The following is a 57,671-nucleotide window of genomic DNA, read 5'->3' as shown; positions in this document are numbered from 1 at the left end:
GCTCGACAAGAACGCGAAGGTGACCGGCTCGATCACGTACCACGGCGACGAGCTGCTCACCAAGTCCGATCTCGAGATGAGCAAGATCCGCGGGCGTGGCATCGCGATGGTGTTCCAGGACCCGCTGTCGGCCCTGACCCCGGTGTTCTCGATCGGCGACCAGATCAAGGAAGCGCTGGTCACCCACAATCCGAAGATGACCGAGGAGCAGATCCACGACCGTTCGATCGAGCTCATGAACCTCGTCGGCATCCCGGACCCCGAGGACCGATTGAAGTCGTTCCCGCACGAGTTCTCCGGCGGCATGCGCCAGCGCGTCATGATCGCCATGGCCATCGCCAACGACCCCGACGTCATCATCGCCGACGAGCCGACCACCGCGCTCGACGTGACGATCCAGGCGCAGGTGCTCGAAGTCCTGCGCAAGGCCCAGCGCGAGACCGGCGCGGCCGTCATCTTCATCACCCACGACCTCGGCGTGATCGCCGGCATCGCGGACGACATCGTCGTCATGTACGCGGGCCGCCCGGTCGAAAAGTCCGACGTCGACACGATCTTCGCCAAGCCAGCCATGCCGTACACGATGGGTCTGCTCGGCGCCGTGCCGCGCTCCGACCGCGAACGCGCCAGCCGCCTCGTGCCGATCCCCGGCTCGCCGATGAACCTCGTGAACATGCCCAAGGGCTGCCCGTTCTCCCCGCGCTGCCCGCTCGCGACCGACGTGTGCCGCCAGAGCGAGCCGTCCATGCAGCCGGTGCCGGGCCGCGAAGGCCAGTTCGTCGCCTGCCATCGCGCGGCCGAGATCGTGAGCAAGGGCCTCACGTTCCGCGACGTGTACACCGTGGGCGAGGCCGTCAAGTCGAAGTTCGACGGCGTGCCGCGCGAACAGCGCAAGACCGTGCTCGACGTGCAGCACATGCGCAAGACGTTCCCGCTGACCGGCGGCGGATTCCTGCGCCGCAAGATCGGCGAGGTGCGCGCGGTCGACGACGTGACGCTCAACGTGCGCGAAGGCGAGACCGTCGCGCTCGTCGGCGAATCCGGCTCCGGCAAGTCCACGACGCTCATGGAGATCATGGAATTCGCCAAGCCGCAGGAAGGCGAGATCGAGATGTTCGGCACCAAGCTCGAACGCAAGATGCCGCGCGAACAGCGCCGCGAACTGCGTTCCGCCGTGCAGTACGTCTTCCAGGACCCGATGAGCTCGCTCGACCCGCGTCTGCCGATCTACGACATCCTCGCCGAGCCGATGAAAGTGCAGCACTACTCCAAGGAGCAGATCCGCGAACGCATCGCCGAACTCATGCGGCTCGTCGAACTGAACCCCGATCAGGTCGACCGCTTCCCGACGCAGTTCTCCGGCGGCCAGCGCCAGCGCATCGCCATCGCGCGCGCCCTCGCCGTCAACCCCAAGCTCGTGCTGCTCGACGAACCGGTCTCCGCGCTCGACGTGTCCATCCAGGCCGGCGTGATCAACCTGCTCGAGGATCTGCAGAACAAGCTCGGCGTGGCCTACCTGTTCGTGGCGCACAACCTGTCGGTCGTCCGCCACATCTCCAGCCAGGTCGCCGTCATGTACCTCGGCCGCATCGTCGAATCCGGCGAGACCGAGGACGTGTTCGAACATCCGCTGCACCCGTACACGCAGGCGCTCATCAGCGCCGTGCCCGTGCCGGACCCGGCCGCCGAGCGCACGCGCAAGCGCATCGTGCTCGAAGGTGAAGTGCCCAGCCCGACCGAAACGTTCCAGGGCTGCCCGTTCGCCGGCCGTTGCCCGCTCATGCCCACGCTGAGCGCCGACCAGCAGGCCCGCTGCCGCGGCGAAAAGCCGATGCTGCGCGCCGCCAATGCTTCCCGACCGAGCGGCCATCAGGTCGCATGCCATTTCGCATGACAGGTCGGACCCTGCGCGAGGGAATCCCACGCAGGTTTATTAGAGAGGAAACAACCATGAAGAACATGCGCAAGATGACCGCCGTCGCGGCGTCCGTCGCGGCGTTCGCCATGCTGCTCGCGGGCTGCGGCAGCACGGGCAATGGCAACGGCTCCAACGGCGCCGCCACCGCGACCGAAGAACCGGCTGCCGGCTTCGATTCGTCGTACACCGGCGCGCTGCCGATGCCGAAGACTGACCAGCGTTACGACAACCACCTCGACCGCGACAAGGTCAAGGACGGCGGCACGCTGACCCTGCCGATCTCCGAGATCACCTCCAACTGGAACTACCTGTCCACCGACGGCAACACCGCCTACATGTCCGAGCTGTGGGGCTGGTACCAGCCGCAGCTGCTCATGACCGACGAGGTCGGCGGCGACCCGATCAAGGTCAACCCGGACTACCTGACCGACATGAAGCTCGTCAGCTCCGACCCGATGGTCGTGCAGTACGACATCAACCCGAAGGCCAAGTGGAACGACGGCAAGGACATCGACTGGACCGCGTTTGAGGCGACCTGGAAGGCCCTCAACGGCAAGGATGCCAACTACAACCCGCCGAGCACCGACGGCTTCGACCGCATCGCCAGCGTCAAGCAGGGCGACAACGCCAAGCAGGTCATCGTGACCTACTCCGAGCCGTACTACCCGTGGCAGCTCGTGTTCTCCGCGCTGGTCAACCCGGAGGCCGGCGACGCCAAGACCTTCACCCAGGGCTGGGTCAAGAACCCGCACAACGAGTGGGCTGCCGGCCCGTACAAGGTCGACTCCTTCAACGACAACAGCGTGACCTTCGTGCCGAACCCGAACTGGTGGGGCGACAAGGCCAAGCTCGACAAGGTCGTCTACAAGGTCATGTCCTCGACCGCCGAGATCAACGCGTTCCAGAACGGTGAGATCGACGCCTCCACCTCCATCTCCACCAAGGACAACCTGAAGGCCGTGCGTTCCGTCAAGAACGCCCAGCTGCGCTACGGTTACAGCACCAAGACCCGCGTGCTCGAGTACAACGGCAAGTCCAAGCCGCTCGACGATCTGCAGGTGCGCAAGGCCCTGACCCAGGCCTTCGACGCCGACACCTACAACAAGATCCAGTTCCAGGGCATGGACTGGGACGCCAAGCGCCCGGGCTCCGAGATGCTGCTGCCGTTCCAGAAGGGTTATGAGGACAACATGCCCGCCGAGTCCAAGTTCAGCACCGACAACGCCAAGAAGACCCTCGAGGCCGACGGCTACAAGATGGGCGACGACGGCTACTACGCCAAGGACGGCAAGACCCTCGAGGTCTCCTTCACGTTCTTCGGCGACGACGCCACCCAGCAGGCCCTCGCCAACGCCTACCAGGCGATGATGAAGAAGGCCGGCATCAAGGTCAAGGTCGTGAACGTGGCCGAGTCCAAGTTCTCCGACACCGTCATGAACGGCGACTACCAGGTGCTGCCGATGGCCTGGCAGTCCACCGCGGCCCTCGGCTTCGTGACCTCCGCCCCGCAGCTGTACACCTCCAACGGCCCGTCCAACTTCACCTACGTCGGTTCCGACGAGGTCGACAAGCTCGTCAAGGCCGCCGGCGCCCACGAGAAGTACGACGACCAGGCCGCCGCCATGAACAAGGCCGAGAAGGCCGCGCTCAAGCTCTACGGCACCGTCCCTGTCTCCAACCCGGGCGCCTACGTGGCCGTCAAGAAGGGCCTCGCCAACTACGGTCCGTCCGGCTTCGCCGGCAACCTGCCGCAGAACATCGGCTGGGAGAAGTGAGCCTGAGCGGGCTTCGCTTCTGAAGAATGGGCCGGTCTCGCACGAGCTTGCTTGAGTCTGTCGCTGACCGGTCTGCATCCTCGCCTCTCCTGTGAGGGGCTTGCTGAGGGGTGTCGGAAGATTTCCCTCCATAACTGAATGTCCCACCTTGACCGAGTCGGGAACACTCGGGCGGGCGGGTGTGATCGCGTTCGCGCGCGTCTTACTTCTCCTTATTCTGCGCGCGCGTCCGCGATCGGACGTGGCCTCCCCGCGGCGTGCCTGTTCGGCGCGGCGCGGGGAGGCTTTTTTCGTATGTGATTTGTCAGGCTTGCTGCGGTGCGGAGCCAAGATATCCGGTTTGACGCGGGTATGTGCGCGATGCTGCCACACTTTCCGCGGAAGGGAGCCGGATGATGAAGTGTGACCGGATATCTTGTCACGCTTTCGTCGGTTTGCGGATGTTTGGGAAAGTGTGACAGAGGGCTGTGAATGGGGATTGCGGCTGCGCGTATGGATTGGCCATTTTCCAATGATCCTTGATGAGAGATGTTGTCACGTACCGCGATTATCGGCTGAGATTGGCGAAGTGTGACAATATCCTTGTCACACTCTTTCGTAAAGCTGGCAATGGTGCAGGGTGTGACAGATTATCGGGGCACGCAGTGCCATAAAGCGCCGAAATCGGCAAAGCGTGACATGGGATGCCCACGGATAAGGCGAAAGCGTACAGACTGATCTTCTTGGTGAGCTACGCGTGCCATCCCCGCATCGGCGTTTCGCGATTTGCGTTCAAGTGGGGTTGAACCTTTAGGGTTGTTAGCGTAAACATCGGATACGGTTCCGGATGAGATCGATGGCACGGCTGCTTCGATCCCATTTGGTGAATCGATTCGATCAGACGCTGTACAACACAGGAACAAGGAGCAACAATGAAGTACCGCAACGTGGGCAAGGCCGGCATCAAGGTGAGCGAAATCGCGCTCGGTAGCTGGATGACCCGCCTCGAGGACGCCGCCGCAGTCGACAACGCGATGGCCATCGCCGACGCCGCATTCGACGCCGGCATCAACTTCTACGACTGCGCGGACGCGTATTCGGGCGGCGACGCCGAGCGCTTCCTCGGCCGCTTCATCGCCAAGCACGACCGCGAGGACCTCGTCATCTCCAGCAAGGTCTTCTTCGGCACCGGCAAGAGCGTCAACGGCCGGGGCCTGAGCCGCAAGCACATCTTCAACAACTGCGAGCGCAGCCTCAAGAACCTCGGCACCGACTACATCGACCTGTACTACTGCCACCGTTTCGACACGACCACGCCGCTCGAGGAGACGTTGCAGGCGTTGAGCGACCTCGTCGACCAGGGCAAGATCCTGTACTACGGCGTGTCCGAGGAGTGGAGCGCCGCGCGTCTCGAGCGCGCCGAGCGCATCATCTCCGAGCGCGGACTGCACCCGCTGACCGTCGTCCAGCCGCAGTACAACATGGTCGACCGCTACATCGAGCATGAGATCGTCGAAACGTGCGAGCGCTACGGCATCGGCATCACGCCGTTCTCGCCGCTCGCCCAGGGCCTGCTGACCGGCAAGTACCGCAAGGGCCAGCCGCTGCCGGCCGGCTCTCGCGCAACCTGGCAGTCCGATCACCAGATCAACGACCTGCTCACCGACGAGAACCTCGACAAGGTCGAGCAGCTGAGCAAGATCGCCGACGAACTGGGCATCAAGATGCCGGTGCTGGCACTTGCGTGGATCCTGCGTCTGCCGGTGATCAGCTCCGTGATCGTCGGTGCGAGCAAGCCGAGCCAGCTCGAATCCAACATCGCCGCCTCCGGCGTGGAGCTGCCCGCCGATGCCCTCGAGCAGATCGACCGCATCCTCGGCTTCAAGCGCTTCGAGCGCCACGTCGGCTGACGCGTAGCGTCAGCCTGAGCGAGGCGATAGGCGAGCGAAGGTCGGATTGAGTCCGAGCGTAGTGAGGTCCGTAATTGCAGGGCCGAAGGCGACGCGTTAAGCGGACAGTCCAGTGGACTGTCCGTAGGCTCAGCCTGAGCGTAGTGAGGTCCGTAATTGCAGGGCTGAGCCGTTAAGCGCGAAGCCTCCGTGACATCCGTGCTAGTGCCCGACCGTTACTATCCCCAATATCACGCCAACGAGCCTGTTCGCGTGATGTTGGGGATATTAGCGTCCCGGTCCTATCCCAAATATCACGCCAAAGGTCTCACTGGCGTGATGTTTGGGATAGGAAGGAGTGGATGCTGGCGGGAATATCACGCGAACAGTCTATTTGCGTGATGTTGGGGCGATTATCGCTTCGCTGCTATCACAAATATCACGCAGAGTATGGCTCGGGTGGTATCCGGTCGCGGGTGGCTCTCGCTTGGCGTGCGGCTTGGCTGGCGCTTGGCGTGAGGCTTGACTGGCGCCTGGGGAGGAAAGACGACGGAATTTCGCAACGAGCCGAAAACCACCGTCGAATCACCGCAAACCGTTGGAATATCAGGGCAACACGCACATGGGCGCAAGGTTGAAACGAAATATGGTTCGACTAACCTAGTTCACGTTTGCGAATCCGAACAGGGGTTTCGGCCGGCGATGGAGAGCGCCGGTTGCGGGACGCTCGAAACGCGACGGTCGTGAATCGTGGCGGCAGCGAATGTCGCGTGCGGCGGGGAGAACGCCGCACCATACCACAAGCAAACAATCAAGAATGCGGGGATTTCCTCACATGTACGTCGATCCGACGAAAAACCAAGACAAGGGCAACCTGCGCTGGATTCTGCCCTACTGCAAACCCGACCTGCCGCGCGTGGCCGGCGCGATGCTGCTGTTCTGCGCCAACAACGCGATGGCCCTGACCATCCCGCTGATCACCGGCATGATCGTCGACCAGGTCATCACCCAGGGCCACACCGAACGACTGCTGCACTTCTGCATGCTCATGATCGTCATGACGGTCATCCGCGTCGCCTCGCGATACGGATACCAGATGTGGATGGAACGCTTCGGCCAGAACTCCATCTACCGTCTCGTGTGCGACGAATACGAGAAGCTGCACGAACTCGACTTCACCTACTTCAACCACACGCGCACCGGCGACATCATGAGCCGCATGACCTCCGACACCGACGCGCTGCGCCACATGCTCAGCTGGGTCAGCTACCAGATCGCCGACTGCGTGGTCATGTTCATCGGCGCGCTGTGCGTCATGTTCTCGATCGACTGGCGACTGGCGCTCGCGCTCGCCTGCGTCACGCCGTTCATCTTCGTGCTCACGCGCAGCCTCTCCACGCACGCGCACCCGCTGTTCTTCGCGATCCGCAACTCGCTCGCGTCCCTCAACTCGATGGTCGAGGAGAACATCGAAGGCAACCGCGTGGTCAAGGCGTTCGTGCGCGAGCCGTACGAGACGCAGAAGTTCGACGAGCACAACGACGACTACATGCAGCGCAACATGGCGCTCGCCTACAACTCGCGCAAGTACATGCCCTGGCTCGACGGCCTCGGCTTCAGCCTGCAGCTCATCACGCTCGGCCTCGGCGGCTTCCTCGTCATCAAGGGCGACATGACGCTCGGCAACCTCGTGAGCTTCAACTCGTTCCTGTGGATGATCGACGGCCCGGTGCGCGCCTCCGGCTGGCTCATCAACGACTGGCAGCGATTCAACGCCAGCTGCATCAAGATCCGCCGCCTGCTCACCGAACAGCCGCGCATCACCGAAAAGCCCGACGCGAAGGAGACCGTCAAGCAGGCCGTCGCCATCGCCGAACAGGTCGGCGCGCCGCATCCGACCACCCCCGACCGCATCAGCGGCGAGATCCGCTTCGACCACGTCAGCTTCGCGTTCCCCGACGATCCGGAGACGCCGATCCTCAAGGACATCGACTTCTCCATCCCGGCCGGCGCGAAACTCGGCATCCTCGGCGAAACCGGCGCGGGCAAGTCCACGCTCGTCAGCCTCATCTCGCGCTTCTACGACCCGACCGTCGGCCACGTGCTCATCGACGGCATCGACGCGCGCGACTGGCCGCTGACCACCCTGCGCTCGCAGGTGTGCATCGTCGCGCAGGACACGTTCCTGTTCTCCGACACGATCGGCGGCAACATCGGCTTCGGTGCCGGCTCCGACACCGACGACTGCTACATCCACAAGATGGCGCAGATCGCCGGCGCGGACAACTTCATCAAGGCCATGCCGCAAGGCTACGACACGGTCGTCGGCGAACGCGGCGTCGGCCTGTCCGGCGGCCAGAAGCAGCGCCTGTCGCTGGCCCGCGCGCTCGCGGACAACCCGAGCATCCTCATCATGGACGACACCACGTCGGCCGTCGACATGGAGACGGAAGCCGAGATCCAGAAGCACCTGCGCGAGATGGACGGCAACAAGACGATCGTGACGATCGCGCACCGCATCTCGTCGGTCAAGGACTCCGACCTGATCCTCGTGCTCGAGCACGGCCGCATCGTCGAACGCGGCACGCACGCCGAACTCGTCGCGCAGCACGGCCGCTACTGGGACATCTACCACAAGCAGCTCGGCATGCAGTCCGGCGCTTCGCAAGGCTTCTGATCATTATGCGTGCGTTGTCATTTCGACCGAGCGCAAGCGAGCGGAGAAATCTTTCGAACGGCAATGCTCCGGCAGGATTTCTCGACTCCGCTTCGCGTCGCTCGAAATGACAACGTGAGTGGACAATGACATCCGCATTAAGGACTTGTACAAGGACTTTTCATGGCACAACGCAATACCTATCGCGAGGATGAGGAACTCGAGGAGACCATCAACTTCCACGACATCCTGCGCGTCGGCAAATATCTCAAACCCTACCTGCCGCAGGTGGTCCGCATCCTCGTCGTCGTCATCTCGATGAGCTGCATCGTCGTCACCGTACCGTATCTGACCAAGATCATGATCGACGACGCGATCCCGAACAAGGATCTCGCCAAGCTCGGCCTGCTCGCGGCCGGCATGTTCTGCCTGATCGTGATCTACGAGCTCGCGCTGCGCTACCGCACGGTGGCGATCACGCGCGTCGGCCAGCTCATGCTCAAGGACATGCGCCGCGACCTGTTCACGCACATCCAGACCTTGCCGTTCAGCTACTTCGACTCGCGACCGCACGGCAAGATCCTGATCCGCGTGGTCAACTACGTGAATACGTTGTCCGACACGCTTTCGTCCGGCCTGATCAGCGTGTTCGCGGACGTGTTCACGTTCTTCGTCACGCTCATCGTGATGTTCGCGATCGACTGGCGGCTCGCGCTGTGGAGCCTGCTGCTGTTCCCCGTGCTCATCATCTGGGTGCGCGGTCTGCAGTACTTCCAGCGCAAGGCCTACCAGAAGCTGTCCAACAAGCAGAGCAACCTCAACGCGTTCATCCACGAGTCGATCGCCGGCGTGAAGACGACGCAGACGTTCGCGCGCGAGAAGAAGCAGTTCGAGATCTTCCAGCAGCAGCAGGACGACGTGCGTACCGCATGGATGCACGCCAAGCACATCGAATTCCTCATGTGGCCGGGCGTGCAGACCATCTCCGTGATGACCATCGCGTTCATCTACTTCGTGGGCATCACCGGCTTCGGCGGCGTGAACGTGACCACCGGCATGCTGATCGCGTTCGTTGGCTACGCGAACAACTTCTGGAACCCGGTCATCAACATCGGCAACTTCTACAACCAGCTCGTCACCTGCTCGGCGTACCTCGAGCGCATCTTCGAGACGCTCGACGTCAAGCCCGAGATCGCGAACAAGCCGAACGCGGCCGACCTGCCGCAGATCCGCGGCAAGGTCGACTTCAACGACGTGGTGTTCCGCTACGAGGATGACGGGCGCAACATCCTGAACCTCGTGGACTTCCATGTCGAGCCGGGGCAGACGATCGCGCTGGTCGGTCCGACCGGCGCGGGCAAGACCACGATCGTGAGCCTGCTGTCGCGCTTCTACGACGTATCGGAGGGGTCGGTCACGATCGACGGGTACGACGTGCGCGACGTGACGCTCGAATCGCTGCGCCGGCAGATGGGCGTGATGCTGCAGGACACGTTCATCTTCTCCGGCAACGTGCGCGAGAACATCCGTTACGGCAAGCTCGATGCGACGGACGAGGAGATCGAGGCGGCGGCGAAGGCCGTGCATGCGCACGAGTTCATCATGGAGCTGCCCGACGGGTACGACACGGTGGTGGAGGAGCGCGGTTCGACCCTGTCGGCCGGCCAGCGCCAGCTCATCGCGTTCGCGCGCGTGCTGCTCGCCGACCCGCGCATCCTGATTTTGGACGAGGCGACGTCGAACATCGACACGCGCACCGAGGAGGCGCTGCAGGCGGGTCTGCAGCATCTGCTCAAGGGGCGCACGAGCTTCATCATCGCGCACCGCCTGTCGACGATCGAGAACGCGGACGAGATCTTCTACATCGACCACGGTCAGATCATGGAGCACGGCTCGCATAAGGAGCTGCTCGCCAAGAAGGGCGCATACTACCGCCTGTACGAGTCGCAGTACGCGATGATTCGCGTGGCTACGGGCGCCGCTGCGAACGAATGATGCGCGTCAGTGCCTGTTCTGCGGGGGCTTGGCCTCTGCGGGACAGGCACTTTGACGATCGAGAGGCTGATTTTCGCATGTGACGAGGTCGGTTTGACGATCGAGAGGCTGATCTGCCGGGTGATACCCGTCAGATTCAATACAACCCGGTCGTTTAGGGGGTGTTGGCGTCCGTGGCGGTCGGCAACACAGCCTCTCGATCGTCAAACCGACCTGTGCAGGGGCGAAAATCAGCCTCTCGATGTGCAAACTGCCGACGGTTCGCCAGCATTGTGGCGTGTGCGCACGGCGGCAGCTGGCATAATGGCATACACAACACACCACCACAACCGAGGGATTCCTCATGACCATTGTAGTTAACGATAATCTTCAGCAGTTTCATCTGACCAACGGACAGGTCAGCATGATCCTCAAGGTGGTTGACGGCAAACTCGTCAACCTGTACACCGGCGCGGCGGTGCCGGATGCCGGTTTGGGGGCGGCAGCCGACGCCGCGGCTCCAACCACGGTCACCACCGACGAATCCACCGACTTCGGCTATCTCATCGACGACCACTTCCGCGTGCAGTCCGCCACCGAGCGCGACGAGGACGGCCAGCGCTTCCCGGAGCACCAGCGCTTCGAATACCCGGAATTCGGCCACGGCGACTACCGCCACCCGGCCATCCAAGTGGCGCAGCCCAACGGCTCGCGCATCACCGACCTTCGCTTCGCCGGCTACCGGGTCGCGCCCGGCAAGCCCGCGCTGCCCGGTCTGCCCGCCACTTTCCCCGAGGCCCGTGACGGCAAGATCGTCCACGATTCCCCGGCCGCCGAGACGCTATCCATCGACCTGGCCGACGAGCCAACCGGCCTGACCGTGACGCTCCACTACACGCTGTTCCGCGACGAGGCGGTCATCGCCCGCTCCGCCAGCATCGCCAATCGCGGCGCCGAGCCGCTCACGCTCACCCGCGCGGCCAGCTTCAACCTCGACCTGCCGGACGCCGGCTACGACATGATCGAGTTCACCGGCGCGTGGGCGCGCGAACGCGAACCGCACCGCCAGCCGCTGCACGCCGGAATCCAGCAGATCGAATCCCTGCGCGGCGCGTCAGGCCCGTACTTCAGCCCGGCCGCCGTGTTCGCCCGCCCCGCCACCACAGAGGACGCGGGCGAGGCGTTCGGTCTCACCTTCGTGTACTCCGGCAACTTCGACCTGCACGCCGAAGTCGACACCTACGGCGCCGCCCGCCTGCAACTGGGCATCAACCCGTTCGGCTTCGCGTGGCGGCTCGAACCCGGCGAATCGTTCCAGACCCCGGAGGCGCTGCTCGGCTACAGCGCCAACGGCCTGAACGCCCTGAGCCAGACCTTCCACCGCATCGTGCTCGACCACCTGCAGCGCCCGGCGTGGGCCCGCCGCGAACGCCCGGTGCTCATCAACAACTGGGAGGCCACGTACTTCGACTTCACCGAAGACAAGCTGCTCGACCTCGCGCGGCTCGCCAAGAAGGCCGGCATCGAACTGTTCGTGCTCGACGACGGCTGGTTCGGCGCCCGCACCTCCGATCGCTCCGGCCTGGGCGACTGGACCGCCAACCCCGACCGTCTGCCCGAGGGCATCGCCGGCATCGCGCGCAAGATCAACGAGATCGGCATGCAGTTCGGCCTGTGGTTCGAACCGGAGATGGTCAACAAGGACTCCGACCTGTACCGCGCCCACCCCGAGTGGGTCATCGCCACGCCGGGCCGCAGCCAGTCCGTGTACCGCCACCAGTACGTGCTCGACTTCGCCAACCCGGCCGTGGTCGACAACATCTACGGGCAGATGCACGCGATCCTGTCGACCGCCAACGTCTCCTATATCAAGTGGGACATGAACCGCTTCATCACCGAGGCGTTCGATGCGACGCGCGGCGCCGAGCGGCAGGGCGAGCTCATGCACCGCTACATCCTCGGCGTGTACGCGCTGTACGAGCGCTTGTTCGCCGCGTTCCCCGACCTCATCATCGAGGGCTGCGCGTCGGGCGGCAGCCGCTTCGACTACGGCATCCTCGCGTACTCGCCGCAGGCGTGGACGAGCGACGACACCGACGCGGTCGAACGCATGTCGATCCAGTACGGCACGAGCTTCTTCTTCCCGGTCGCCACGATGGGCGCGCACGTCTCGATCACGCCGAACCACCAGACCGGCCGCAACGAGCCGCTCTCGACCCGTGCGAACGTCGCCATGTTCGGCACGTTCGGTTACGAGATGGACCTGACCTCCACGAGCGACGATGATCTGGCCGAGATCGCCGAGCAGGTCGCGTTCTTCAAGGAACATGCGCCGCTGCTGCACAACGGCGACCTGTACCGGCTCGTCGCCCCGTACGACCACCGCCGCATGGCGTGGATGAGCGTGGCCGCGGACCGCGCGCATGCGATCGTCGGCGACTATGTGATCCTCGGCGTGCCGAACAAGCCGAAGTCGCGGCTGCGGCTGCGTGGGCTGGACGAGACGGCGCGCTACCGGGTCGTCTCCACGGACGGCCGGTTCGAGGCGACCCGTTCCGGCGGCGAGCTGATGCGCATTGGCATCGACGACACCGACCTCGGTCCGGACTTCGCCTCACGCATCTACCTGCTCGACCGCGTGTGAGTCGAATATCGCAGATAGTAAGCATCGTTCTATTTTAGAAAATGAAGATATTTTGTATTTTTCTAAAATAGAGTGCCGGAGCAATATGGAACGTCGTACCCTTCTAGTTTAGAAAATCATATAAATATCGTTTTTTCTAAACTAGGAGGTTCGATGGCGCCAATCCCCAGAGACGCGTATCTTCAGCGCATCGTCAACCGGAAGCACAATGGTCTGGTAAAAGTGATCACCGGCATCCGTCGATGCGGCAAGTCGTTTCTGTTGTTCACGCTATTTCGCCAGCACCTGCTTGATTGCGGTGTGCCAGAGGATCACATCATCGACATCGCGCTTGATGATCGCACCAACAAGCAGCTCCGCGATCCCGATGCGTGTGATCGCTACGTCCGGTCCCTGATGAAGGACGATGGGCAGTACTACATCATGATCGATGAGGTGCAGCTCATGCCCGAGTTCGAGGATGTGCTCAACGGATTCTTGCATCTACGTAACGTCGATGTGTATGTGACCGGCAGCAACTCGCGGTTCCTGTCCACGGACATCATCTCCGAGTTCCGTGGCCGCGGTGATGAGATACGTGTGCATCCACTCAGTTTCGCCGAATACTACTCGGCCGTCGGCGGAGACTGGACTGACGCATGGAACGACTATTCCACATTCGGCGGGCTGCCGCTGATTCTCTCACAGACGGACGAAGCCGCGAAAATCGCGTACCTGAATCGTTTGATGGACGAGATCTACCTGCGTGACATCATTGACCGCAACGGCATCAGGAATGAAACGGGATTCGGTGAGTTGGTGGACGTCGTGGCCTCAGCCATTGGCTCGCTGACCAATCCGAATCGACTTGAGCACACGTTCGCAAGTGCCGCACATGTCACTCTGTCGCAGCCGACCATCATCAAGTACCTCGCCTATCTGGAAGATGCTTTTCTCATTGAAAAGGCGCAACGTTACGATGTCAAGGGTCGCAGACATATCGGCGCGTTGGCCAAATACTATTTCGAGGACGTCGGTCTGAGGAACGCGCGGCTGAACTTCCGCCAACAGGAAGAGACGCACATCATGGAGAACATCATCTACAACGAGCTGCGGTTGCGCGGATATGCGGTGGATATCGGTGTGGTGGATGTCGCCCGCGGTGACGGGAAGGGCGGTTCTGAATCCGGCCGCACGCGTGTGGAGATTGATTTTGTGGCGAATCTGGGCAGTCGTCGATACTATGTTCAATCCGCATTCGCCTTGCCGGATGCGAATAAGCGGGCGCAGGAGACGCGACCGTTGCTTGGCGTGAGCGATTCATTCAAGAAGATCATCGTGGTTGGTGGCAACGCTCGGTTGAGCCGTGACGACAACGGCATCGTGACCATGGGGCTCAAGCAGTTCCTGCTTGATTCACAGAGCCTGGATTTGTGATAGTGGTGACACCCGTCGGCTGTTCGCGACTGGATTGCGGAAAGACGTCACCGGGTGGACTCGCGCACGACGAGGCGGGAGACGGCGGTCAGGTCGCGCGGCGGGTCGCCGGCCCCGTTGATGCGGTCGATGAGCGTGTCGACGCACTGCTTCGCGAAATCGTCGAAGTCCATCGCGATGGTGGTGAGCGAGGGCGTGTAGAACTCGCCCTCCTCGATGCCGTCGAACCCGGTCACCGACACGTCCTCGGGAATGCGCACGCCGCAGTCGAGCAAGCCGCGCATCACGCCGATCGCCGACTCGTCGTTCACACACACCACGCCGTCGAAGTCAAGCCCCGAACGCACGGTGTCGACCATCGCTTCATACGATGCCTCGCGGCTCCACGAATGGTTGGGAATGAAGTTCCACGGCTGCGGCTCGATGCCGTTGCGCCACAGCGCCCGCTGGAATCCGGCCACGCGCTGCCATCCGGAATCCCACGCGTTCTTGATGTCGTCGTATTCGCGGAAGTCGGCGCACGAGAATAGCAGCCGCTTGCATCCGCGCGAGAGCAGATACGAGGTCGCCGTGAACGCGCCCTGCTCGCAGGCGACGTTCATCATGTCGTAGCCGGCGTGCTGTTCGAGCGGGTTGAGCATGATCGCCGGTTTGCCGGCGAGCCGCGTGCGCACGTCGGCAAGACTGAGCTTGGTCGGGCTGAAGATCACGCCGTCGCAGATCTCGCTGGAGATGTGCCGCAGGACGGACACCTCGTTTTCCGTGGCGTACATGGTCTGCTGGATGAGCGTCTGATAGCCGCGCGAGAGCGCGTACTGCGAGATCGCGTCGGACAGGTGCATCGAATACGGGTTGTGCAGCTCCTGCAATACGAGCGCGATGGCGTTCGACTTGCCGGAGCGCAGCATGCGGGCCGAGATGTTGACCGTATAGTGGAGTTCCTCGGCGACTTTGAGGACTTTGGCGCGCGTGGCTGGGGAGATGCTGGGATCGCCGTGCAGCGCGTACGAGACGGTGGCTTGGGAGACGCCGGCTTTGGCGGCGATGTCGCGCATGGTGACCATGACCGGGCTCCTTTCGGTGGGATGGGTGGCGTTCCAGCATATTGCCGGACTTGTGGTGGCGGGATTGTTCACCCCCTCAGTCAGCTTTGCTGACAGCTCCCCCTTCAGGGGGAGCAGAGGATGAAACCGCACGCGCCTGACAAACTACCAGTGTAGTGGAGAATCACCGTGTGGACTCGCGCACGACGAGGCGGTATTTGGCGATGAGCCGCTTGGGCGCGGCATCGCCGGCCGCGCTCGCGGAAGAACCGGAGGGCCGTCCGTTCGTACGCGATCCCGAACCCGCGGCCTTGGCCGGAGCCTGCCCGTCGCCGTCCGTGTCGTCGTTGAGCTGTTCGAGGATCGTGTCGATCGCCTGCTTGGCCATGTCGTCGAAGTCGAACGCGATCGTGCTCAGTGACGGGTTGCTGGTCGTCGCCTCGACCACGCCGTCGAATCCGATCACCGACACGTCGTCGGGGATGCGCAGTCCGTGATCCTGCACGCCGCGCAGCGCGCCGAGCGCCAGCGCGTCGTTCGCGCACACGATCCCGTCGAATTCGATCCCGCGTTCGATCGCGTTCTCGATCGCCCACCGTCCGTCGTACGAGTTCCACTTGCTGTCGATGAACCGTTCCGCCTCCAGCGGCAGTCCGTTGCGCAGCAGCGCCTGCTGGAAGCCGGCCATGCGCTGCACGCCGGTGTTCGGACTGATCGACGTCACCTCGTACGGTTCGAATGATTTGCCGAGGAACAGCAGTCGCCTGCATCCGCGCGACAGCAGGTACGACGTGGCCGTGAACGTGCCTTCCTGGCATGGCGTCACGATCGCGTCGAGTTCGGGCGCGGCGTCGGAGGGGGAGAGCAGCACGGCCGGTTTGCCGGCGAGCTGCTGTTTGATGCGCGAGCTGGAGATGATGGTCGGACTGAAGATGACCGCGTCGCAGAACGCGCTCGTGACGTGCTCGAGGATCGACGTCTCGTTTTCCTGGCTGTAGAGCGTCTGCTGGATGACGATCTGCATGTCGTGCTTGAGCGCGTATTTGGAGAATGAGTCGGCGATGCACACCGAGTACGGGTTGCCGAGATCCTGCAGCACGAGTCCGATCGCGCCGCTGCGGCCTGATTTGAGGCTGCGTGCGGACAGGTTGGTCGAGTAGTTGAGTTCGCGGGCCGCGTCGAGGACCTTCTGCCGCGTCTTGTCGGAGATGCTGGGGTCACCGCGCAGTGCGTACGACACCGTCGCCTGCGACACGCCGACCTTGGCCGCTACGTCGCGCATGGTCACCATGACTACTCCTCGTCGATAAGGCTTGAAAATACTGAAACGAATAAGCCGTTCTGATTAGGTAACTTATACCAATCACTGGATATTTTCAAATTACCGATATCGTTAATTTGACACGAATAAGAACGAGCGTTATATTGTTTCATGTCATCAACTGATACGAATCAGTAAGCGACTGGGAGGTCGGTTGCTGAACGGCTAAGCGAGGTGCGGTGACGCGCCAAGCCGAGGAGCGATGTTGCCGCACGTATCAGCTTTGACGGAGCAAAAAAGGAAGGTTCCAAAGGTAGGTTCCCATGAATTCAACGATGAAGAAGGCGTGCACTGCGTTCGCGCTGGTCGGCGCGATGTCGATGGCCCTCGCCGGCTGCGGCAAGTCCAACGCCTCCGGCGAAGTCGATGCCAACGGCAATCCGATCATCAACGTGCTCGTCCAGTACGACGGCACCGGCCGCAAGAAGGTCGACACCAACCCGTGGATCAAGGATCTTGAGAAGGACTGCGGCTGCACCATCAAGTGGACCGTCGTCCAGCAGGACGCCTGGGCGCAGCAGAAGGCCGGCATGCTGGCCTCCGGCGAGGTCCCGCAGGTCGCCATCCGCGCCTTCGGCCCGGACGACACGCTGAAGTACCCGTACTTCGAGGAGATCTCCCAGCACCTCGACAAGCTGCCGAACGTGCAGGCGTTCTTCAAGGAGAACCCGGAGGCCCGTCGTATGGTCGCCGACCTCGACGGCAAGTTCTCCGTCATCTCCGCCGGCTTCCCGATGGGCGCCAACTCCCAGCACTGGATGATCAACAAGACCTGGCTCGACAAGCTCGGCCTGCAGATGCCGAAGACCTGGGACGAGCTGGAGAAGGTCCTCATCGCGTTCAAGACGCAGGACCCGAACGGCAACGGCAAGGCCGATGAGATCCCGTTCAACCTCAACGCCATCGGCACCGGCGGCTACGGCTGGTGGACCCCGATGCTGGCCCTGAACTCCACCGGTTCCGTCACGCAGGCCCAGGGCGGCCCGTGGCAGAACGGCATCACCATCAAGGACGGCAAGGTCGGCTCCTGGATGACCTCCGACAACCTGCGTCAGGTCATCGAATGGTACTCCAAGCTGTTCGGCGAAGGTCTGATCCCGTCCGACGCGCTGACCAACGACGTCGACGAGCTGCCGGGCACCGAGTCCGCCCCGACCGTCGGCCTCGCGTTCACCTACCAGAAGGCCGCGTTCGGCTCCTGGAAGGACCAGTACGTCTCCATGCCGACCCCGAAGGCCACCGCGAGCATGTCCGACAAGGACGTGGTCTGGGACGCTTCCGGCGACTACGGCAAGTACGAGAACTACCACCTGACGATCAAGAAGGACGCCCCGAACATGGACACCGTCTTGAAGCTCGTCAACCTGCTGTACTCCACCAAGTACTCCATCCAGCAGTACTACGGCGACATCCCGGATCTGGTCACCGATGACGGCAACAACACCTACACCCTGTCCGACAAGCTCTACGCCGACACCACCGTGCAGTACAGCTTCGGCCAGTGCTTCGCCGGCTGGTTCCCGAAGGACGTCACCATCAAGGGCGACGTGAACGCCGACGCCATCGCCGAGGCCGAGAAGCCGTACGAGGCCGACTACGCCAACTACGACAAGAACTCCGACGCGATGCCGATCTGGGTCAAGCCCGATCAGACCGACCAGGTGACCATCTCCAACAACAACACCAACATCCTCAACTACGCGAACCCGCAGATCGCCAAGTGGATGAAGGGCACCGACAAGATCACCGACGATTCGTGGAACGCGTTCGTCGAGAAGGTCAACAAGCTCGGCATGACGCAGAACATCGAGCTGTGGCAGAAGTGGTACGACAAGTACCAGTCCCAGAAGTACTGATCCGGATTCGGAACTGAACGAATCTGATCGATACTGATCGCTGATATAACCAGAGCGCGTTCCGGTCGGAACGAAACCGTCCGGGACGCGCTTTCCATGTCTTACGGTCTGTTTGACGTTCGCCGGGAACGTCTCCGCGACGTGATCGCGGGACACAACCCGGCATCAAAAAAGGAGAAAAAGTGTCATCCGCAACGAAAGAGGCTCCGGTGACCGGCGGCAAGACCGCCCCGGTCGCGGCGAAGAAGCCCGCCGGAACCGTCCAGGAAAACAACGCCACCTTCGGCGCGAAGTTCAAGCGCCAGATGCAGCGCAACTGGGTGCTGTACCTCATGCTGCTGCCCGCAGTGTTCTTCGTCGGCCTGTTCGCCTACGTGCCGATGTACGGCCTGCAGCTCGCCTTCCGCGACTTCGACCCGCTGGCCGGCCTGACCGGCGGCAAGTTCGTCGGACTCAAGTACTTCCAGCAGTTCTTCGAGACCCCGCAGTTCTGGGACATCATGCGCAACACCGTCGTGATCGCACTCGGAACGCTGATCCTCGGCTTCATCGCCCCGATCATCCTCGCCCTGCTCATCAACCAGATCGGTTCCAAGGGCGTCAAGGGCTTCGTGCAGACCGTCACGTACATGCCGCACTTCATCTCGACGGTCGTCATGGTCTCGCTCATCAACATCTTCCTCGACCCGAACACCGGCATGATCGGCAAGATGTTCCACGGCCAGATCCTTATGGAATCCACCAAGGCGTTCGCCCCGATCTACTGGCTGACCGAAGTCTGGCAGCACTGCGGATGGAACGCCATCATCTACCTCGCGGCCCTCTCCGCGGTTGACACCTCGCTGTACGAGGCCGCCAAGATGGATGGTGCCGGCCGACTCCAGCTCATCAAGTACGTCGATATCCCGACCATCATGCCGACCTGCATCGTCCTGCTCATCATGAACATGGGCTCCGTGCTCGCCGTCGGCTTCGAAAAGGTCTGGCTGATGCAGAACGCCATGAACCTGCCGGTCTCCGAGGTCATCTCGACCTTCACCTACCGCATCGGCATCATCGGCTTCCAGTTCAGCTACGGTACCGCAATCGGCCTGTTCAACACCATCGTCAACTTCATCTTCGTCGTCGCCGCGAACTTCATCTCGAAGCGCGTCAGCGAGACGAGCATCTTCTAAGGCAGGGAGGGAATCATTATGAGCGCAACAACGTCAATGCCTACCGCCGCGAAGCTCGATGGCGGCCAGATCCCGTGGAACAAGCACAAGATGCAGACCAAGGGCGCGTCCGACTGGGCCGTCGACATCGTCATGTGGGTCATCATCGCCCTAGTCATCTTCGCCGTGATCTACCCGTTGTGGTTCATCGTCATCGCATCGTTCTCGAACCCGCAGATGGTCAACGCCGGCGAGGTGACGATCTTCCCCAAGGGCGTCACGTTCAAGGGCTATGAGCGAGTCTTCGCCGATGATCGAATCTGGCAGGGCTACCTGAACACGATCATCTACTCCGTGGTCGGCACCGCGGTCAACCTGATCGTGACCATCCCGGCCGCGTTCGCCCTGTCCCGCAAGGACCTGTGGGGACGCCGCGTGATCATGTTCCTGTTCACGTTCACCATGTACTTCGCCGGTGGCATGATCCCGAACTACCTGCTGTACAAGGATCTCGGCCTGCTCAACTCCATGTGGGTGTTCATCCTGCCGGGCGCGGTCTCCGTGTGGAACCTCATCATCGCGCGTTCGTTCTTCGACACCTCGATTCCTGAGGACCTGCACGACGCCGCCCAGATCGACGGCATCGGCTACTTCGGCTACTTCATGAAGATCGTCCTGCCGCTGTCTTCCGCGATTATTGCGGTGCTGGCGCTGTACTACTTCGTCGGCCACTGGAACGACTACTTCACCGGCTTGATCTACGTGAACAAGGAAGAGAAGTACCCGTTGCAGAACGTGCTGCAGTCGATTCTGCTCGGCGCGCAGACCGCCGCCACCGGCTCGACCGGTTCCGGCGTGAGCGCCGTCGCCCAGCAGCAGATCGCCGACCAGATCAAGTACGGCGTGATCATCGTCTCCACGCTCCCGCTGCTGATCCTCTACCCCTTCCTCCAGAAGTACTTCAACAAGGGCGTCATGATCGGAGCCGTGAAGGGCTGATCTTCGATCAGCCCTTCAGGAAAGCCCGGTGGGCTTTCCGACGGCGACGAGCGTAGGGCTGCGGCAATATGGGCCGCAGCCCGGAGCCAATGTTGAGTCTTCGCGCAGCGAAGTCCGCAATTGCGAAGGCCGAAGGCGGAGCGGTCAAGGGCTGAGCCGTTAAGCGGACAGTCCAGTGGACTGTCCGTAGGCTCAGCCTGAGCGAGGCGGTAGCCGAGCGAAGGTCGGATTGAGTCCGAGCGTAGCGAGGTCCATTGTTGCAGGACTGATCCGTGTTCTCGGCCCCCTCGGTAGGACATTGCCGTTAAGCAAACAGCGGAGATGTTTGTAGGCAATGTGCGAGCCGACAGGCGAGCCAGCAAGAAGTCAGCCGTCAGGCTGTCCGTAATTGCGGACGGCTGTCAGCGAAGCTGACTGGGGGAGCGTCATACCTATCGCGTTCAACCGATATGGAACAACATATTCCCCAGTCCATCTGTATCCATCCATCCCATCTTCTATCCTTCTCCTTTTCCATTCCGGCCCGTGCGGGTTTTCTCTCCTTTCGCCCCGCACGGGCCTCTTTCATATCGGAATCGGCCCGCGGCCGATGCTGTTCGGCGGCATCGCGTGCCCCGCGATTCCATCCATCACATCGAAGCGATCATCATGACAGCATCCACATCTTCAGTCACCTGCGATCACAACCGCATCGTCATCGACGGCAAGCCGCGCGTGTTGCTGTGCGCGTCGCTGTTCCCGTTCCGCGTGCCGCGCGGCCAATGGCAGCAGCGGCTCGACGCCGTCAAACGACTCGGCTACCACGCCATCGACGTGTACATCCCGTGGAACTTCCACGAAACCGCGCCCGGCGTGTGGGACTTCGCCGGCAACCACGACATCGAGGAATTCCTGCGCATGACCCACGAGGCCGGCCTCTACGCGATGGTGCGCCCCGGTCCCTACATCTGTTCCGAATGGGACGGCGGCGCGATCCCCGCATGGGTCGCCACCGATCCGGAACGTGGCGGCGGCCGCACCGCGCTGCGCCAGAACGACCCGCGCTTCCTCGACGCCGTGCGCGAATGGTACGGCCACATCCTGCCGATCATCGCCCGCCAGCAGTACGGCCACGGTGGTCCGGTCATCGCCGTGCAGGCCGACAACGAACTCGACTTCTACTCCTGCCGCGATCCGCGCGGCTACATCGGCGCGCTCGCCGATATGATGCGCGCGGCCGGCATCGACGTGCCGATCGTCGCGTGCGCCGGCCAGGGCGATATCGAGCGCGCGTTCGGCGGCGCGAGCGGCGTGACCCCGGCCGTCAACCTGTATGCCGACGACAACGGCGTCGACATGGACGCGCACATCCGCTACTACCGTGCGGCTGCCGACCGGTACGACGTGCCGCTGATCGTGACCGAAACGAACCGCTGGCATCGCACGCTGCGCCGAATGGTCGGCGCGGGTGCGCGGTTCGTCGGCCCGTTCCTGCAGGTGTCCGGCTGGGATTTCGACTTCACGACGTCCGTGAACAACTGGGGTCGGATCGAGTCGTACATGACCCACGACTATGATTTCGGCGGCGTAATCGACCCGGCGGGCCAGGAACGTTCGGATGCCGACGATGCCCGTCGGCTGAGCGCGATCATCGCGGCGCTGGGGGAGCGGCTTGCGTCTGCCGAACTGGCCGAATCGCAGGCGGTTGCGTTCCGCGAGACGACGGCCGGTCTGTGCCATGCGGCGCAGTGTCATGTCGAGCGGAGCGAATCTTTCTCCTCCCGTCATGTCGAGCGGAGCGAAGCGGAGTCGAGACATCTTCCTGACATCGATGCGTCCAATCACGCGACCGCCTCGGTCAACACCGAACTCGGCACCGGCATCCTCGACCTTGCGGGCGGCGGCCAGCTGCTCACGCTCACCAATGTTTCCAAGCATGATCTTGCGGTGCCGACCGTGTCGGTCACGGCCCGCGATCGTGAACTGTCGCTGCCGGACGTGACGTTGCCGTCCGGCGCCGGCGTGATGATCGTCCGCGATCTGCCGGTGGACGATCGGCTGACCCTGTGCGCGACCAGCGCGGAACTGACCGGTCTGCACACCGACGCCGAACAAGACGATCGTCATGTGATCGAACTGTCCGCGCCGACCATGCACGCGGGGGCGGTGTGGGCGGCGTTCGCGCCCGGCGAGGATTCCGCGATCGCCGTCAGCGGCCAATCCGGCGATGTGGAGACCCATATCGAGCAGGGTGCGCTGTTCGTCTCCGGCACCGAAGGATCGGTCACGTTCACCATCTGCGGCGGTGCGCGCGCGTACCGGATCGTCATCGCCCAGCCGGTCACGCAGTACGTGCCGACCAGCGCGCCGGTCACGACGATCACCGAAATCGAGACGGACGATACGCAGCCGGCGTGGTCGCCGATCGACCCGTCGGCGAACGATGGCCACGCGCTGCCGATGGAAGACGTCGGTCGGTACGCCGGTGCCATGCGGTACTCGGCCGCGCTCGACGCCGCGGATTACGGCACCGTGACCGGCGTCGTGCTGCGCGATGCGGCCGATACGATCAACGTGCGGTATGGGGACCGTGAACTTGGCGACGACGTTGACGGAAGTGACGCTCATGATGCTGCCGGTGCTGCCGGTGCCGGTGCGGATTCCGGTTCCGATGCCGCCGATCGTGGCGCCCGCGAACTGGTCACGCCGTGGCGGGCCAACGGCGGCGGATCGCTGTATGTGCCGTTCGTTCCCGATCGGTTCCGCGCGCATCCGGGCGACACCGCTGCACCGGGCGATGCTTGCGCTGCGACCGGCTACGATCCGACCGCGGCCGCAACGCATGAACTGTCCGTTACCGCGCGTGTCTGGGGACACTCCAACTTCGACGACGCGCGTCTGCCGTCGCTGCGACTGACCGCCAAACGCGGCATCACCGGTGCGCTCGCCGTCAGCCAGACCATCGATCTCGGCTCCGGCTGGCTCACCGTCTACGATCCCGACGATCCGGCCGAGGAGCAGCGCCTCCAGCACGCCGGACTCGTGCTCGGCGCCGACCCCGAACCGCGCGGCGGACTCGGCGGCCGCACCACCGATGTCTGGCCGCACAAGCTCGCCTACACGCGCGTGCTGCACGTGGGAGGCACCACCGTCGCCGCGCTGCATGTGCGCCGCGGCGAGGCCCGGCTCGACGTGCGGCTCAACGGTCGCGCGGTCGGTTCGATCACCCCGCTGCAGCCGACCCTGTGGCTCGGCGAGGTGCGTGACGGCGACGAACTCACCGTCGTCGTCTGGCGCGCGTGGGGCGAGAACGCCGGACACATGACGCTGCTTACGGGCCGCGAAGTCACCGGCTGGACGATGGCCGCACAGGGCCTGCCAGAACTGCGCGCCGCGGCGGATGACGCGTGTGATGATGCGCGGGCCGTAAAGCTGCCGCTGGACGTCGCGCCCGGCGAGGGTGTGTGGCTACGCGTGCCGCATGCGGCGCTCGCCGATGCCGTGTGCTCGATGAACACGGTCGTGCGGTTCGACGGCGACGGACTGCAACTGACCGCGTTCACCGACGACCTGTGCCTGGGGCGCGTCGTGCTCGGCGGGTTCCCGGGCACGACGTTCGGCGGCGGCCACGGCAACCTGTTCCTCGTCCCCGAGGAATCGGCCGGCGACCTGCGGCTCTACGCCGAAGCCACGCGCGGCACCACCGGCACCCTCAACGCCATCACCCTCGGCGGCCCCGTCGATCTCGAATAACCCCTCGGTCCCCTCGGCTAGGACATTGCCGTTAAGCAAACAGCAGAGCTGTTTGTTGGCAATGTGTGAGCCGACAGGCGAACCGGAAAGAAGTCAGCCGTAAGGCTGTCATTAATTGCGGACGGCTGTCAGCAAAGCTGACTGGGGGAGCGTCAAAGTATCGGAACGCTTCCAAGCTTTGACGCTTCCCTTGTCATTTCGACCGAGCGCAGCGAGTGGAGAAATCTCTTGCCATCAACGCTTCAAGAAGATTTCTCCGCTCGGCTATCGCCTCGGTCGAAATGACAGGTTCCGTAACAACTCGATCGTCTGTTGATCGCAATATCCACACTCTCCGAAAGGCAATCTCATGAAAACTCCCATCGATCTGACCGACCCGTACGGCTACCTGCTCGTCCACTTCATCGAGGACCCCGAGCACTACGCCGAACGCATCTACCTCGACCTGTCCGAAGGCGACAATCCCGAACGCTGGCATCCGCTGAACGGCGGCAATCCGATCCTCACCTCCACGCTCGGCACCAAGGGCGTGCGCGACCCGTACCTCGTGCGCAATCCCGAAACCGGCCGCGTCTACATCATCGCCACCGACCTGCAGGTCTTCGCCGGCGGCAGCGGGTCCGACGGCGGCAGCGACTGGTACGCGTTCTCGCATCACGGCAGCACGAACCTGATCATCTGGTATTCCGACGATCTGGTCCACTGGAGCGAGCCGCACGCACTTGACGTGTCGCGCCGCGCCGACGGCACGCACGCGCAGCTCGGCATGGCATGGGCCCCCGAAGCGTTGTGGGTCCCGGATTACTATCCCGAGGGTTCGGAGGCCGAGCACAACGGTTCGCGCGGCGCGTTCGTGCTGTACTGGTCGAGCAAGCTGTTCGCCGACGACAACGTCGAGCACCAGGATGATGCCGTCTACGACCGCGTCCTGTGGGGCGCGACGAGCGACTTCACGAATGAGACGTACGAATACGGCGGCATCTTCATCGACCTCGGCCGCGATACGATCGACACGACGATGATCCAGCGCGTGCTGTCGGACGGCACGATCCGCACGTACCGCGCGACCAAGGACAACGGGTCGCAGACCGCCAACATCTGGCTTGACTCGACCGATGCGAAGCGTTGGTGGGAGCCGGGAACCGAATGGCACGTCATCCAGAAGAACATCGGCGTCGACTGGACGCCCGACCATCACGCCGGCGGCGTGGAAGGCCCGGCGCTGTTCGCCTCGCATTCGGATGATCGCGTGTATCTGTATGTGGACGTGATCCCGACGATCGGCTACCGCCCGATGGTGTCGACCGATCCCGACCGCGGCTTCGACTATCTGCGTTCCGCGGACTTCTATATGGCACCGCACACCAAGCACGGCGGCGTGATGTCCCTCACCCGCGCCGAATACGACCGCATCAAGGCCGCCGACGGCACCATCGGCTGATTCGGGTGATTGCCCACGCGGTCCGGTTTTGGTCGCTGCGACTCATCCTGTCCCATCGCATCTCAGCGCAACTATTCTCGGAAATCAACCCTATCGTCCGGAAATAGTTGCGCCGACGTCAGCTGAGCGCAACTATTTTCGGATGACAAGGCGCATTTCCGGGAATAGTTGCGCTGACGATGACTGAGTGCAACTATTTTCGGACGACTGGGTTGATTCCCGGGAATAGTTGCGCTGGAGTGTGGGACGCCGAGGCTTTGAGGTGAGGACGGAGGTACCGAGGCTATGAGGGTGCGGGGCAGAGTCGCTGCGAGTGACTTAAGCGGTTGATTGACGGTGGTTCGCGCATTATAAGAGATAAGAGAACGCCGACGATAGGCAGCGGGGCCTAGGTGGAGACGTCTTCGATGGCGTACGGCAAATCCGTCATCAAGTCCACTTGGTCAACGATTTGTCCACCTATCGGCATGTGGCGAGCGGCGTACGGTAGGCATCGTTCGTCAACGATCACCGGCAATCGGCCGGTCACCGGCATAAGTCAAAGGAGCCGATATGTCTACCGCATCCGCGCAGCCCAACCCGACCGCGCAGGCCGCACCGCAGCACAGCAAGCCGCTCGCGCTGCGCAACGTCACCGTCACCGATCCGTTCTGGCACACCGAGCAGGAGCTCGTGCGCACCGCCGTCATCCCGTTCCAGTGGAACGCGCTCAACGACAACGTCCCCGGCGCCGCGCCCAGCTACTGCATGCACAACTTCAAGGCCGCCGCCGCGCAGAACCAGCGCAAGAACACCGAAGGCAAGAAGTTCGTCCCGCCGGCCTACACCTACCGCGGCTTCGAATCCAAGCCCGAAGACCCGAAGCACCCGGACCCGGACAAGTTCTACGGCTTCGTCTTCCAAGACACCGACTTCTCGAAGTGGATCGAGGCGGTCGGCTACAGCCTGACCCAGCACCCAGACGCCGAGCTTGAGAAGACCGCGGACGGCGCGATCGACATCGTGTGCGCCGCCCAGCTTGACAACGGCTACCTCGACACGTACTACATCCTCAACGGCATGGACCGCGCGTTCCACAACCTGCGCTGGCACCACGAGCTGTACTGCCTTGGCCACCTGATCGAGGGCGCGATCGCATACTACGAGGGCACCGGCAAGGACAAGCTGCTCAAGGCCGCCGAACGCTTCGCCGACTACGTGGGCGAGTACTTCGGCCCGAAGGAAGGCCAGTGCAAGGGTTACCCGGGCCACGAGATCGCCGAGATGGCGCTCGCGCGTCTGGCCGACCTGACCGGCGAGAAGAAGTACCTCGACCTCGCCAAGTTCTTCATCGACGAGCGCGGCACCGAACCGAACTACTTCGTCTACGAGGGCGAGCGCGACAAGCGCGACGGCTACTCCGACACCAACTGGACGTTCGACTGCGAGTACACGCAGGCCGACAAGCCGGTGCGTGAGCAGAAGGAGGCGGTCGGCCATGCGGTGCGCGCCGGCTACCTGTACTCGGGCATGGCCGCGGTCGCCAAGCTCACCGACGATCCGACGCTGGTCGAGGCGTGCGAGAACCTGTGGCGCAACATCGTCGACAAGAAGCTGTACATCACCGGCGGCATCGGCGGCACGGTGAACGGCGAGGCGTTCTCCTACGACTACGATCTGCCGAACGACGCCGCCTATTCCGAGTCGTGCGCGGCGATTTCGCTCGCGTTCTTCGCGCGCCGCATGCTCGAGATCGCGCCGAAGGCCGAATACGCGGACGTGATGGAGCAGGCGCTGTACAACACGACGCTGGCCGGCATGGCGCTCGACGGCAAGAGCTTCTTCTACGTGAACCCGCTCGAGGTCAACCCGTACGCCTGCCACAAGGACAACCGCGTCGGCCATGTCAAGCCGGTGCGTCAGAAGTGGTTCGGCTGCGCGTGTTGCCCGCCGAACATCGCCCGCATCGTCGAGTCGGTGCAGGAGTACGCGTACACGGTCAGCGACGATGCGTCCACCCTGTTCACCCACCTGTACATGAGCGGCGTGGCGCGTGCGACGCTCGGCGGCGCGGACGTGACGTTGGACGTGGCGGCCGAACTGCCGTGGAAGGGCGACGGTGCTGTGACCGTGCGGCTCGGCGGCGGCGATTCGGACGACGGTGCTGCTGCTTCGGGCACTGCGGCGACGTTCACGCTGGCGTTCCGTCTGCCGGGTTGGGCCGGTTCCGTGGACGCGGCGGCCGGTGCGATCTCCGCGTCCGGCGAGGCTGACGGCCGTGTCGTGCGTTCGGTGCGCGACGGCTACGTGTACTTCACCGGCCAGTGGCAGGACGGTGACGAGGTCGTGTTCGACTTCCCGATGCCGGTGCGCATGATGAAGGCGAACCCGATGGTGCGCGAGGACGCGGGGCGCGTCGCGTTCGTGCGCGGCCCGATCACGTTCTGCGCCGAGGAACAGGACAACGGCGCGAACCTGCACCTGCTGCACGCGGACGTCGCGGCGATCCTGGCCGACCCGAGCTCGGTCAAGGTCGTGCCGTTCGAGTTCCACGCCGGCGCGGCCGGCATCGATGCAGACGGTCAGGGCGAGGTCGATGACGTGGAGCGTGACATGGTGCGCCTCGAGGTGCCCGCATGGCGCGAGCCGGTGCCGGCCGGCGCGTCCGCGGAGTCCCCGGCGTTCGCCCCGCTGTACGCCGAGTACCAGCCCGCCCGCCGCGAGCCGGTCACCGCGACCCTCATCCCGTACTTCGCGTGGGCCAACCGTGGCGAAAACGAGATGACCGTCTTCCTGCACGACTGATCCCGCGCACGGTTAGTCGTACGTGGTCGGCCGGCATACGTCGGGTCGACGATCCGCCGCGCGTCGGCCTTTCCGACGGCCGTAACTCAACATCATTCGCATCCTGCCATTGAGTTACAGCCGTCGTGCTCCCTCGAAACGGCCGTAACTCAACATCACCGTCATCCCATTGTTGAGTTACGGTCGTTTTTTGCCTGTGAGACGGCCGTAACTCAACAGGAACCGTGCCTTGTTGTTGAGTTAAGGCCTCCGAGGGGGTGCAGTGGGACGGCGGCGGGCGCGAATCGGGGTGTCGGGCGGCCACGAACCGGGGCGTCGGACGGCGCCGCGGCTAAGCTGACGGTATGAACGTGACGACGTGCCGGCTGGACGGACCGGTGGAATTCCTGTCGATCGGACAGTTCGTGTCCGGCCCGGGCTGGCGGCATACTCGCCGCACGATCGACTCGTTCGAGCTGATGTTCGTGCGTCGCGGCGTGCTGCCGATGCGCGTGGGGGAGCGTGAGATGCGCGTGAGCGCCGGCGAGATCATCCTGCTGCCGGCCGAGGTGGAGCATGCGGGCAGCGACATCATCACCGACGATCTCGAGTTCTACTGGATGCACGTGCGGCTGTCGGCCACGCGTACGGTCGGCGAATCGGACATCCCGCAGGATGATCGTGTCCTGATCATTCCTGATCGAAGCCGCATCCCCGACCCCGATCGCGTGGCGGTATTGTGCGGGCAATTGATCGATCTGTACGCGCGGTTCGGCCCGCATCGCAACGTGTACTGCGACTACTTCGCGACGAGCCTGTTGCTGGAGATCAGCGCGCAGACGCGATCGGAACTGGCGATGCCGACGCAGGCCGCGCCGCAGACCGGCATCGTCGGCATCCGCGCGGACGGCCGGCCGATTCTGGCCGCCGACGTCGCCGTCGCCGGGCGTTGGCACGGCGGGATATCCCAAGACCTGTCGAGTCCGATCCATCGCGCCATGCTCGCCGGCCAGGGGAGCGCGAAGGACGATGTAATGCAATCCGCGCAACAGCATCGTCGTCAACCGGACCGCAAGACTTCGTCGGCGGTCAGCGACGATCGTGCGTCGGTTCGACCGGCTTCCGGCGATTCGCGGTCCGTGCCATACGGCAACCAACAGGCCGGGCTTGCCCCGATGCTCGCCGTGCGCGCGTGGATCATGGCCAACGCGTACGACGACCTGACCGTGGCCGGCATCGCCGCGCGGTTCCACTATTCGCCGAGCTATCTGACCGCCATGTACAAGCGCGTGTTCGGCGTCGGCGTGGTCGAGCAGATCACCGAATACCGCATCGACCGCGCCCGCGAACTGCTCAGCACCACCACGTCGCCGGTCGCGGACATCGCCCGCGAGGTCGGCTACGCGGACCCCAAGTACTTCATGCGCGTGTTCAAACGCCGCACCGGACTGACGCCGGGGCAATACCGCGACGCCTTCCCCAAGCGACTCTACAACTCGGTGTGAGTTCGGTGTGATAACTCGGTGCGATTCCGGTGCGAGTTCGATATGAGCTCAGTGCGAGTTCGGTGCGGGCGCAACTATTCCCGGAAATCATCGGCTTCGTCCGAAAATAGTTGCGCTGCCACCGGTTCAGCGCAACAAATCCCGGAAAAAAGCGGCTTCGCCCGAGAATAGTTGCACTGACGGCTGCCGAGCGTAACTATTCTCGGAAATCAATGGATTCTTCCGGGAATAGTTACGCTGGGGAATGGGCAGTGCAACTATTCTCGGACGACGACCACGGCGATCCAGCAATTGCGGGATGCTGTCGGCCGTAAGTTGACTGAGGGGGTGTCAAAGCAACGTGGCTCGTCATATCTAGTACTTTGTCGGCCCTAAATTGACGCGTCTTTATTCTCGGCCCCCTCGGCTGAGGGGGCTGTCGGCGAAGCCGACTGGGGGAGCGTCAAACCCATCGCATTAAGTCCGACAAAGTACTGGTGCTTTGTCGGACTTAAACTGTCATCTTCTGTATTCTTGGCTCCTCTTGTCAGGGGGGAGCTGTCACGAAGTGGCTGAGGGGCGATCAGAACCCATCGCATTCGGTCTGACAAAGGACTGGTGTTTTGTCGGTTCTGGTGTGATGGGTTTGACGCTCCCTCAGTCAGCCTACGGCTGACAGCGTCCTGCAATTATGGACAGCCTTCGGCTGACTGGTTGTTGGCTCGCTGTCGCTCGCTCCTCGCCTACAAACGCCGCCGGCGTTTGCTATACGGCTCGGCCTAGCCGAGGGAGCCGAGAATAAAGACGGGGGTTAGGGGCCATGTTCCGGAGCGCTACCGCTGATCGGCCACCGAGCCGCGGTCGATCAGCGTTGGGTCGACGAAGACGTGGCGCGTGGCGGCGTCCGGATGCTGGATGCGGTCGATCAGCGTATGGATCGCGACCTCGGCCAAGTCCTGCGCGGACGAGCGCAGCACGGTGAGCGGGCGCGAGCTGGGCGTGGCGAATCCGTCGATCGAGATCAGTGACACGTCGTCCGGCACGCGCTTGCCGCGCCGTTCGAGCACCTGCGCGATCGCGATCGCCAGATAGTCGGAGTGTACGAGCATCGCGGTCACGTTCGATTCGATGATCCGGTCGACGATTTCGTCCACGCCGTGCGCGTCATACGGCTGGATGCCGTCGAATACGAACGGGCAGACGATGCGGCCGTCGCTGCCGTCCACCAACTCGCGCCAGCTTTTCTGGATGATGCCCGATGTCGGCGTCTCGCTGAACGCCGCGCCGATGCGCGTATGGCCACGGTTGAGGAAATGCACGGCGGCCATGCGCACGCCGTACGGATGGTTCGTGCGCACCGAGTCCGTGTAGCAGGTGCCGAACGGCGGTTGATCACGTTCGATCACGACCGTGGGGATATGAGCAGATTCGATCCATCGCCACGCGCGCTCGCCGGATTGCGGATGCGAGTTCGGCGCGACGATCATGCCGCACACGTTCGGATCGGCGGCGATGCCGGCCATGATCTCGTCGTCCGGCGAGCCTTCGTCGTAGGAGGATTCGCGCACGACCAGGCGTAGGCCGAGTTCGGTTGCGATCGTATGCATGTGCTTGATGACGCCGGGCCAGAAGAAGCTCGGTTCCGGCAGCATGACGCCGATTGCGAGCTGTTGCGCGCCGTTGCTGGCGGTGATGGCGGACTGCGGGCTGACGTTGGATTGGCTGATGGCCGAGAGCCGGGCGGCGGTCGTTGATGCGCCGGTAGTCGTGGAAGCGCCCGTGACGGCAGCGGTGTGCCGGGTAGTCGGAATGCCGGCGGCTGGATTGGCCGGGCCGGTTTGCGCGCCGCCGCGCGGGGCGGCGATATTCGCGGAGAGAGCGGTGGCGGCGGTGCGCCGTGCGGCCGGATCGGTGCCGTCGCCGACCGACATCGCGCCGCCGCGGATACGCCGCAGCAGACCGGCGTCGGCCAGTTCGCCCAGATCGCGGCGCACGGTGATCTCCGTGGTGTTGAGCAGTTTGGCGAGTTCCGGCACGGTCGCCACGTTCTGCCGGGTGAGCAGGCTCAGGATCATGTCGCGGCGTTCGGCCGGCAGATAGCTGCGCTTGGCCGCCTCGTCCGCGCGCGCGGTCGTGGCCGATGTGGCCGAACCGGATTCTGTTCCGGTCTGTGCTCCGGCGGGAGTTTCCTTGGACTGTGGCTGTGACATCGTTCCGCTTTCCGAGGTGGCACCGGTGGCTGACGGTGGGTCGCATGACGGTATGCGAACGGCTCCGTTGAGCGGTGCTGATCATTTTTGCTTATATATTGTACGCGATGATTGAGATTGATCACAGTAGGACCTGCGACACGACGTATCAAAACTGATTGAAACTGATTAAAAGTGAGTGTATAATCAAAATCGATCACAATAACGGCGTCGCGCGGCGGACAATACAGGCGGTCCGATCGCGCGGCGCGAAATCCCCAAGGAGAAAGCAATGGCGGTCGCTCCATTCAACGCGCAGGTCGCGCGCAACCCGCTTCGTACCAAGGCCCAATGCGAACAGGCCCTTATCGATCTGCTCACCCCGGGCATGGAACTCATGATCAAGAACGGCCGCTACGGCCGCTTCCGCATGAGCGACTCCGGCGCCGTCTACAGCCAGGACCGCACCTCGTCCGAAGGCTTCGCGCGCCTGCTGTGGGGCCTCGGCCCGCTGTTCCACAACCGCGACAACATCCGCCGCTTCGGCCACTGGTGGCAGTTCACCTGCGAAAGCCTCATCAACTGCACCGATCCGACCCATCCCGACTACTGGGGCGGCGACCTGACCGACTACGATCAGCTGTTCGTCGAAATGGGCGCGATCACCGCGTTCCTGTACGAGACCAAGTCCGAATTCTGGGATCACCTGACCACCAAGCAGCAGAACAACATCTTCGACTGGCTCGAGCAGGTCAACCACAAGGTCCTGCCGAAGACCAACTGGCTGCTGTTCCGCACGCTCGTCAACAGCTGGTTCGCCGACAACGGCCACCCCGAGCACGCCAAGCTCGTGCAGGACGACTTCGACATCACCAACTCGCACTATCTCGGCCACGGCTGGTCGTACGACGGCTACGTCAACCAGATCGACAACTACATCCCGTTCGCCTACCAGTTCTTCACGCTCGTGCTCGTCGGCCTGACCAAGAAGAACGGCAAGCAGGAGCAGCTGCTCAAGGAGCGCGCCACCGCGTTCGTGCCGAGCTACGCGAACTGGTTCACCACCGGCGGCGCCTGCCTGCCGTACGGCCGCAGCCTCGACTACCGCTTCGCGCAGGCCGCGTTCTGGGCCGCCGCCTCGTTCGCCGGCGTCGAACCGCCGGAAGGCTGGTCGATCGCCGACTTCAAGCACCTGCTGCTGAACAACCTGCGCTGGTGGTTCTCGCAGAACATCTTCCAGTCCGACGGCCTGATCCCGATCGGCTACGCCTATCCGAACATGAACATGGCCGAGGGCTACAACGGCCCGGCCTCCGCCTACTGGGCGCTCAAGACGTTCATCTTCCTGTGCATCCCCGACGACGACCCGTTCTGGCAGGTGCGCGAGGCCGAGGACTTCAAGTTCGAGCCGCTCAAGCTGCAGCCCGAGCCGCGCATGCTCGTCGTCCACAGCGCCACCGGCCGCGAGGTGCAGGCGTTCACCGCCGGCCAGCACAGCCACGAGCACGCGCACGCCAATGCCAAGTACGAGAAGTACGTGTACTCCACCACCTTCGCGTTCTCCGTGCCGAAGGCCGCCGTGCTCTTGAAGCAGGGCGCGTACGACAGTACGCTGGCCGTGAGCGAAAGTGATCATTACTGGCAGATCGCCTACGGTTACGAGGACTACGCGGTCCACAACGAGTACGTGTATTCCGAGTGGAAGCCGTGGAAGGACGTCGACATCAAGAACTTCGTCGTGCCGGACATGCCGTGGCACGTGCGCGTCCACGTCATCGACTCCGCGCGCGAGCTGCACCTCGCGGAAGGCGGCTTCTCGCTGCCGGACTGCGGCGAGATGATCGAGACGGGCACGCCGAACTCCGTGTTCTACCGCACCGAGCAGGGCATCATCGGCCTCGTCGGCGCGGACGGATTCGACGTGGAGCTGTCCACGCCGGAACCGAACGTGAACATCCTGTATCCGAAGACCCGCATCCCGATGCAGACGCGCGTGATCGAACCCGGCAGGTACGTGTTCGTTTCGCTGTATCTGGGCGACGCGGAAGGCGAGTCGCTCGGCGCGGACGGCAGGATCGCGGTGCCCGAGTTCGCGCTCGACGGCAACGTGCTGACCGTCGGCCACAAGACCGTCACGCTGGCCGAGCTTGCGTAGCCGACATCGGTTCTTTCCCTCCCCTGATAGGGGAGGGTGCCGGCGGCGGCCGGCGGGTGGGGTCAGAAGCGGCGGCATGTACGCTGGTGGGTATTCACCCCCTCAGTCGGCTTCGCCGACAGCTCCCCCTAACAGGGGGAGCAGAGGAGAAAAACCGGAGTGTCGCGCTGCGGACATGATCTATACTGCTATACACACATACACGTTGTAGCAGGGTTGTTACTCGCATGAGGCAAGACCTGGAGACGATCGGAACATATGTTCCGATCGTCTCCAGGTCTTTTTTGTTGCCTCGCGCGAGGCCGCCGCCCGGCCGCGACGCGATGAGACCTCGGGCGATGGGCGTTGGTGCGTGCCCGCGGTCGAATCAATGGAGATGGAAGGAACAGACAACATGACCGACACAACGGCGTCCGCAGCATCCGCCACGGCATCCGTGACGCACGAGGAATCAGAAACCGTCAAGTCCACCGTCGAATCGGCGATCGAAGCGGTCGAAACCGCCGAATCGCGCGGATTCTCGTCACGATTCCCGCTCAACAGCGGATTCATCTTCACGTTCGGCGCGCTCGGCGGCATGCTGTTCGGCTTCGACACCGGCATCATCTCCGGCGCGTCCCCACTCATCGAATCCGACTTCGGCCTGACCGTCTCGCAGACCGGCTTCATCACGTCGTCCGTGCTCATCGGCTCGTGCGTCGGCGCGCTGTCGATCGGCGCGCTCTCCGACCGGTTCGGCCGCAAGAAGCTGCTCATCGTCTCCGCGATCCTGTTCCTGATCGGCTCCGGTCTGTGCGCCACCTCCACCGGCTTCCTCATGATGGTCGCCGCGCGCATCATCCTCGGCCTCGCGGTCGGCGCCGCCTCCGCGCTCACCCCCGCCTACCTCGCCGAACTCGCGCCGAAGGAGCGCCGCGGCTCGCTGTCCACGCTGTTCCAGCTCATGATCACGTTCGGCATCCTGCTCGCCTACGCCTCCAACCTCGGCTTCCTCAACCACGACCTGCTCGGATTCGCTGACTGGCGCTGGATGCTCGGCTCGGCGCTCGTGCCCGCCGCGCTGCTGCTCATCGGTGGCCTGCTGCTGCCCGAATCGCCGCGCTACCTCGTGAACAAGGGCGACGAACGCAACGCGTTCAAGGTGCTCACGCTCATCCGCAAGGACGTCGACCAGGCACAGGTCCAGCTCGAACTCGACGAGATCAAGGCCGTCGCCGCGCAGGACACCAAGGGCGGCGTGAGCGAACTGTTCCGCACCGCCCGTCCGGCGCTCGTCGCGGCCGTCGGCATCATGCTCTTCCAGCAGCTCGTCGGCATCAACTCGGTCATCTACTTCCTGCCGCAGGTCTTCATCAAGGGATTCGGCTTCCCCGAAGGCGACGCGATCTGGGTGTCGGTCGGCATCGGCGTCGTCAACTTCGTCTCCACGATCGTCGCGACGATGATCATGGACCGATTCGGCCGCAAGCAGCTGCTCATCTTCGGTTCCGTCGTCATGACCGTCGCGCTCGCGATCCTCGCCGTGATGAACTTCGTGGGCGATGTGGCCGTACTCGCCGTGCCGACGATGATCCTGATCGCGTTCTACATCATCGGCTTCGCGGTCTCGTGGGGTCCGATCTCGTGGGTGCTCATCGGCGAGATCTTCCCGCTGTCGGTGCGCGGCATCGGCTCGTCGTTCGGTTCGGCCGCGAACTGGCTCGGCAACTTCGTCGTCTCGCAGTTCTTCCTCATGCTGCTCGCCGCGTTCGGCAACAACGTGGGTGGCCCGTTCGCGATCTTCGGCGTGTTCGCCGCGCTGTCGATCCCGTTCGTGCTGCGGTTCGTGCCGGAGACGAAGGGCAAGTCGCTCGAGCAGATCGAGGAGGAGATGACCCGCCGCTGATCGGTCGGCTTGTCGGCTGGGTTGGTGGTTGATTGCGGTCCGTTGATCTGCGTGTCTGTGGATTGAGTCGACTGCTGTCCTGTCCGCCGGTCTGCGTGTTTGTGGACAACTGATCGGCCTGTATGTCGCCGGTTCCGGTACGATGGTTCCCGCCCGTCGAACGTGTGCACTGCGTTCGACGGGCGTTCCTATAGTGGGTGCCATGTCATGCACCACTCTGCTTGTTGGCAAAAACGCCAGTTACGACGGCTCGACCATCATCGCTCGCGACGACGATTCCGGTTCCGGCCGTTACGATCCGAAACGCTTCGTCGCGGTAGCCCCGGCCGATCAGCCGCGCCACTACCGCAGCGTGCTCAGCCACGTCGAGATCGACCTGCCGGACGATCCGTGCCGGTACTCGATCGTGCCGAACGTGCTGCCCAACCGCGGCGTGCTGGCCGAGGCCGGCGCGAACGAATACAACGTCGCGATGAGCGCGACCGAGACGATCGCCGTCAACGAGCGCGTCGCCGCGGCCGACCCGTTCGTCGAACTGCGTCCGGCCGTCGGCGTGTCTGGGGAAGACGGCTATGAGCCGGAACAGCCGGGCGGCATCGGCGAGGAGGACATCATTACGCTGGTCATCCCGTACGTGAAGACCGCGCGCGAAGGCGTCCGCCGGCTCGGCGAGCTGCTGGAGACGTACGGCACGTACGAATCGAACGGCATCATCATTTCGGATGTGGACGAGATCTGGTACGTCGAGACGATCGGAGGTCACCACTGGATCGCGCGTCGCGTGCCGGACGACTGTTATGCGACGATCCCGAACCAGCTTGGGCTGGACGACTTCGATCTGACCGACGCGTTCGGCGAGCAGCGTGAATACCTATGCAGCGCCGATCTGCGCGAGTTCATCGCGGAGCATCACCTCGATCGCACGATGCGAACGATGGCAGGCAACGGTTCGACGCGCATCGGCTTCGCGGCGGACGGCTCCGTCTCGCAGTCCGACCGGTTCAACCCGCGCACCGTGTTCGGCGACAGCACGCCGAAGGACCACATCTACAACACGCCGCGCGCATGGTACATGCAGCGCCACCTCAACCCGAGCGAGGACTGGGATTCGCCGGCGGCCCGCTACACGCCGATCTCCGACGACATCCCGTGGTGCCGCGTGCCCGAGAACAAGGTGACGATCGAGGACATCGACTTCCTGCTCGGCTCGCACTTCGAGGACACTCCGTACGATCCGTACGGCACGCTCGGCACGCCCGAATCGCGCCACCGTTACCGTCCGATCGGCGTGAACCGCACCGGCCACATGGTCGCCATCCAGTTGCGACCGTATGCACCCGCATGCAGCCGCGCGGTCATGTGGATCTCGTACGGCTCCGGTCCGTTCACCACGGCCGCGCCGTTCTATGCGAACGTTACTGACACGCCGGCATACCTGCGCGACACCACGCCGGAAGTCTCCACCGACAACCTGTACTGGACGAACCGACTGATCGCGGTGATCGCGGACGCGCACTGGTTCGAGACGAACCGGCTGATCGGCGGTTACGTTGAGCAGGTTCGCACGTTCGGTCATCGTCTGGTCGAGGAGACCGACGCGGCGATCGAAAGCGGACGGTTCGACGACGGCGCGGACGGCAACGGCGACGGTCGTCTCGACGGCGACGGATCGCTCGACGGCCGGCCGGTGACCGCGGTGCTCGGCGAAGCAAACGATCGCATGGCCGAGTACCTGCGTGAGCATGCGACCAAGCTGCTCGACCGCGTCCTCTACGAGGGCAGCAACCACATGCGCAACAGCTTCGCCATGTCCGACCGCTGGAACTGAGGTTGTCGCCCATATACGGCATAATGAGATGGTTTGTGTCTGGAGGGCCTGCGGACCGCGCGAGAAGCGCCCGCAAGCCTGCTAGCACAGCACAGCAATCATACGGTTGCGGGAGGAGTTCGCCGCGGGAGACCAAGGCGTTCGCCACTATCACCGCTTCATAGAAAGAAGAACCATACAATGGCTCCTAAAAAGAAGGTCACGGCGCTGATCAAGCTCCAGATCCAGGCCGGCAAGGCCAACCCGGCCCCGCCGCTGGGCCCGGCTCTGGGTTCCCATGGCGTGAACATCATGGACTTCTGCAAGGCGTACAACGCCCAGACGCAGGACAAGATGGGTCAGGTCATCCCGGTCGAGATCACCGTCTTCGAAGACCGTTCCTTCACCTTCGTCCTCAAGACCCCGCCGGCTGCGGCTCTGCTGAAGAAGGCCGCCGGCGTCGAGAAGGGCACCGAGAACCCGCTGACCCACAAGGTCGGCTCCGTCACCAAGGCTCAGGTCCGCGAGATCGCCGAGATCAAGATGGCCGATCTGTCCGCCCGTGACATCGAAGCCGGCATGAAGATCATCGAGGGCACCGCTCGCTCGATGGGCATCACGGTCACCGACTGAGAAGAGGAGAAGGACTAATGGTACAGCGTTCCAAGAAGTATCGCGAGGCGGCCGAGAAGGTCGATCGCAACAACCTCTACACCGCCAACGAGGCCATCGCTCTCCTCAAGAGCATGCCGGAGTACAAGTTCGACCAGACCGTGGAAGCGGTGCTGCGCCTGAACGTGGACCCGCGCAAGGCCGACCAGCTGGTTCGTGGCTCCGTCCTGCTGCCTCACGGCACTGGTAAGACCGCCAAGGTCCTCGTGTTCGCCCGTGGCCCGAAGGCCACCGAGGCCACCGAGGCCGGCGCCGACATCGTCGGTGATGACGACCTGATCGCGAAGGTCGCCGACGGCTTCCTCGACTTCGACGCCGTCGTCGCCACCCCGGACATGATGGGCAAGGTCGGCCGCCTCGGCCGCGTGCTCGGTCCGCGTGGCCTCATGCCGAACCCGAAGACCGGCACCGTCACCATGGACGTGACCAAGGCCGTCAACGAGATCAAGGGCGGCAAGGTCGACTTCCGCGTCGACAAGCACGGCAACCTCTCCTTCCTCATCGGCAAGATGAGCTTCGACGAGGCCGCTCTGGACGAGAACTTCAAGGCTGTCGCCGACGAAGTCAAGCGTCTGAAGCCGGCTACCGTGAAGGGCCGTTACGTCACCAAGGCGACCATCACCTCCACGATGAACCCGGGCGTTCCGGTCGACCCGATGACCGTTGCCTGATTTCGCTTCGTTCGCTGAACGAATCGAATCGCGCGGTCACGGCAAGTGACTGATCAAGACCCGCGTTGCGACTTTCGCAGCGCGGGTCTTGTCGTATCCGTAGGGATTCGGCTTGTAAGTGGGTGTTTGCGGACTGTAGAAGGGGGCTGTGGATGGGTGATTCCGGACCCGTGGATTCGTAAGTGGGCGTTCACCTACCATGTCTCCGGTTGGGAAACGGGCTATTGCGGATGAGAGACCTGTTAGTGGATGGATTCGTACCATAAAGCCGGATGATAAGGGGACGATTGCGGACAGGAAAATCGTAAGTGGGTGTTGACCGACCATAAAGCACATCGGTAAGTGGATGATTCCGGACGTCAATTCTGTAAGTGGGTGTTGGCCTACCACGAGGCATATCGGTAAGTGGGCGATTTCGGACTCCGATTCCGTAAGTGGGTGTTCACCTACCATGAGGACGGCCCATAAGTGGGCGAATCCATACCATGAACAGAAAAGTGGATGTTTGCCTACCACGAAAACCCTGATTTGGCGGTTTTCGTGGTAGGTAAACACCCACTTACTGATTATTACGTCCGGATTCACCCACTTACAACCGGGAACAGGTCGGGAAAATCCGGGACGGGCTGGAATGGGGGATGGAATAGACCGGCATGGCCCGAGATAGGTCTGATAATGGGCCGCGGACGGACCGGCATAAGCTGGTCGGATCTGGATGGGACGTGGGGCGGGCCGGAAATGAGAATGGGCCGGCCGACTGGCCCATCAGTTTCGCGCGATACGCCCCAAGGTGATGGCGGTGCGCAGCACATACGCCTCGCGCGGATCGGCGGCGTCCCATCCGGTGGTGTCGGCGGCGCGCTTGAGCCGATACCGCACGGTGTTCGGGTGCACGTTCAACGCCTTCGCCGTCGTCTCCAATGAGCCCCCGGACAATACAAACGTGGACACCGTCTCCAAAGTCGGATCGTCCGGCCCGCCAGACGTCAGGGCGCCATATACCGCCTCGATCAGCTCGCGGCGTGCATCCTCATCGCCAAGCAGCGCCCGCTCGGGCAGCGCGTCCTCGGCCCGAACCAAACGGTTCAATTCTTGCCGCGCGGCGCTCGCCGGCCGGCCCACACCCTGCGCGGCCCGGGATTCGCGAACCGCCGGAGCCGCAGCCAGCGTCGCCATCGCCGCGCGGATCGTGGCCGAAGCCCCTTCCACTCCAAGGCGCACCGGCCCGAGCGCCACCGGCCGATCGGCATCGAACACGCCCATCATCGCCGTACAGGTCACCTCGGGCGTCGCCGCCGCACGCGACGCGATCAGAATCACGCACACGCCGTCATGCGTGCCCGTGATCGCCAACGATCCGCCCAAATCATGCGCGGTCCTACGCAGCCGGTCCAACGTCACTGCCACGGCATCCGCGCCACCGGAGCCACCGGTCGTCGGCGCGAACCCGGCTATCGCGAAACAGTGCGCGTCGTCCGGCCATCCCAGCACATGCATCAGCGACGCCGTCCGCGCATCCGTCAGTCCGTTCGCCAGACATTCGAACGCCACGGTCTGCACATCGCCGCCATGCGACGTGATCAGATCGAGCAGATCCAATCCATCCCCATCCATACGTTCCGTCGTCATGTCAGTCCAGCTTAGTCGTTGCCGCCGTGCGCGTGCCAGTCCGCGCACCAGCCGACGCGACGCCTGTCCGCGCCGCACGCGTTTCGCGCCAGTACGTCAGGCACACGAACCCGAACACGAACGCGACCGGCAGCATATGCCGTTCGAAATTGTTCGCCGGCGCGGTCGCCATCACGCCCATGAGCAGCAGCAGCGGGAAGTGTGTGAGCAGCGTGCGCCAGCGTCGCGCGATCACCTCGGCCGCGCCGATCAGCAGTGTCATCGTCACGTAGAAATTACCGTGCGTGAGCCAGCCGAGCAGCGGAATCTTGCCCCACGCGCGGGCGAACTTGGCCACCGATTCGCGCCAGTCGTGGTTGACCAGTTTGAGCCAGGTGCTGGTTTTCTGCACGTACTCGCTGGTCACGTAGTAGTCCATCGACACGTACGGCAGATCGGTCGGGTTGAAGTAGCCGAAACATTCCGCGAGCAGCGCGTCGAGCGCGATCACCGGGTTCGCCTTGACGATCTCGGCCCACGCCGTGTTGAAGTTCGTCATGTCCTCCGGCGTTACCGTGCGCCACTTGTAGCTCACCTTCTTCGACTGGATGCCGGACGATTTGACCGGGTCGGCGTCCTGGCGGAAGTACGCCTCGGCCATCTGGTCGAGGTTGAAGATCGGCTCGAGCTTCTTGCGGGCGTCGTCGGGGATGCCGTTCGGATTGAGCTTGGCGACGCGGGCGATCATCTGCAGCTGCACGCCGCGGCTTTCGATCGGGTCGCCGCCGATGATGACGCCGCGCGAGATCAGCATCGCGATGCCGCCGTGGATGACCAGCGTCGGCAGCAGCAGCGCGACGACATACGTACGCCAACGTTTGCGGTCCGCGATCAGTGCGAGCACGATCTGCGCGGCGATGATGTACCACGCGTATTTCGCGGAGATCAGCATCACGCAGCTCGACACGGCGAACGCGACCAGCGACTGCCGGCGCAACGGGATGATGCGGTCGAGCGGATGACGGCCATCGTTGTCACCGCGACGCCACGTCATATGCAGTTCGAACCACACGCCGAACCACCAGACGAACGCGAACGCGAACAGCGGCGACTTTGTCAGCGAGATCGTCGAGAACACGGCGAGCGGGCAGATCAGGAAGAACAGCATGGTCACGAACCGCGCGAAACCGCCGGCCGCGCGGTTCGGATACGGTTGCGGACGCAGGTTCGTGATCGTCAGCGAGCGTTTGAACCCGCGTTCGGGATGTGCGAAATCGGTCGGCTGACAGTATTGCGGACGCTCGGGATGCAGATAGTCCGGATCGTTGACAGCGTATGCAGGACGCAGCCACGGCAGATTGAAGAACCGGTGCGCGGCAGACGCGCAGCAGAACGCGGCGAACAGCCATTGCAGCAGCGACATGACGACGAAGCCGGCGTCGTTCGAATCGGTCAGATAACGCGAGATCGACGCGGCCGCGCCGTAGATGACGGTGAGCACGACATTGTGCTGGTCGGTCAGGTACGTGGGTTGGTCGGGCCACATGTAGTGCGCGGTGGGGTAGATGTCCATCGGTACGAACGAGAAAAAGCCGATATACGGCTGTTTCATGCCGGTGAGCTGGTTCCACGCCCAACTGAATTCGCGGGCCTGCGAACGCACGTCCGCGCCGAATGCGCTCATGAGCGTGAGCGGGACCCACAGCCAGCCGGCGACGAGGATGAGCGCGATTTTCCAGCCGCGGTCGGTGAGCCGGGTGATCGCCCGGCCGATCGCGGCGAAGGCGACGCGCAGGCCGGTGGCGGTGTGGCCGGCGCGGACCTTGCGGCCCCACGCGCGCCATTCCATCGGCAGATGCCAGTCGTCGGGCAGGGCGCGGCGGCCGGTGCCGCGGCGGGCGAGCATCCAGATGATTGCGAACGTTACTGCGAACGCGAGGATGGCGTACATGGTGTTCGCGCCGGTCCAGTCGGCGATCGAACCTTCCTCCCAGTACAGCGGGCCGACGCCGATGCACAGGGCGATCCACAGGCAGGCGAACACGGCCAGCGTCCAGCGGGCGGCCGCGGCGACGCGGGCGAGCGCGGCCGGGACGGTGGTGGCGGTGGTGCGTGGGGTGCCGGTCGCCGAGGCGCCGGCTGTCGGCTCGGACGCGGGACGTCGGTGCGGGTGGAGGAAGGATGCGGTCATAACACGCCATTCTATAAGGGCGGGTTGGAAACGGCCATAGGAGCGGCTGAAGCGGCCGTAAGGGGCGACCTGACGACCGTACTCAGGCAATAACAGCACATGCTCATTGAGATACGGTCGTTTACGAGGTGTAAGCGACCGTATCTCAACAACAGTGAGGTGGTGTTGTTGAGATACGGTCGTTTGAGGGGCTGCGGGAGACCGTAAGTCAATGGTGGGATGGTGGTGGTGTTGAGTTACGGTCGTTTGAGGGGTTAGGGGAGGCCGTATCTCAACAGTAAGAAGGCGCTCCTGTTGAGTTACGGTCGTTTTCCGGGGTGTTGGCGGCCGTATTTCAACGGTAGTGAGGTGGTGTTGTTGAATTACGGTCGTGTGATGGAGTGTGGTGATTGGGTGGCGGCGTATCCGAGTTGACGATCGACGGCGATTCGTCCACATCTCGAGTCGGTGCGATCCCCGCGTTTTGACGTGCAAACGGTTGCGGCGTATGGTAATGCCCATGATTTCCATGACGAAAGCCGCAGTGCCGCGGCTCCCACGGACCGAACAAGTCGCCGACGAAGTCGTCGCCGAAGCGGAAGCGGACTCCACCCATGCCCAGGCGCGTCACATGATCGAACGGGGCGAGATCGCCCTCGAATCACCGAACGGCATCCCGATCACCGTGATCGCCGCCGACCGGCTGTCCAGCGCGTTGGTGCGGTTCGGCCGCACATGGGTGAACCAACCCGGTAAGTCGTTCACGATGACCTTCGTGGCCGTGATCCCCGAATCGGTGGCCGACGACGAAGTTGTCAACGGCTGGTTGCAAATGATTGCAGGACTTGCGGCGCTCGATGCGCTCGAAGGTGCGATCGACGACGCCGGCGCGCGGCCGTTCAACCCCGACTGCGGATTCCAGATCAAATGGCCGAACGACATCTACTGTCACGGGCTGAAAATCGGTGCCACCGCGACCGAGGTGCTGCCGTTGCCGGCGGGCGCGTCGGTTGATGGGAGTGTCGCGGGCGATGACGAAGTTTCGGGCGGTGCTATGTCTGATGACACCGCGACGATCGCTGTGTCCGATGATGCTGCAGTCGGCGATGCCGATGCGGCTGGTACCGTGCCCGGCGATGCCGCACCCGTCAACGCCAAACCGCAGATGGCCGTCGTCTTCAGCGTCGGCCTCAATCTGGATATGCCGGCCGCCAGTCTGCCTACCGCGCAGGCCACGTCGCTGCAGATGCACGTCGGCCCGTTGCCGCCCGTGCCCGAACTGCGCGACATGATCGCCGCGCGGCTGGTCGAATCGTTGCGTTCGCGACTGACGACGTTCGTGGCCATGCCGCTGATCCAGGCGAGCCGGCTGCGTTCGGAGATGCGTCATGTGTGTTGGATGATGGGCCGCACGGTCCACGCGCAGCTCATCGACGGCACAGCGGTGCGCGGCGAGGTGCTTGCGCTCAACGACGATGCGTCGCTGAGCATCCGCACCGCCGACGGCGACATCCGCGCTCTGCTCTCCAGCGAAGTCAGCCTGCTCGAGTAGCCCCCGCCGCCGTGCGCAAACCAACGCGAATCAGCCCCTTTGCGTGATGTTGTGGCGAGTAACGCGCCGTTCCTAGCAGAAATATCACGCTAAGGGGTTGGTTTGCGTGATATTTCTGCTAGTTGGGTGCCGTTGCTAGCGGATTTGTCACGCGAGAGGGCTAGTTCGCGTGGTGTTTGGGATAGTATCCGGGTGATGCTGGCAGGAATATCACGCAAGATGGCGGGGCGATGGATGGGCCGGTGGCTTACTGCATGCAAACCAACGGCAATGGGCTCATTTGCGTGGTGTTTTGGCTAGTAGGGTGCCGTTGCTAGCGGATTTGTCACGCGAGATGACGGGGGCAGTGGCCGGTGGCCTACTGTATGCAAGTCAACGTGAATCGGCCTGTTTGCGTGATGCTTGGGATAGCATCCGGATGATGCTAGCAGAAATATCACGCAAGGTGGGCGTGCTTGTCGGATATGGACCGATGCCGGTGTCGGTGATTCGGTTTGACGGTCCACTCGCGTGGTGTTTTGGCTAGTTGGGTGCTGTTACTGGCGGATTTGTCACGCGAGAGGGCTGGTTCGCGTGGTGTTTGGGATAGTATCCGGATGATGCTGGCAGAAATATCACGCAAGATGGGGTGTGCTTGTCGGGTGTGGGCTGGTGTCGGTGATTCGGTTTGACGGTCCGCTTGCGTGGTGTTTTGGCTAGTTGGGTGCCGTTACTGGCAGGAATATCACGCGAGAGGGCTAGTTCGCGTGGTGTTTTGGATAGCATCCGGGTGGTGCTAGCGGAAATATCACGCAAGATGAGTAGGTTTGCTATGCATGGACCGATACCGGTCATGGTGGTTCGGTTTGTCCGCCTGTTTGCGTGATGTTTCTGCTAGTTGGGTGCCGTTGCTGGCAAAGATGTCACGCCAGGGGGCTGGTTCGCATATGGTGACGGCGCGTCGTGGCGGCTGGCTTATGCTGGGGTTGTGACTGAGCATGATGATGTGGTGATGGGGGCTGCGGTCCGGGCTGCCGCGCGGATGCCGCGTACGGTGGGGGCGCTTGTGCCCGGTGTGGTGCTGCTGTTCGACGAGATCGGGTCGACGAATACGTTTGCGCGCGAGGCGCTCGCCGACGGACGGTTGACGGCTGGCTTCGGCGCCTCCGATGCCGATGAAACTGGTTTCGGCAGCGGCAAGAGTTCCGTAGTCGATGGTGCCGTTGACGGGACCGGTCGCGTTCGTGCCGGCGGCACGTCCGACTCCGGTCGCGCGGCCGATGTGATCGCGGTGGTGGCTACGGATACGCAGACGGCCGGGCGCGGGCGGCTCGATCATACGTGGGTCAGCAAGGCGGGGGAGTCATTCACGGTGTCGTTCGTGACGTGCGTGCCGCGAACGATTGCAACGAACGCGGACGTCAACGGCTGGCTGCAGATGATCGCCGGCCTGAGCGCACGCGACGCGTTGCGTGATGCCGTACGCGGCTGTGATTTGATTGCCGGGACCGATGATGGAGCCGTGCCGAAGACTGATGACGGTCGCTCGATCAAAGACGGTGCGTGCTGTGATGATGTGCCTGATGTTGCCGATGGAGTGACCGCATCTGGCGTAGGTGATGCCGCGCGTGCTGATACTGGTGCGCGGCCCGGCAATCCGTCTGATTTCCGGCTCAAGTGGCCGAACGATATCTTCTGTGATGGGAGGAAACTGGGCGGCATTCTCGCGGAGATGGTGATGTTGCCGGACGATCCGCGGTCCGTGTCGGTGGTGTTCGGCGTGGGGCTGAACCTTGCGGTGCCGGCCGACCGGTTGCCGACCGCGCAGGCCACGTCGCTGCAACTGCATTATCGGATCGACGATGATGATACGGACAGGTTGCGTGATGCGATCGCCGCGCGGATCGTGGAGTCGCTGCGGTCGCGGCTCGGCGCGTTTGTGGATAAGCCGGATGACGCCGTAACGGCGTTGCTTAAGGAGACTCGGGATTGCTGCTGGACGCTCGGCAAGCGAGTCGAGGCGCATTTTGCGGACGGCTCGGCCCTGCGCGGGACCGCGCTCGCCCTGAATCCGGATGCCTCGCTTACGATTCGAGACGCAGATGGCGACATCCATATCGTGCATACGGCTGATGTTGGCGTACTGGCGTGACGCCGTTTGATATTGGTATCGCGCCTTGCGCGATGCTGTGCTGTTGGCGGCACTTGCGTGCCGCAAGTACCCCACCCGTCAGCTTCGCTGCCACCCTCCCCTGAAAGGGGAGGGAAAGACCAGAGGGTTCCCCTTCAGGGGCTTTGCCGTAGAACAGAAGCAGCCCTCGCAATGCTTCCTCCCCTTTTAGGAGAGGGTGTTCAACGCCAGTCTCAAACGCACCGTCATCAGGTCCTTCCCTCCCCTCTTAGGGGAGGGTGGCAGCGAAGCTGACGGGTGGGTACCGCGGCGAAAGCCGCCAACAACACAGATTGCCGGCACAAATAGTGCCGGCAATGCCGATACCGTGATCGGGTGTCGCCCTAGGTGTGCTGGCGACGTTCAGCGCTTGAAGCGGGCGACGCCGGCAATGACGAGCGAGGCGACGGCGGCCTTGACGAGGTCTCCCGCCACGAAGCCCATCGAGGCGAGCGCGACCGTGCCGAACGGCATGCCGGTGATCGCGGACTGGACCGTGAAGCCGAACAGATAATCCAGCACGATGCAGCCGATCACCGCGGCCGCGAAGTAACGGGCCGCGGTCAGCGCGGTGCGCAGAATGCGGCTGGAAGAGTCGGAGACCTCAATGCCGGACGCATGCGCCGCGCCGAGCAGGTCGGCGCTCGCCACCGCACGCCGCACCGAGCCCTTGAGCAACGCGGTCACGATCGCGGCCGGCAGGAAGCCGATCAGGAATCCGGCGCTCGGCCCGACCAGCGCCGCGGTGGACGCGCCGCCCGCGAACACCGGCAGGCCGGCCGCGCCTGCGGCCAGATACAGCGCGATCGCCGCACCGGCCTGACGCCAGGTCATCGTGAGTGCGGCGACCATCACCACGAAGGTCTGCAGCGTGATCGGCACCGGCGTGCCCGGGATCGGGATGCGTCCGGCCATCGTCGCCAGCGCGAGCAGCACGGCGAACACGACCGGCTTGGCGACGGTGCCGATGATCGCGCGGTGGCCGGCGGTGGCCGGCGCGGCGACGGTGGCCGCGGCGGATGATGTGGTTTCGGTGAGATCGGTCATGTGAATTCCCCTTCGTGAGTGTGCCATGCATCATCGCCGTGCCATGTCGGGCGGAGCGGAAGCCGAGTCGGGGGGCTTGCGGAGCTGTCGGCTCTGGAGGATTTCTCCGCTCGCTGCGCTCGGTCGAAATGACAGAGAGGTGATCGTCCCGGTTGAAATGACGGAGGATGGTCACTTGGTCGTCTCGGTCGAACGGCGATCGGTCGCAACGACTGCATAACGGTCCATCATTTGGTCGGAACGGCGAGATAATGGCGTTTTGTTTGATTCAATGCTGACAGAAAACGTATTCCCGTCAACATTGGTTCGATATCGTACGCTTCGATCTGATGGTTACGTTTGTGTAGGCATACAAAACAGTCGTCGTATTTTTGTCGGATCGTCGGTGCCGTCAATACAGGTCACAGGTCTATCTTTTGACGCTATGACTGGAATTGTCAAAAAATTACTGATCGCGAACCGAGGTGAGATCGCCCTGCGCGTCGTGCGCACCGCACGCGAAATGGGCATAGCCACGGTCGCCGTGTACGCGGAGCAGGACCGCGAAGCCCCGTACGTCGACATGGCCGACGAGGCGTACCTGCTGCCCGGCGACACGTACAAGGACACGTATCTCAACGAGGACCTGCTCATCGACGTGCTCCACCGCTCCGGCGCGAACGCGGTGCACCCCGGCTATGGATTCCTCTCCGAAGTCGCCTCGTTCGCCGCCAAGGTCATCCAGGCCGGCGCGATCTGGGTCGGCCCGGCCCCGGAGGCGCTCACCGACCTCGGAGACAAGATCACCGCCCGCCGCGTCGCCACGCGCGCCAAAGTCCCGCCCGTCCCCGGCCTCAACGAATCGGTGTCCGACATCCGCGCGCTCTACGACTTCGCGCACACGCACGGCTATCCGATCATGATGAAACGCACGGACGGCGGCGGCGGACGCGGCATCACCATCGTGCGCAGCGACGACGAACTGCGCGGCTTCTACATGAACCACGACGCGATGCAGGGCGGCGATCTCGACGAATACTTCGTCGAACGGTTCATCGACAAGGGCCGCCATGTAGAAACGCAGTGCGGCCGCGACTCCCACGGCGACTTCGCCGTCTACTCGACGCGCGACTGCAGCGTGCAGCGCCGCAACCAGAAACTCATCGAGGAGGCGCCCGCCCCGTTCCTGCCCGAAGGCGTCCACGAGCAGCTCGAAACCTACTCGCGCCGCCTGTTCGAGGCGGTCGGCTACGTCGGCTTGGGCACCTGCGAGTTCATGCTCACCGACACCGGCAAGGTGTACTTCCTCGAAGTCAACCCGCGCCTGCAGGTCGAGCACACCGTCAGTGAACAGGTGTGCGGGCTGGACCTGGTGCGCGAGCAGATCACGATCGCGGACGGCGGCTCGCTCACCGAGCCTCCCGCGCCGCGCGGGCACAGCTTCGAACTGCGCATCACCTGCGAGGACCCGGCGAAGAACCTCACGCCGAGCTCGGGCACGCTCACCGAGCTGCACTGGCCGTCCGGCCCCGGCATCCGCATCGATTCCGGCGTGGTGGAAGGCGACACGATCTCGCCGAAGTTCGATTCGATGATGGGCAAGCTGGTCGTCACCGCGCAGGACCGCGCGTCGGCCGTCGCTCGCGTTCGTCGCTCGTTGGGGGAGTTGCGAATCGAGGGCGTGCCGACGCCGGTCAGCCTGTTCGAGCAGGTGTTCCGTGACGACGAGTTCACGGCCGAGCACGGGCACGCGTTCGACGTGAGCACGAAGTGGCTGGAACGCAAGTATCTCAACCGCGAGGCGAGCGCGGCGAAGGCCGGTCAGCCGGCGTCGCTGAGCGCGGCGACCGCCGGCCCGGCCAGTGCGGCCGCGCAGGCTGAGGCGAAGCCGACGCCGACCGAGACGTTCGTGATCGAGATGAACGACAAGCGCATGAAACTGACCGTGCCGCTCGACATCGTCGAGAACATCACCGGTTCGGCGCGCGCCCGCGGAGCCCAGCGGCCGACGCAGCCGTTGCGCGGTGCCGGACTGCACCGTACGGAATCCGCGCAGCAGAAGACCGCCGACCGGCCGGGCGTGATCTCCGCGCCGATGCAGGCGGTCGTCACGCGCATCAACGTGGCCGAAGGTCAGCATGTCGCCAAGGGCGATCTGCTCGTCGTGCTCGAGTCGATGAAGATGGAGAACTACGTGTACGCGCCGGCCGCCGGCACGGTCACGAAGATCTTCGTCGGACCGGCGACCGGCGTGGAGGCGGGGGAGACGCTGGTGACGCTGGACGTGGACGGTGCGAAATCGGGGAAGGGGAAGCAAGATCTCTCCACTCCGCTTCGCTCCGGTCGAGATGACAGGGATGGGGCTGATTCCGGTCGGAACGACGAATCCGCGGACAGTGTCGAAGTGAAGTCCGATACGCAACGGAAGGGGGATGCGCAATGACCGACATCATGCAGTCGCCGGCCGTGAAACAGTACATGAAACAGACTGCTGCAACGGTTACGAACGATGGCGCGAATGCGCACGTTGGCAGTACGGTCGCCGGTGCCGCGGCGAATGGTACTGGCAGCTCGGCGAGTGTGCCCGACGGCGACCATCAGCCGATCCGCGCGGCCGTCGCCCGCGCCGCCGAACTCGCGCGCGACGCCGAAGCGCACGCCCGCGAGCGCCAGCACGTCAAAGGCAAGAACACGGCCCGCGAACGGCTCGATCTGCTGCTCGACACCGGCAGTTTCGAGGAGATCGGCCGCTTCGCCGGCGGCGACATCAACGGCGGCAAGGCAGGCGCGGCCGTCATCACCGGTTTCGGCGACGTGTACGGCCGCAAGATCGCCGTCTACGCGCAGGACTTCTCGGTGCGCGGCGGCACGCTGGGCCGTGCGGAAGGCGAGAAGATCTGCCGGCTCATGGACAAGGCGCTCGAACTGAAGGTGCCGATCGTCGCGCTCATCGACTCCGGCGGCGCACGCATCCAGGAAGGCGTCGCGGCGTTGACCGAATACGGCCACATCTTCCGCCGCACCTGCAAGGCGAGCGGTTTCGTGCCGCAGATCTCCATCATCCTCGGTCCCTGCGCGGGCGGTGCGGTCTACTGTCCGGCCCTGACGGACCTGATCATCATGACCCGCGAACATTCGAACATGTTCGTCACCGGACCGGACGTGGTCAAGGCCGCGACCGGCGAGGTCATCAGCATGGACGATCTCGGCGGCGGCCTCGTGCACAACCGCGTCTCCGGCGTCGCGCACTATCTGGGCGAGGACGAGGCGGACGCGATCGACTACGCGCGCACCGTGCTCGCCTACCTGCCGTCGAGTTCCGACAGCCAGCCGCCGACGTACGCATACGCGGTCACCCGAGCCGAACGCGAGACCGCACAACGGTTGGCGACGATCGTGCCCGACAACGACCGGCAGCCGTACGACATGCTCGACGTGATCCGCTGCATCGTCGACTACGGCGAGTTCGTGCAGGTGCAGGAACTGTTCGCCGGCTCCGCGGTCGTCGGATTCGCATGCATCGAAGGACACCCGGTCGGCGTGGTCGCGAACCAGCCGAACGTGAACGCGGGCATCCTCGACGTCGACTCGTCCGAGAAGGTGGCGCGGTTCGTGCGGCTGTGCGACGCGTTCAACCTGCCGGTCATTACGCTCGTGGACACGCCCGGATACAAGCCGGGCGCCGAACAGGAGCATGCGGGCATCATCCGGCGCGGCGCGAAGGTGATCTACGCGTACGGCAACGCGCAGGTGCCGATGGTCACGGTCGTGTTGCGCAAGGCGTTCGGCGGCGCGTACATCGTGATGGGGTCCAAGGCGATCGGCGCGGACATGAACTTCGCGTGGCCGAGCTCGCAGATCGCGGTGCTCGGCGCGACCGGTGCGGTCAACATCATCCACCGCAAGGACCTGCAGAAGGCGAAGGAGTCCGGCCGCGACGTGGACGCGTTGCGCGCGCAGCTCGTCGCCGACTACCAGCGGACGACCGTCAACGCGAACCTGTCGCTCGAAACCGGGCAGATCGACGCGATGATCGACCCCGAACAGACACGACAGGCGATCGCCGAATCGCTGCGACTGCTCGCCGGCAAACGACGGGTACGGTCGACGGGTAAGCATCATGGGAATCAGCCGCTCTAATGGAATCGGCCTTCGGCCGATGCTGTGTTGGCGGCGTCGCTCGCGCGACGCGGACGCTCCCTCAGTCAGCTTCGCTGACAGCTCCCTCAACCGAGGGAGCCAAGGCTCCGCCAGTTTTCTAGCGAACGCGAACTGCCTGAGATCGCGCTCTGCTGACTCGCCTGTCAGCTCGCACATTGCCTACAAACAGCTCTGCTGTTTGCTTCACGGCAATGTCCTAGCCGAGGGAGCCGAGAATAAGCGCGCGTCAGTTTAAGTCCGACAAAGTACTAGCCGGGGAGCCAGCAAGGCGTGTCTCATGATCACGATACGAAGCTGGCGGAGCCTCGGCTCCCTCGGTTGAGGGAGCTGTCAGCGAAGCTGACTGAGGGAGCGTCCGCGGCCGCAAGGCCGCTAGCAACACCGCATCGCGCAAAGCGCGATCCCACTGCCACAGCGCGAGTTCATTCCAAAAACCACTTCACGCATCCAATACTTCGACCATCAACCCACACAAAGGAACACCAATGACCACATTCTTTCTGAACAAGCTGGCGGGCGAGCCGCATGCGCTCGCGTTCGCCGGGCAGTCGACGCCGTGGACCACGGCGCTGAGCGAGCAGACCGTCGACCCGACGCTGGCCACCGCGCTGCACGACCATGCGGCCGTCGCCGACGCGATGCTCGCGCCGGTCGCCGCCGACCTGCTCGCCACCACCGGCCGTACGCTCGACGTGTTCGCGACCGCCGCGGCGAACGCCAATGCGGCCAAGCTTGGCGCCGCCGCAGACGCGGCCGTCTCCGTGCCCGGCATCGCGCTCAGCCAACTCGGCGCGATCATCGACGCGGCCGCGCTCGGCTACGACGCCGCCACCGCCAAGCCGCTCGCCGTGCTCGGCCATTCGCAGGGCATTCTCGCCGTGCACATGGTCCGCGCGATCCGCGAAGCCGGTTCGATCGACGCGGCCGCGGCCGATATCGACGAGATCCTCGCCATCGCCAAGCTCATCGGCATCGCCGGCACGCGCCGCGCCCGCGAACTCGCGCTCGTGCCGCGCCTCGTCACGGCCTCCGATGCCGGTCCGGCCACGCCGATGCTCTCCGTCAAGGACGCGACGCGCGCGCAGGTCGACGCGCTCATCGCCCGCGTCGAACAGAACCCCGCCGTGCGCGGCCCGATCGCCGTGGCCGTCACCAACTCCGCGAACCACGTCGTGCTGTCCGGCTACCCGCAGGACCTCGCCGCGTTCGCGCTCGCCGCCGGCAAGGAACACGCCAAGCAGGCCAAGCTGCGCGCCGACAAGGTGCGCGGCGGCCGCGTGTTCGACCCGACGCTCGAATACCTCGACGTGACGCTGCCGTTCCACAGCCCGCTCATGGCCGACGCGGTCGAACAGACCGTCGCATGGGCGGCCGCGTGTGGGCTGAGCGCCGATCACGCGCGCGAACTTGCCGCCGAAGTGCTGCTCAACCACGTCGACTGGGCCGCGCGTGTAAAGGACGCGCTTGCGGCCACCGATCCGGCGCGTTTGTGGATTGTCGACTTCGGTCCCGGCGCGACCGTGGGCAAGCTCATCACGACCGTCGCACAGGGTACCGGCGTGGGCGTGGTCGAAGCCGGCACCGCCGCCGACCGCGCCGCGCTGTCCACACTGGAGGGCGAACCGGCCCGCACGCAGGACTGGCGAACGTTCGCACCGGTGGTGCTGCGCACGCCGGCCGGTGACAAGGTTCGCACCCGCTTCTCCGAGCTCACCGGCAAGGCACCGGTGCTGCTCGCCGGCATGACCCCGACCACCGTCGACCCCGAGATCGTCGCGGCCGCGGCCAACGCCGGATACTGGGCCGAACTCGCGGGCGGCGGCCAGGTGACCGCCGACGTGTTCGACTGTCACGTCGCCAAGCTCGAGGAACTGCTCGAGGAGGGCCGCACGGTCGAATTCAACGCGATGTTCATGGACCGCTACCTGTGGAACCTGCAATTCGGCGGCACGCGCATCGTGCCGAAGAAGCGCGCGTCCGGCGCGCCGATCGACGGCGTGGTCGTCTCCGCAGGCATCCCCGAACTCGACGAGGCGGTCGCGCTCATCCATGAGCTCAACGCCGACGGCTTCCCGTACGTGTGCTTCAAACCGGGCACCGTCGACCAGATCCGCCAGGTGATCTGCATCGCCAAGGCAGTCGCTCCGGTCAAGATCATCATGGAGGTCGAAGGCGGCCTAGCCGGCGGCCACCACAGCTGGGAGTCGCTCGACGACCTGCTGTTGACCACGTATGCACAAGTGCGCGAACAGAACAACCTCGTGCTCGTCGCCGGCGGCGGCATCGGCACGCCGGAACGCGGCGCCGACTACATCTGTGGCGACTGGGCGCTCGCCTACGGCCGGCCGAAGATGCCGGTGGACGGCGTGCTCGTCGGCACCGCCGCCATGACCGCGAAGGAGGCGCACACCAGCCCGCAGGTCAAGCGCATGCTCGTCGCCACGCCCGGCATCACGGCGGATGACGCGGCCGACGCCGACCCGTTCGCCCCGCTCGGCGAACGCTGGGTACCCAGCGGCAAGGACGTCGGCGGCATGACCTCAGGCCTGAGCCACCTGCACGCCGACATCTACGAGGTCGAGAACTCGTCCGCCGCGTGCGGCCGTCTGCTCGTGCGCGTCATGAAGCACCCCGAGGAACTCGACTCGCGCCGCGACGAGATCATCGCCGCGCTCGACAAGACCGCCAAGCCGTACTTCGGCGATCTCGAAACCATGACGTACCTCGAGTGGGCGCAGCGGTTCGCCGAACTCGCGTTCCCGTGGGTCGACCCGACGTACGCCGACCGCTTCCTGCACCTGCTGCAGCGCATCGAGGCGCGCGTGAGCGATGTCGACCACGGTGAGATCACGTCGCTGTTCGCCTCCCGCACGGACGTCGAATCCGACCCGGACGCCGCGATCGCGAAGCTCGCCGCTGCGTATCCGCAGGCCCGCACGCTGACCGTCGTGCCGGCCGACGCCGCGTGGTTCCCGGTGCTCGTGCGCGAGTACCCGAAGCCGATGCCGTTCGTGCCGGTGATCGACCACGACCTGCTGCGCTGGTGGGGCCAGGATCAGCTCTGGCAGTCCGAAGACGCCCGGTATTCCGCCGATTCGGTACGCGTGATTCCCGGTCCGATCTCGGTGGCCGGCATCACGAGCGTGGACGAGCCGATCGCCGACATCCTCGGCCGGTTCGAATCCGCGATGGTCGACCGCGTGGCCGGCGAGCCGACGGACGGTGACGCTCGCGACGATGCCGATCGGGCTGTGACAGCGTTCGCACAGCTGGGCGGCGCGGACAGCGTCGAGGCATACGTTCGCAAGGCCCCGAACATCTCGTGGGTCGGTCATCTCATGACCAACCCCGCATACGGCACCGAGGTCGGCGATCGCGACTACGAGATCACCGAGGTGGGGGAGCGCGACGGCGCGACCCTGCTGGATCTCGACATCCATCTCGACACGCATTGGGACCGCGATCCGGACGGCGGCCTGTCCAAGCACGCCGTGCGCGACATCGTCATCCCGCTCAACGTGCGCCCGACTGAATCCGGTCTGCTGCCGGTCGTCGACCGCGAACGTTTGCTCAAGCACGTCTACGCGATGCTCGCCGCCACCGCCGGCATCGGCAACACCGCCATTACCGGCGACACGCTCGACGCAATGCCCGAGATCGTCGCCGCCGAAGGCAGAACGTTCGGCGAAGCGCGTGCGCACTACACCCTCTCGGCCAACCTCGGCTTCGACCATGAAGCCGCGACTGCGGGCCAGCTGCCTCAGGACCTCGTCGCCTCGCGCATCGCGCCCGACGCGCTCGTCGGCCCGGCATGGCCGGCGATCTACGCCGCGCTCGGCTCGGTCACGGTCGACGGCTTCCCGATCATCGAAGGACTGCTCAACGCCGTCCATCTCGACCATCTCATCGAACTCGACGTCACCGAATCCGAACTGCTGGGACACGTCGGCGAGACGATCAATCTCACGTCGTGGGCCGAGCCGTACGCCGAATCGTCGTCCGGCCGTGTCGTGACCATCCACGTCATCCACACCGCCGCCGACGGCACTGTGCTCGCGCGCGAAACCGAACGGTTCGCGATCCGCGGCCGCGCGTACTCCGACGCGCTGCCGACCCCGGCTCCCGACAACGGCGACTGGCTGGCGTCGCACGACGCCGAGATCGCGCCGACGCCTCGCAGGGTGCTGCGCCGCGTCACCGTCACCGCGCCGAGCGACATGACCGCGTTCGCCCGCACCTCCGGCGACTTCAACCCGATCCACACCTCCGTGCGCGGAGCACGCATCTCCGGCCTCAAGGCTCCGCTCGTGCACGGCATGTGGCTGTCCGCCGTCGCCCAACACGTCGCGCAGGCGACCGATACCAAGGGCGCGCACTACGAGATCGCCGGCTGGACCTACAACATGTACGGCATGGTGCAGCTGGGCGACCGCGTCGAAATCACCGTCGAACGCGTCGGCAAGGTGCGCCACGGCGGCCTCGCGCTCGAAGTCACCTGCAAGATCGACGGTGCACTTGTTTCACGTGGAACCGCCGTGACCCGCGCGCCGATCAGCGCGTTCGTCTACCCCGGCCAGGGCATCCAGAAGCAGGGCATGGTGCTCGATGAGCGCGCCAAGTCCGCCGCCGCCCGCGACGTGTGGGAGCGCGCCGACAGGCTCACCCGATCCAAGCTCGGGTTCTCGATCCTCGGCCTCGTGCGCGACAATCCGAAGGAACTCACCGCCAACGGCGTCACCTACCGTCACCCCGACGGACTGCTCAACCTCACGCAGTTCACGCAGGTCGCGCTCGCGACCGTCGCGTTCGCCCAGACTGCACGTCTGCGCGAGGCCGGCGCGGACATCTGGCCGTCGTACTTCGCCGGCCACTCGCTCGGCGAATACAATGCGTTGAGCTCGTTCGCCGGCGTCATTCCGCTCGAGACCGTGCTTGAACTCGTGTTCCACCGCGGCTCGACCATGCACCACCTGATCGACCGCGACGCGCAGGGCCGTTCGAACTACCGTATGGGCGCGCTGCGTCCGAACCAGTTCGGCGTGGGCGACGACGGCGTGCGCGAGTACGTCGAGTCGGTCGCCAAGGCGAGCGGCGAATTCCTCGAGATCGTCAACTACAACCTCGCCGGTCAGCAGTACGCGATCGCCGGCACCATCGCCGGACTCAAGGCGCTGCAGGCCGACGCCAGCCGACGCGCGAAGGAATACGGCGGCAAGCCGCCGTTCATGCTCGTGCCCGGCATCGACGTGCCGTTCCACTCCACGCTGCTGCGCAAGGGCGTGCCGGAGTTCCGTGACAAGCTCGACGCGCTGCTGCCCGCCTACATCGACTACCGCGGACGCCTGGTCGGCCGCTACATTCCGAACCTCGTGGCCGTGCCGTTCGACATGACCCGCGAGTTCGCGGCGAAGATCCTCGAGGTCGTGCCGTCGGAGCGCATCAAGGCCGCGCTGGACGATCCGGCCGTGTGGGACTCCTACGCGGCGGACGACCAGAAGCTCGGCCGGCTGCTGCTCACCGAACTGCTCAGCTGGCAGTTCGCCTCGCCGGTGCGCTGGATCGAAACGCAGGCGCTGATGTTC

The 57,671-nt window shown here is 64.0% G+C and carries 30 protein-coding genes (2 of these 30 cut by a window edge); 24 read left to right on the top strand and 6 right to left on the bottom strand.

Annotation, left to right across the window (positions count from 1 at the left end):
* From AC1A0G_RS02385 to AC1A0G_RS02355, 7 genes are all read left to right on the top strand, one after another.
* Positions 1-1,894 carry the 3' portion of a dipeptide ABC transporter ATP-binding protein gene (locus AC1A0G_RS02385; protein WP_476527215.1) on the top strand. Its footprint begins 239 nt before the window's first position, so the window shows 1,894 of its 2,133 coding nt (coding positions 240-2,133); its start codon lies beyond the left edge, outside the window; it ends in the stop codon at positions 1,892-1,894.
* A gap of 56 nt (positions 1,895-1,950) precedes the next feature.
* On the top strand, positions 1,951-3,693 hold the full coding sequence (locus tag AC1A0G_RS02380) for an ABC transporter family substrate-binding protein (protein ID WP_476527213.1): 1,743 nt from the start codon (positions 1,951-1,953) through the stop codon (positions 3,691-3,693).
* A 911-nt stretch (positions 3,694-4,604) separates the two neighbouring features.
* Positions 4,605-5,582 carry an aldo/keto reductase family protein gene (locus AC1A0G_RS02375; protein ID WP_476527211.1) on the top strand — a complete coding sequence of 326 codons (978 nt, stop codon included), beginning with the start codon at positions 4,605-4,607 and terminating at the stop codon, positions 5,580-5,582.
* A gap of 814 nt (positions 5,583-6,396) precedes the next feature.
* The gene (locus AC1A0G_RS02370; RefSeq protein WP_476527210.1) at positions 6,397-8,238 is read left to right on the top strand and encodes an ABC transporter ATP-binding protein; all 1,842 of its coding nucleotides are present in this window, start codon (positions 6,397-6,399) and stop codon (positions 8,236-8,238) included.
* 162 nt (positions 8,239-8,400) lie between these two features.
* Positions 8,401-10,212: an ABC transporter ATP-binding protein gene (locus AC1A0G_RS02365; protein ID WP_476527208.1), complete on the top strand. Its 1,812-nt coding sequence runs from the start codon at positions 8,401-8,403 to the stop codon at positions 10,210-10,212.
* 343 nt (positions 10,213-10,555) lie between these two features.
* Entirely contained in the window at positions 10,556-12,835 is a 2,280-nt protein-coding gene (locus AC1A0G_RS02360) for an alpha-galactosidase (RefSeq protein ID WP_476527207.1), read from the top strand.
* 153 nt (positions 12,836-12,988) lie between these two features.
* Positions 12,989-14,251 carry an ATP-binding protein gene (locus AC1A0G_RS02355; protein ID WP_476527205.1) on the top strand — a complete coding sequence of 421 codons (1,263 nt, stop codon included), beginning with the start codon at positions 12,989-12,991 and terminating at the stop codon, positions 14,249-14,251.
* Positions 14,252-14,298: 47 nt separating this feature from the next.
* Here the strand turns inward: AC1A0G_RS02355 and AC1A0G_RS02350 are convergent, their stop codons facing one another.
* Both AC1A0G_RS02350 and AC1A0G_RS02345 read right to left on the bottom strand, forming a co-directional pair.
* The gene (locus tag AC1A0G_RS02350) at positions 14,299-15,315 is read right to left on the bottom strand and encodes a LacI family DNA-binding transcriptional regulator (RefSeq protein ID WP_476527204.1); all 1,017 of its coding nucleotides are present in this window, start codon (positions 15,313-15,315) and stop codon (positions 14,299-14,301) included.
* Positions 15,316-15,478: 163 nt separating this feature from the next.
* Positions 15,479-16,585 (bottom strand): LacI family DNA-binding transcriptional regulator, encoded by a 1,107-nt coding sequence (locus tag AC1A0G_RS02345; protein WP_476527202.1) that lies wholly within the window; start codon positions 16,583-16,585, stop codon positions 15,479-15,481.
* Positions 16,586-16,878: 293 nt separating this feature from the next.
* Between AC1A0G_RS02345 and AC1A0G_RS02340 the strand changes: the two genes are divergently transcribed.
* The 7 genes from AC1A0G_RS02340 to AC1A0G_RS02310 all read left to right on the top strand — a co-directional run bounded on the left by AC1A0G_RS02340 (position 16,879) and on the right by AC1A0G_RS02310 (position 30,065).
* Positions 16,879-18,471: a type 2 periplasmic-binding domain-containing protein gene (locus AC1A0G_RS02340; protein WP_476527201.1), complete on the top strand. Its 1,593-nt coding sequence runs from the start codon at positions 16,879-16,881 to the stop codon at positions 18,469-18,471.
* A 209-nt stretch (positions 18,472-18,680) separates the two neighbouring features.
* Positions 18,681-19,646 (top strand): ABC transporter permease, encoded by a 966-nt coding sequence (locus AC1A0G_RS02335; RefSeq protein ID WP_476527329.1) that lies wholly within the window; start codon positions 18,681-18,683, stop codon positions 19,644-19,646.
* Positions 19,647-19,664: 18 nt separating this feature from the next.
* Positions 19,665-20,624 carry a carbohydrate ABC transporter permease gene (locus tag AC1A0G_RS02330; RefSeq protein WP_476527200.1) on the top strand — a complete coding sequence of 320 codons (960 nt, stop codon included), beginning with the start codon at positions 19,665-19,667 and terminating at the stop codon, positions 20,622-20,624.
* Positions 20,625-21,272: 648 nt separating this feature from the next.
* Positions 21,273-24,356, top strand: coding sequence for a beta-galactosidase (locus tag AC1A0G_RS02325; protein ID WP_476527199.1), 3,084 nt, complete (start codon positions 21,273-21,275; stop codon positions 24,354-24,356).
* A gap of 349 nt (positions 24,357-24,705) precedes the next feature.
* A complete protein-coding gene (locus AC1A0G_RS02320) occupies positions 24,706-25,797 on the top strand; it encodes a glycoside hydrolase family 43 protein (protein ID WP_476527198.1) in 1,092 nt (363 codons plus the stop codon).
* 552 nt (positions 25,798-26,349) lie between these two features.
* The gene (locus AC1A0G_RS02315) at positions 26,350-28,581 is read left to right on the top strand and encodes a glycoside hydrolase family 127 protein (RefSeq protein ID WP_476527197.1); all 2,232 of its coding nucleotides are present in this window, start codon (positions 26,350-26,352) and stop codon (positions 28,579-28,581) included.
* Positions 28,582-28,925: 344 nt separating this feature from the next.
* Entirely contained in the window at positions 28,926-30,065 is a 1,140-nt protein-coding gene (locus tag AC1A0G_RS02310) for an AraC family transcriptional regulator (protein ID WP_476527196.1), read from the top strand.
* An 812-nt stretch (positions 30,066-30,877) separates the two neighbouring features.
* Here the strand turns inward: AC1A0G_RS02310 and AC1A0G_RS02305 are convergent.
* A complete protein-coding gene (locus AC1A0G_RS02305; protein WP_476527195.1) occupies positions 30,878-32,254 on the bottom strand; it encodes a LacI family DNA-binding transcriptional regulator in 1,377 nt (458 codons plus the stop codon).
* A 271-nt stretch (positions 32,255-32,525) separates the two neighbouring features.
* On the opposite strand from AC1A0G_RS02305, the gene AC1A0G_RS02300 reads away from it, so the two are divergent.
* From AC1A0G_RS02300 to rplA, 5 genes are all read left to right on the top strand, one after another.
* Positions 32,526-34,388 carry a DUF2264 domain-containing protein gene (locus AC1A0G_RS02300; RefSeq protein WP_476527194.1) on the top strand — a complete coding sequence of 621 codons (1,863 nt, stop codon included), beginning with the start codon at positions 32,526-32,528 and terminating at the stop codon, positions 34,386-34,388.
* Between the two features lie 394 nt (positions 34,389-34,782).
* Positions 34,783-36,273: a sugar porter family MFS transporter gene (locus tag AC1A0G_RS02295; protein WP_476527193.1), complete on the top strand. Its 1,491-nt coding sequence runs from the start codon at positions 34,783-34,785 to the stop codon at positions 36,271-36,273.
* 202 nt (positions 36,274-36,475) lie between these two features.
* Positions 36,476-38,101 (top strand): C69 family dipeptidase, encoded by a 1,626-nt coding sequence (locus AC1A0G_RS02290; protein WP_476527191.1) that lies wholly within the window; start codon positions 36,476-36,478, stop codon positions 38,099-38,101.
* A 180-nt stretch (positions 38,102-38,281) separates the two neighbouring features.
* Positions 38,282-38,713, top strand: coding sequence for a 50S ribosomal protein L11 (gene rplK, locus AC1A0G_RS02285; RefSeq protein ID WP_163230130.1), 432 nt, complete (start codon positions 38,282-38,284; stop codon positions 38,711-38,713).
* Between the two features lie 17 nt (positions 38,714-38,730).
* Positions 38,731-39,423: a 50S ribosomal protein L1 gene (gene rplA, locus AC1A0G_RS02280; protein ID WP_476527190.1), complete on the top strand. Its 693-nt coding sequence runs from the start codon at positions 38,731-38,733 to the stop codon at positions 39,421-39,423.
* A 765-nt stretch (positions 39,424-40,188) separates the two neighbouring features.
* Here the strand turns inward: rplA and AC1A0G_RS02275 are convergent.
* The gene (locus AC1A0G_RS02275; protein ID WP_476527188.1) at positions 40,189-41,052 is read right to left on the bottom strand and encodes a PucR family transcriptional regulator; all 864 of its coding nucleotides are present in this window, start codon (positions 41,050-41,052) and stop codon (positions 40,189-40,191) included.
* A 1-nt stretch (position 41,053) separates the two neighbouring features.
* Positions 41,054-43,222 (bottom strand): DUF6020 family protein, encoded by a 2,169-nt coding sequence (locus AC1A0G_RS02270; protein ID WP_476527187.1) that lies wholly within the window; start codon positions 43,220-43,222, stop codon positions 41,054-41,056.
* Positions 43,223-43,832: 610 nt separating this feature from the next.
* On the opposite strand from AC1A0G_RS02270, the gene AC1A0G_RS02265 reads away from it, so the two are divergent.
* A complete protein-coding gene (locus AC1A0G_RS02265) occupies positions 43,833-44,753 on the top strand; it encodes a biotin--[acetyl-CoA-carboxylase] ligase (RefSeq protein WP_476527327.1) in 921 nt (306 codons plus the stop codon).
* Between the two features lie 877 nt (positions 44,754-45,630).
* Complete coding sequence (locus tag AC1A0G_RS02260) at positions 45,631-46,884, top strand: biotin--[acetyl-CoA-carboxylase] ligase (protein ID WP_476527185.1); 1,254 nt, start codon at positions 45,631-45,633, stop codon at positions 46,882-46,884.
* A gap of 381 nt (positions 46,885-47,265) precedes the next feature.
* Here the strand turns inward: AC1A0G_RS02260 and AC1A0G_RS02255 are convergent, their stop codons facing one another.
* Complete coding sequence (locus tag AC1A0G_RS02255; protein WP_476527183.1) at positions 47,266-47,949, bottom strand: biotin transporter BioY; 684 nt, start codon at positions 47,947-47,949, stop codon at positions 47,266-47,268.
* Positions 47,950-48,373: 424 nt separating this feature from the next.
* Between AC1A0G_RS02255 and AC1A0G_RS02250 the strand changes: the two genes are divergently transcribed.
* The 3 genes from AC1A0G_RS02250 to AC1A0G_RS02240 form a co-directional block, all read left to right on the top strand.
* Positions 48,374-50,371, top strand: a complete 1,998-nt coding sequence (locus tag AC1A0G_RS02250) for an acetyl/propionyl/methylcrotonyl-CoA carboxylase subunit alpha (protein ID WP_476527181.1) — start codon at positions 48,374-48,376, stop codon at positions 50,369-50,371.
* Positions 50,368-52,068: an acyl-CoA carboxylase subunit beta gene (locus tag AC1A0G_RS02245; protein ID WP_476527180.1), complete on the top strand. Its 1,701-nt coding sequence runs from the start codon at positions 50,368-50,370 to the stop codon at positions 52,066-52,068. The genes AC1A0G_RS02250 and AC1A0G_RS02245 overlap by 4 nt, the downstream gene beginning before the upstream one ends.
* A 506-nt stretch (positions 52,069-52,574) precedes the next feature.
* Positions 52,575-57,671 carry the 5' portion of a fatty acid synthase subunit beta domain-containing protein gene (locus AC1A0G_RS02240; protein ID WP_476527178.1) on the top strand. It continues 4,605 nt past the right edge of the window, so 5,097 of the gene's 9,702 nt are visible here — the first part of the coding sequence; it begins with the start codon at positions 52,575-52,577; the stop codon falls past the right edge of the window.

The organism is Bifidobacterium sp. LH_230, assembly GCF_056357555.1.
The sequence above is the reverse complement of the archived record's forward strand: the minus strand, read 5'-3'. Positions and strand labels throughout refer to the sequence as shown.

What these genes read in the sequence shown, in the direction of transcription:
- AC1A0G_RS02270 (WP_476527187.1), bottom strand. Translation starts at nt 43,222, where the DNA reads ATGACCGCATCCTTCCTCCACCCGCACCGACGTCCCGCGTCCGAGCCG.
- AC1A0G_RS02305 (WP_476527195.1), bottom strand. Translation starts at nt 32,254, where the DNA reads ATGTCACAGCCACAGTCCAAGGAAACTCCCGCCGGAGCACAGACCGGA.
- AC1A0G_RS02350 (WP_476527204.1), bottom strand. Translation starts at nt 15,315, where the DNA reads ATGGTCACCATGCGCGACATCGCCGCCAAAGCCGGCGTCTCCCAAGCC.
- AC1A0G_RS02370 (WP_476527210.1), top strand. Translation starts at nt 6,397, where the DNA reads ATGTACGTCGATCCGACGAAAAACCAAGACAAGGGCAACCTGCGCTGG.
- AC1A0G_RS02365 (WP_476527208.1), top strand. Translation starts at nt 8,401, where the DNA reads ATGGCACAACGCAATACCTATCGCGAGGATGAGGAACTCGAGGAGACC.
- AC1A0G_RS02255 (WP_476527183.1), bottom strand. Translation starts at nt 47,949, where the DNA reads ATGACCGATCTCACCGAAACCACATCATCCGCCGCGGCCACCGTCGCC.
- AC1A0G_RS02250 (WP_476527181.1), top strand. Translation starts at nt 48,374, where the DNA reads ATGACTGGAATTGTCAAAAAATTACTGATCGCGAACCGAGGTGAGATC.
- AC1A0G_RS02300 (WP_476527194.1), top strand. Translation starts at nt 32,526, where the DNA reads ATGGCGGTCGCTCCATTCAACGCGCAGGTCGCGCGCAACCCGCTTCGT.
- rplK (WP_163230130.1), top strand. Translation starts at nt 38,282, where the DNA reads ATGGCTCCTAAAAAGAAGGTCACGGCGCTGATCAAGCTCCAGATCCAG.
- AC1A0G_RS02315 (WP_476527197.1), top strand. Translation starts at nt 26,350, where the DNA reads ATGTCTACCGCATCCGCGCAGCCCAACCCGACCGCGCAGGCCGCACCG.
- AC1A0G_RS02330 (WP_476527200.1), top strand. Translation starts at nt 19,665, where the DNA reads ATGAGCGCAACAACGTCAATGCCTACCGCCGCGAAGCTCGATGGCGGC.
- AC1A0G_RS02310 (WP_476527196.1), top strand. Translation starts at nt 28,926, where the DNA reads ATGAACGTGACGACGTGCCGGCTGGACGGACCGGTGGAATTCCTGTCG.
- AC1A0G_RS02320 (WP_476527198.1), top strand. Translation starts at nt 24,706, where the DNA reads ATGAAAACTCCCATCGATCTGACCGACCCGTACGGCTACCTGCTCGTC.
- AC1A0G_RS02290 (WP_476527191.1), top strand. Translation starts at nt 36,476, where the DNA reads ATGTCATGCACCACTCTGCTTGTTGGCAAAAACGCCAGTTACGACGGC.
- AC1A0G_RS02360 (WP_476527207.1), top strand. Translation starts at nt 10,556, where the DNA reads ATGACCATTGTAGTTAACGATAATCTTCAGCAGTTTCATCTGACCAAC.
- AC1A0G_RS02380 (WP_476527213.1), top strand. Translation starts at nt 1,951, where the DNA reads ATGAAGAACATGCGCAAGATGACCGCCGTCGCGGCGTCCGTCGCGGCG.
- AC1A0G_RS02295 (WP_476527193.1), top strand. Translation starts at nt 34,783, where the DNA reads ATGACCGACACAACGGCGTCCGCAGCATCCGCCACGGCATCCGTGACG.
- AC1A0G_RS02355 (WP_476527205.1), top strand. Translation starts at nt 12,989, where the DNA reads ATGGCGCCAATCCCCAGAGACGCGTATCTTCAGCGCATCGTCAACCGG.
- AC1A0G_RS02340 (WP_476527201.1), top strand. Translation starts at nt 16,879, where the DNA reads ATGAATTCAACGATGAAGAAGGCGTGCACTGCGTTCGCGCTGGTCGGC.
- AC1A0G_RS02345 (WP_476527202.1), bottom strand. Translation starts at nt 16,585, where the DNA reads ATGGTGACCATGCGCGACGTAGCGGCCAAGGTCGGCGTGTCGCAGGCG.
- AC1A0G_RS02375 (WP_476527211.1), top strand. Translation starts at nt 4,605, where the DNA reads ATGAAGTACCGCAACGTGGGCAAGGCCGGCATCAAGGTGAGCGAAATC.
- AC1A0G_RS02325 (WP_476527199.1), top strand. Translation starts at nt 21,273, where the DNA reads ATGACAGCATCCACATCTTCAGTCACCTGCGATCACAACCGCATCGTC.
- rplA (WP_476527190.1), top strand. Translation starts at nt 38,731, where the DNA reads ATGGTACAGCGTTCCAAGAAGTATCGCGAGGCGGCCGAGAAGGTCGAT.
- AC1A0G_RS02245 (WP_476527180.1), top strand. Translation starts at nt 50,368, where the DNA reads ATGACCGACATCATGCAGTCGCCGGCCGTGAAACAGTACATGAAACAG.
- AC1A0G_RS02265 (WP_476527327.1), top strand. Translation starts at nt 43,833, where the DNA reads ATGATCGAACGGGGCGAGATCGCCCTCGAATCACCGAACGGCATCCCG.
- AC1A0G_RS02275 (WP_476527188.1), bottom strand. Translation starts at nt 41,052, where the DNA reads ATGACGACGGAACGTATGGATGGGGATGGATTGGATCTGCTCGATCTG.